Origin of the sequence: Hafnia alvei (assembly GCF_034424155.1) — a bacterium.
In the GTDB taxonomy this organism is placed as follows: domain Bacteria; phylum Pseudomonadota; class Gammaproteobacteria; order Enterobacterales; family Enterobacteriaceae; genus Hafnia; species Hafnia alvei.
Window position 1 is genome coordinate 2,131,247 of the sequence record NZ_CP139992.1, and the last position, 57,375, is coordinate 2,188,621.

Sequence of the window (57,375 nt, forward strand, 5' to 3'; positions counted from 1 at the left end):
CGTGGACAAACGCTGAGCCTGAAGCGCAAAGAGTTTATCGAAGCGGCGCTGGTGGGCGGTGTATCCACACGCAAAATTGTCACTCGGCACATTGTTCCCAACGTGCTGGGCGTGGTGGTGGTGTATGCGTCTTTATTGGTGCCGAGCATGATTTTGTTTGAATCCTTCCTCAGCTTCTTAGGGCTAGGGACTCAAGAACCGTTGAGCAGTTGGGGCGCATTACTGAGCGATGGCGCCAACTCGATGGAAGTTTCTCCGTGGCTGCTGATGTATCCCGCTGCGTTTCTGGTTGTAACGCTATTCTGTTTCAACTTTATCGGCGATGGCCTGCGTGATGCCCTCGACCCGAAAGATCGTTAAGGAGTTTACGATGATGACAACAGATAAAAGCGCAGAGCGACTGCTGGCGGTAAAAGATCTCCGCGTCACCTTCACCACCAACGACGGCGATGTCACGGCGGTCAACGATTTAAACTTCTCGCTGCGTGCGGGTGAAACGCTCGGGATCGTTGGCGAGTCGGGATCCGGTAAATCACAAACGGCTTTTGCGCTGATGGGATTATTAGCACAAAACGGTCGCATCCGTGGCTCCGCGCTGTTCAACGGGCGTGAAATACTCAATCTACCGGAGAAGCAGCTTAATAAACTGCGTGCAGAAGAGATTGCGATGATCTTCCAAGATCCGATGACGTCGCTGAATCCTTACATGCGCGTCGGTGAACAGCTGATGGAAGTGCTGATGCTGCATAAAGGCATGAGCAAAGCACAGGCATTTGAAGAGTCTGTGCGTATGCTTGATGCAGTAAAAATGCCGGAAGCGCGTAAACGCATGCGCATGTTCCCACATGAATTCTCCGGCGGTATGCGCCAACGCGTGATGATAGCCATGGCGCTGCTATGTCGGCCTAAACTTTTGATCGCCGATGAACCCACGACCGCGTTGGACGTTACGGTTCAGGCACAAATAATGACGCTGCTCAATGAGCTTAAAAGCGAGTTTAATACCGCAATTATCATGATCACTCACGATCTGGGCGTGGTTGCGGGCATCTGTGACAAAGTTCTGGTGATGTATGCGGGCCGCACCATGGAGTACGGTCAAGCGCGTGACGTGTTCTATTCGCCTAGCCATCCGTATTCGATTGGCCTGCTAAACGCCGTACCGCGTTTAGACGGCGAAAATGAATCCCTGCTGACCATCCCCGGCAATCCACCTAATCTGTTGCGCTTGCCGAAAGGTTGCCCATTCCAACCGCGTTGTCCTCACTCCACTGAGCAGTGTATGCAAATGCCGCCGTTGGAGTCGTTTGGTGAAGGGCGTTTACGCGCCTGCTTTAGAACCGTGGGGGAGTTGGCATGAGCAGCGAAGACAAAAAAGTATTGCTTGAAGTCGCCGATCTGAAGGTTCACTTCGAGATAAAAGACAACAAGGCGTGGTTCTGGCAGCCAGCCAAAACGTTGAAAGCGGTCGACGGCGTGACGCTGCGTCTGTATGAAGGCGAAACCTTAGGCGTGGTCGGTGAATCGGGCTGCGGTAAATCAACGCTGGCGCGTGCATTAATCGGTTTAGTGAAAGCCACCGATGGCCGTGTGGCGTGGCTCGGTAAGAATCTGCTGGGTATGGATGCCAAACATTGGCACGAAGTTCGCCACGACATCCAGATGATCTTCCAAGATCCGCTGGCGTCGCTGAACCCGCGCATGACCATCGGTGAAATCATTGCGGAGCCGCTGCGGACATATCATCCCAAGATGGCGCGCAGCGAGGTGAAAGATCGCGTCAGAAACATGATGATGAAAGTGGGGTTATTGCCGAACCTAATTAACCGCTATCCTCATGAATTCTCCGGCGGTCAGTGCCAGCGCATCGGAATTGCCCGCGCGCTGATTTTGGAACCCAAGCTGATTATTTGTGACGAGCCGGTCTCCGCGCTCGATGTGTCTATTCAGGCGCAGGTGGTTAACCTACTGCAACAGCTTCAGCGAGAAATGGGGCTGTCACTGATCTTTATCGCGCACGATCTTGCCGTGGTGAAACATATTTCCGACCGCGTTTTGGTGATGTATCTCGGCCATGCCGTTGAGCTGGGCACCTATGATGAGGTGTACCATAATCCTCAGCATCCTTATACCAAAGCGTTGATGTCTGCAGTGCCGGTTCCCGATCCCGATTTAGAGCGCAACAAAAAAATTCAGCTATTGGAAGGGGTACTGCCTTCGCCGATCAATCCACCATCAGGCTGCGTGTTTCGCACTCGTTGCCCGATTGCTGGGCCTGAGTGTGCACAAACACGGCCTTTGATGGAGGGGAGTTTCCGTCATGCGGTTTCGTGTTTGAAGGTCGATCCGCTTTAGAGAGATAGCGTCAGGGGCACAAGGAGGTGCCCCTCTAATATTACTTATAGCGAGAAAGACCGCGCTATTTCGGCTGATTTTCCCTCACTTGATGATTTGTCTCCCTCTCAGGCTTGAAAGCCGAGCTCGCTCTACTCATACTGCAAGCACAAGATTTTTATCTCAATTGATTGCTAAAGGATATTCGTCATGGCAGAAGAAACTATTTTCAGCAAAATTATTCGTCGTGAGATCCCGTCTGATATCGTTTATCAGGACGACTTAGTGACTGCATTCCGTGATATTTCTCCACAGGCACCTAGCCATATTCTGATTATCCCTAACCAGCTGATCCCAACGGTGAATGACGTTAAGCCAGAAGATGAAGCGGCGCTGGGCCGAATGGTCACGGTGGCGGCAAAAATTGCGCAGCAGGAAGGCATTGCCGAAGACGGCTATCGCCTGATTATCAACTGCAACCGTCATGCGGGGCAGGAGGTTTATCATATCCACATGCATCTGCTGGGCGGTCGTTCACTCGGTCCTTTGCTCGCTCGTTAATCTTATTTTGCCTCGTTTTGCTCGGCAGAAAATATTCAGTTGGAGTTCACCGTTATGCGATTCTCATTATCCAGATGTACATTGACGGTGATCTTGCCGCTGGCATTACTTGCAGGCTGTAGTTCGCCGAGCCACATCGCCGTGAGCGATGGGCAGCGGGTGGTGATGGATCCTTCGGTACTCACGGCGGGCGTGACGGCGGATAACCCAACCGTATCATCGGGGGATATCTATCCTGTGGCCCGCGCGGTCGTGAACTATGGTGAAGAGCAACAGCCTGTCACGCTGAACTACCGTTTTTATTGGTATGACGCCAAAGGCCTCGATATCTTCCCCCATGAACCACCGCGGACGATTAAGCTAAACCCAGGTCAAGAAGTGCGTCTGGAATCAACAAGCGCCAATACCCGAGCAAAACAGGTACGCCTCTACCTCTATCTATAAATTAAGCCATAACCTCATGGGAGAGGGATGATGAAGAAGCTTTTAAGTGTGACATTCGCGGCGATGGTGCTGGCGGGCTGTCAAACGATCACGCATCAAGGCAGTGAAACCACGACTGAGCCAGAAAAGCCGACGCAAACACAGCCGCCGGTGACGGTGCCGACCACGCCGCCGGAACAGCCACCGGTGACTACGGTGCCAACGCCGCCAAAAGTGCAAAGCTTCAACTGGAGCGCCAGTTTAACGCCGCTGATTAATCAGATGCTAGGCTCGCCAGACGTCACCGCTGGCAGCGTTTTACTGGTGGATAATGTGCAAAACCAAACCAACGGTAGCTTGCAGGTAGCAAACGCGACGGCTGAATTGAAAAAGGCGCTGCAACAGGGTAATAAATTTACGCTGGTTCCCGCTAATCAGGTCACCAGTGCCAAACAGTCACTGGGCTTATCTGCCGAAGATAGCTTAGGTTCACGCCGCAAAGCGATTGGTTTGGCGCGCATCGTTAACGCTCAATATGTGCTGTATAGCACGGTAGAGGGCGATGTGCAGTCACCTAAAGTGGCGATGCAGCTGATGTTAGTGCAGACCGGTGAGATTATCTGGTCTGGCAATGGGGCCGTGACACGCTGATTCTATGTCGAATGCTTTTCATCCCTCGTTGATGTCTGTGCGGGCCGTTCTGGCCCGCTGTTTTTCATCTGTAGCACCGCATCAGTGGCAGCTTTCACCGGTTGAAGGTTTGACCGGCATCAATTGGAAAGCGCAATTGAGTGACGGTGTCACTTATTTAATCCGTCCTCAAACGATTGAAAAAACGCAGTTAGGTATTGAGCGCAAACGTGAGGCTCATGCATTACAGCTAGCGGCCGCCTATGATCTCGCACCGCAAAGCTTAGGGCTGCACGATGGATGGTTAGTCACTGAATGGCTCTCGGGCGACGTGCTCAACGAAACAACCTATCAGCCACACCTACACGATTTAGCCGAAAAAATCGTTACGCTGCATAACATAAAGCCCTGCGGACAGGCGCGAGATTTTCACCGTCATTGCCAATCCTACCGCCAGCTAAGCTCCCTCCAGCGGATGACACCGCAAGGACTAAAAATTCATCAATACTGGCAGTCTCGTCAGGTTCCTCAGCCGTTGAAAGTCGCTTTGCTGCACATGGATATCCATCCGGGCAACATCGTTTTGACGTGTCACGGGCTGCGGTTGATTGATTGGGAGTATGCCGCAGTGGGTGATATTGCGTTGGATCTGGCCGCTATGTACCGTAGTTTCGGCTGGGAGTATGCACAGCGGCGCGATTTCACTGAACGATACGTACAGGCCGGAGGCTATTGCGATGCGAAAAAATTGCAACAGCATGTTGAGCAATGGCTGCCGCGCGTCGATTATATGGCGTGGTTATGGTATGAAGTGCGTTGGCAACAATCAAAACAGAATTCATTTCGTGAGACCGCCAATCTATTGCTTTCACAGCTAAAAATGGGAAAGTAGCACAGATGCGGTATACGCGATAAAAACACTGACGGCGTGAACTCACGCCATCACGCAAAAATATAGCTAATACATACACCCTGAATAATTGGCGTAGCCAACACGGATGCAGCTTCAAGTATGACGGGTATAAAGGAGAATCCCTGTGGGTCCTGTAATGTTGGATGTGGCAGCCTATGAACTGGATGCCGAAGAGCGTGAAATTTTGCAGCATCCGCTGGTAGGCGGCCTGATTTTATTTACTCGAAACTTCCATGATGCCGAGCAGCTTCGCGAACTGGTGCGCCAGATCCGTGCGGCGTCACGCAATCGTCTGGTGATTGCGGTGGATCAGGAAGGGGGCCGAGTGCAGCGCTTCCGCGAAGGCTTTACGCGCCTGCCTGCCGCGCAGTCTTTTGCCGCAATAAATAGCGATCCAGAAGGGCGCCGATTAGCGCAGGAGGCGGGCTGGCTGATGGCCAACGAAATGATGGCGATGGATATCGATATCAGTTTTGCGCCTGTTCTAGATCTTGGTCACGGCAGCGCCGCCATTGGTGAACGTTCTTTTCATGAAGATCCGCAAATTGCTATTCGGATGGCGGAAAGCTTCATCGATGGCATGCATGAAGCGGGCATGAAAACTACGGGTAAGCATTTCCCTGGGCACGGCGCAGTCACCGCTGACTCACATAAAGAAACGCCAATTGATCCACGCCCGCTGGAAGAAATCATTAATCATGATATGGTTATTTTTAACCAGCTGAATTCACGCGCCAAGCTCGACGCGATTATGCCTGCTCATGTGATTTACCCTGCGGCGGATAGCCTGCCCGCCAGTGGTTCGTCATATTGGTTGAAGCAGGTGTTACGTCAGCAGCTCGGCTTTAACGGCGTGATCTTCTCTGATGACCTGTCAATGGAAGGCGCTGCGGTAATGGGTAGCTACGCCGAACGTGGGCAGGCCTCGCTGGATGCGGGCTGCGATATGATTCTGGTGTGTAATCATCGCGCAGGCGCGGTAAGCGTGTTAGATAATTTGGCGCCGATCACCGCAGAACGCGTTAGCGCCCTGTATCATAATGGTAAATTTACACGTGAAGAGTTAATGGCTTCACCGCGCTGGAAAGCAGCGCATCAAGAGCTGGAGCAACTTCATCTGCGTTGGGAAGAGAGCAAAGCATAAGCTCGACGCTCAAATGACAATAACGCAAAGCGGCTGAGGGTTAGCCGCTTTTTGGGAGCAGTGAGAACATGATTATTTATCTTCACGGTTTTGATTCCACCAGTCCGGGCAATCACGAAAAAGTGATGCAGCTGCAGTTCATCGATCCCGACGTGCGTTTAATTAGCTACAGCACCCGTCATCCTCGCCACGATATGCAGCATCTGCTGAAAGAAGTCGATAAAGTGGTTCAGCAGGCCGGTGATAGCCATGCGCTGATTTGCGGCGTTGGCCTTGGCGGTTTTTGGGCTGAGCGTATTGGCTATCTGTGCGGTATTCGACAGGTGATGTTCAATCCTAATTTGTTCCCGCAGGAAAATATGGTGGGTAAGATTGACCGTCCGGAAGAGTATTTGGATATTGCGACCAAGTGCGTGGAAAACTTCCGTGAGAAGAATCGCGAACGCTGTTTAGCGGTGCTTTCTCGTAGCGATGAAGTGCTAGACAGCCAGCGTAGCGCTGAATATTTGCAGCCGTTCTATGAAATTATCTGGGATGAGCAGCAAACGCATAAATTTAAAAGTTTGTCGCAGCACCTACAAAAAATCCGCGCGTTTAAAACGGTTTCTTGAGGATTTTTGTTGTTGGATAATTCCCGGCATCCACACAGGGAGGCCGGGAAAGATAGAGATTAACGACCTGCTTTCAGCTTCTGGAAGTAATTTTCGTAAATTTCACTGGCGCTGCCCACGTCATTTTGCCATTCGCCACGGGCGATGGTTTCTGCGTCTGGATACAGTGATTTATCGCCAGAAATTGATTTAGGCAACATCTTCTGAGCGGCTAAGTTCGGCGTTGGATAACCGATGGTTTTCGCCACCTGTACCGCGATTTCAGGGCGGAGCAGGAAGTTAATGAGCTTCATCGCACCTTCTGGATTTTTCGCATTTGCCGGAATCGACAGGCTATCCATCCAGAAAATCCCACCTTCTTTTGGCCAAATAACCTCTAGCGGCGTTCCAGCTTCACGAGCGACAAACGCTGAACCGTTCCAAACCATGCCCAGATTTACTTCGCCTTCCATATACGGGTTAGCTGGGTTATCTGAGTTGAAGGCCAGCACGTTAGGCATCAGCTTTTTCAGCTCTTCATAAGCGGCTTCAATCTGTTTGGGATCGGTGGTGTTGCCTGAATATCCAAGCTTCAACAGCGCCATCTGAAACACTTCGCGTGCGTCATCGGTTAACAGCAGGCTGCCTTTATATTCCGGCTTCCAGAGATCGGCCCAGCTGGTCACGCTTTTTGGATCAATGGCATCGGAATTAACGCCGATGGCCGTCGCACCCCAGATATACGGAATGGAATAATCATTTTCCGGATCGAAAGGTTTGTGCAGCAGGTTTGGATCTAAGTTATGGAAATTGGTCAGCTTAGATTTGTCGATCTTTTGCAGCATACCTTCTTTACTCATTTTGGAAACAAAGTAAGTAGAAGGTACAACTAAGTCATATGCGCCGCTTTTATAGGTCTTCAGCTTGGCATACATAGTTTCGTTGGACTCGTAGGTGGAATAAATCACCTTAATGCCGGTTTCCTTGGTGAACTGCTCAAGCAGTCCCGGCGGCACATATTCAGTCCAGTTGTAGAAATAGACAGTGTTATTGTCATTTTCCGTTTTCGGCGCATCGGCAGCGATTGCGGCATTTACTCCCAAAGCCAACAAACCTGCGGCTACCAGAGGTGACCACTTTTTCATTCAGCGTATCCCTATAGTGAAGGTCGAAATAAAGAGAAAATCTCTATGAGTCCTGAATGGAACACTTCAACAAGAACAAAATGTTTTTATGGGAGTCGCGCCATCAGGGCGGTCATTATAGGAGCCGTGGGAGTAGGGGTAAAGCGGATGGGGCAATAGGAGGAGAAAAGACATTTGCGCCACTAATCAAAAATAATAGCGGCGCAGCTAATCGAGCCAAATAAATGCTTAGCCTAAGTTATCATCAGGCGGTGGATTTTTCTTGAGTTGAACCGCATAGGCTTTTTCATGTTCCCCTTGCTTGCGGGCATAGAACATCAAAATGCTTAAGCTAATGATAAAGGTCGCGGTTAGCTTGATATTTTCTGCGCCTGACAAGGCGATAAAGCAGAAGATACAGCCTAACGTTGCGGCCATCACGCTCACAATATTTCTCAGCGAAGCGCCTTCCATACGAATCAACGCCACGCAGGAGTAGAAATACGGCAGCATGGTGAGCAGAACCGCGATCCCAATGAGTTCGCCAAAAATATCGGATGAGTTACTGCCTTTCGAGCTCATAAAGGTCATGAATGCCATCAGTAACGTCATTTTGATGGCTGACAAAATAATCCCTTTACGCGGTACGCCGTGGCTATCGACCTCGCCGTAAATTTTAGGGAAGTTGCCGTCGCGCGCGGCGCGTACGCCAGCCTGACCCACCAACATCATCCAAGAACCTAACGCCGCGAGGCAGGCAAACGCAGTAAAGGCAGATACCACCGGTGCCGCCCAACTGCCGACCATCAATGAGGTACTCGCGGCGAACGGTGCGCCGGTTTTCGCCATCACTTCGGCAGGGAACATGCCGCTCATTACCTGTGTGGCTAAGATATAGACGATACCCGCCAGCGCGGTGCCCAGCATGGTGGCGATAGGCACGGTACGCTGTGGGTTTTTAACTAACCCTGAACTGACTGCGGCCGACTCCACGCCGACAAACGCCCACAGACAAATCAAAATGCTGTGCATAACGGCTTTGCTATCGGTTTGGGTTGAGGTATTCCAGTTCGCCTGATAAAGCGCAGGATCAAACCAATGCCAGCCAGCAACGGCGGTACCAATCACGGGCACCAGAACCAGAATTAATCCCAGCGTGGTTAAGCGACTGACCCAGTTACCGCCCATCATATTCACCAACGCCATGATCCAGATGATCACAATGCTCGCGATACCTGCGGGAATAGGGTGATTGAGCGCAGGGAAAAAGACCGAGAGATACGCTACACCAGCCAAACAGTCGGCAAGGTTACCAATCCAGTTAGCGTGGTAGTAAAGAACGGCAGTTTGAAAACCGAACGCAGGGCCTAACCGACCTGCATAGGCGATTGGCCCACCGACCTGTGGGTCGCGAGTCGTCAAACGCGCAAAGACATACGCCAAAGACATGGCTCCAATTAAAGTAATGAGCCAGCCGAAGAGTGCAATAGAACCAATTTTGGCGAGGTTCGCAGGCAGGAGCGCGATACCACTCCCCATCATGTTTCCCGCGACGATACCGGTACAGGCAATGAGCCCGATTTTTTTAGAAGACGCCATGTTAGCCCCGTTAACATCAAGCATTTGCTGTGTTCCCTCACGGCATGCTGTCGTTTTATCGAAAGAAATCCTGGGTGAATTATATGACAAATTGAGATGTGGATCACATTTGCCCCGCTGTTAACGACAATGCTTTGAGCTAAAACAGTTTTGTATATTAATTGCTGTAGGAATAGACAATTTATATAGATAGCGCTTGTTATAAAGCTAGCAGAAGTGTGCAAAAATGTTGTGTTGATAATAATTATCATTTAGAGTTCGCGCAATGGATCACACAAGTAAATGGCTATGCTGACGACCTCTAACGCCCATCATTCGGCTCTGAACGACCTTTATCAACAGCACCACGCGTGGCTGCGAAACTGGTTAGGCTTTCGCTTGAACTGTCGTTTTGATGCTGAAGACTTAGCGCAGGACACGTTTATGCGTATTTTACGCAGCACCAATCGCGAGCCAATTCAGCGCCCACGTGAGTTTCTGGCCACCATAGCCAAACGTGTGATGGTGGATTTTATCCGCCGCAAAACGCTAGAGCGCGCTTATTTGGACGCGTTAGCACAACTGCCAGAACAGGAAATGCCCGGCGAAGACGAGCGGCTCGCGGTGCTAGAAACGTTGCAGGAAGTTGACGCCATGCTTGATGGCCTAGGTGCCAGAGCCAAACAGGCATTTCTGCTGGCGCAGTTGGAAGGGCTTGAATACCGCGATATCGCACTGCGACTGGGGGTTTCACTGAGCTCAGTTAAAAAGTACATGGCAAAAGCGATGGAGCATTGCCTGTTGTATCGTCTAACCCATGAGACATCGTAGCATGAGTTCACCTCCGATTGACCCACAACAGCGCCATGCGCTAGCGCAAGCCTCTGAATGGTATGTCCGTTTACAAGATAAGTACGATCTAACGGCTAAGGCTGAGTGGCAGTTTTGGCATGACGCCAGTCCAACCCACGGTTGGGCGTGGTCTCAGGTGATCCGAGTATGCGAACAGATGGGGCAATTACCGGTTCATGCGGGTTTTCATGCGCTTAATCAGTCGCAGGATCTCAAGGATCGCACCCGCAGACAGCTGCTCAAAATGACGCTGCTGACCTTAGGCGTAGGGATTGCTGGCTGGCAGGGCGTGCGTAGCCAAACCGGGCAGGCGCTGGTGGCTGAGTATCGCACCTCGGCAGGGCAGCTATCCCGTTTTACCTTAGACGATGGTTCTCAACTAGTGCTGAATACTGACTCTGCGGTTGACGTCGATTTTGATGCCCAGCGTCGTTTAGTCACGCTGTATCGGGGCGAAATATCCATCAGAACGGCTAAAGACGAGGCCATTCCGGCACGTCCATTTTATGTCAAAACGTCAGACGGCAGCCTACGCGCCTTAGGCACATATTTTCAGGTACGCCATACTGAAGGCTACACGCAACTTAGCGTTCAAGAGCATGCGGTTGAGATCGTGACGCAAAAAACCGGTATGCAGGCCATTGTGGACGCTGGCCAGCAGCGCCGCTTCGATGCGAAAACCATTTCAGTTGCCGAAGAACTTCCTCTGGCGGCCGCAAGCTGGGAACAAGCCTTATTAAGCGTTAGCCATTGGCCACTTTCACAGCTGATTGATGAACTGTCTCGCTATCAGTCCGGTTACTTGTCATGCGCTGCAGACGCGGCCAATTTACGTATCAGCGGTACTTTCCCCCTCGATAATATTCCTCATGCACTCACTCTGATCGCGCGTGTTTTACCGATAAAAGTGCGCTATGTCAGCCGCTATTGGGGACGCGTTTCCCTGCGTTAAACCTGAAATAAAATAAATGAGAAATATTTTCATTCTTAATTGTACTTTTACCTTGTCCCATACGACCCCTGAGTAAATACAACAAATGCCGCTAGGCATATTCAATGATGATTCAGGAGTTTGTTATGTTATTTCAGGCAGGAAACGCCTCTTTGTATCTCTCATCAGGCAAAATCTCTCCGTTAGCGCAGGCTATGAAGCGGGCATTGATCTGCATGGCGCTGCTTCAGGCACCTCATGCATTCGCGGCAAATTCGCCCAGCTTGCAGGCTTCCGCTATTTCTTTGGACGAAGGGCTGAATCAGTTCGCGCGCGAAACAGGCATTTCTTTGGTGATGAATGCAGAGATCACGGCAGGAAAAACCGTATCTGCCGTGCCTAAAAAGGTACCCGCTCAGCAGGGGCTCAATGCTCTGTTGCAGGGCAGTGGGCTGGTGGCGCACGCGTTAGGGAATAATAGCTTTGCGATTGAACCATCGCCTCAGCCGCGCGGTGAAGAAACATTAACCGTGGTGGGCGATTGGCTTGGGCAAGCACGTGAAAACGATGTTTTTGAACACGCGGGTGCTCGCGATGTGGTCTACCGCGAACAGTTTGCCACCACCGGTGCAACGCGTATGCGCGATGTGCTAAACCAGATCCCAGGCGTGGTCGCACCGGAAAACAACGGTACCGGCAGCCATGATTTAGCGCTGAATTTTGGCATTCGCGGCCTAAACCCACGTTTGGCCAGCCGTTCAACGGTATTAATGGATGGTATTCCTGTACCGTTTGCCCCCTATGGTCAGCCGCAGCTCTCTTTAGCACCGGTTTCGTTGGGTAATATGGATGCCATTGATGTCGTCCGCGGCGGTGGTGCTGTGCGCTATGGGCCGCAGTCGGTAGGTGGCGTGGTGAATTTTGTCACGCGTGCCATTCCGAAAACCTTTGGTGTGGAAGCAGGGATGCAGGGCAATTTAACGCCAACGTCTACGCAGGATCACCCGAAAGGCACCGGCAATCTGATGATTGGCGGAACTGCGGATAATGGCCTCGGCGCGGCGTTGCTTTACTCCGGCACCCGAGGCAGCGATTGGCGTGAACATAGCTACACCAAGATTGACGACGTGATGCTCAAAACGCAATACGCGCCAAATGAAGAGCATAAATTCACTAGCCTGCTACAGCATTATGAAGGTCGGGCAGAGATGCCCGGTGGTTTAACGCAGGCACAATACGATCGCGATCCCTACCAATCCACACGCCTTTACGATTCTTTTTGGGGACGCCGCGATCTTGCCAGCCTAGGCTATGAATATCAGCCCGATCAGCAGCATAAATTCAACGTACAGACGTTTTATACCTACACGCTGCGCAGTGGTTATTTAGATCAGGGTAAAAAACTGACGCTTTCGCCGCGTGAATATTGGGTTAGAGGCGTTGAACCACGTTATAGCCAAAGCTTTATGCTGGGATCTTCAGCCCATGAAGTGGGGATAGGCTATCGCTACGTGAGCGAATCTACCCATGAGTTACGTTATTACACCGCCACCAAATCTGGCGTATTGCCAAGCACTAATAGTCCTTACGACCGTGATACGCAATCAGGCACGCAGGCGCATGCCGTGTATCTCGACGACCGTGTTGATATCGGTGACTGGACCATCACGCCGGGCATTCGCTACGAGCATGTCAGCTCATATCAAAAGAATCAGATCAAAGGTGATAAGCAGGAAGTTAGCTATAACGCCCCGCTACCGGCGTTAAACGTGATGTATCACCTCACGGATGAATGGAATCTTTACGCGAACACCGAGGGATCTTTTGGCACCGTGCAATATAGCCAGATGGGGAAAGCGATTTCCAGCGGCAACATTGAGCCAGAAAAAGCCCGCACCTGGGAATTAGGCACCCGTTACGATGGAGACGCGCTCAAGGCGGAATTGGGTGTATTCCTGATTAATTTCAACAACCAGTATGACTCAAACCAAGCAACCGACAGCGTAACGGCACGTGGCAAAACGCGTCATACCGGCGCAGAAACCAGCGCGCGTTATGATCTCAGCGAGCTTGCGCCAGCGCTGCAAGATGTCAGCGTTTCTGCTAATTATGCGTATGTTAACGCTGTTATCCGCGAAGACGGTGACAATCAAGGGAATCAGGTCCCGTTCTCGCCAAAGCATAAAGGTATGATCGGGTTAGATTATCGTCCAGGAGATTGGGCGTTTAATGTGAACGGGCAATTCCAGTCGAGTCAGTTTGCCGATAATGCCAATACGCAAAAAGCCAGCGCAGACGGCAGCACCGGACGTATTCCGGGTTATATGATTTGGGGATTACGTGCTGATTACCAATTCGGACCCGATATGGCGAATTTAAATCTCGGTATGGGCGTGCGTAACCTGTTGGATCATCAGTATTTCACCCGAGCCTATGATGACAACAATAAAGGGATTTACGTAGGAGAACCGCGCACGCTGTTCTTGCAGGGATCGGTGAAGTTTTAATTGATGAACGTATGAACATGACAAAGGCGCTTTCCAGCGCCTTTGTCATAGTAGATTTAACTTATCCCGCTACTTACTCGCTGTTCTATCACGCAAAATAAGCTGGCTGCCAAGAACCAACACCAACGAAAGTACCAACAGTATGGTTGCCAAGGCGTTCACTTCCGGCGACACACCCACTTTCACCATCGAGTAGATTTTCAGCGGTAAAATTTCATAGCTTGGGCCAGTGACGAATGATGAAACCACCACGTCATCCATGGATAGGGTAAAGCTCAGCAGCCAACCCGCCGCCACTGCAGGCATCGCCAACGGCAGGAGGATTTTCCGCAGGATCGTCACTTCACCCGCGCCCAAATCTTTTGCCGCTTCAAGCATTCGCACGTCGAAACCTTTTAAACGCGAATACACGGTGACAACCACAAAGGGTAGGCAGAAGGTGATGTGTGAAAACAGCAACGACCAAAAACCCAATGAAACGCCCAGCAGCATAAATAGGACTAACAGTGAAATTGCCATCACGATATCGGGCGACATCATCACCACAAAAAGCATGCCGCTAACGAAAGGTTTGCCGCGGAATCGGTAACGGAAAAGCGCCACTGCCGTTAATGAACCAATCAGCGTGGCAAAGGTGGCAGAAAGGACGGCCATGGTGATGGAATGCCCAGCCGCTTGCAGCAGGCTGTCATTGTTCATCAACGTGCTGTACCAATCAAAGGTGAAGCCTTTCCAATTGATACCAAAACGCGAACTATTAAACGAGTTAGCGATCAGAATAATAATAGGGATATATAAATAGGCGTAGACGATGGACATAAATCCACCGCGCAGCAGGCGTCCGATCATTCCAGTTCCACCTTTTTATTCATCAGTTTCCCAACGCGGTAATAGATATATAGCAAGATGCCCATGACCAGTGTCAAACAGATGCTAGTGGCCGCGCCGAATGGCCAGTCACGGATATTCAGGAACTGGCTTTTAATCACGTTGCCAATCAGCAGGTTCTTCGCGCCGCCCAGCAGGTCGGAAACGTAAAACAGCCCCAGAGATGGCAGCATGACCAGCAACGAGCCCGCCACAATACCGGGCATGGTGAGAGGAACAATAATCCGAATAAACGTTTGGAATTTATTTGCCCCTAAATCACGTGCGGCCTCTAATACCGACTTATCCAGCTTCTCGATGCTGGAATACAGCGGCATCACCATAAACGGCAGCAGAATATAGATAAGCCCAAGGATCACGGCTTCGGGCGTGTACATGATGCGCAGCGGCTTATCGATAATCCCAATCCACAGCAGAACCTCGTTTAAATAACCTCGGGTACTGAGGAATAGTTTCAGGCCATAAATACGGATCAGTGAGTTGGTCCAGAAAGGCACAATCAGTAAAAACAGCAGAAGAGGGCGAACTTTTTCCGGTAGCCGCGCCAGAATAAAGGCAAAAGGATACCCGATCACCAAACAACATAGCGTGGCGATGATAGCCATATTCAGCGAGTGCAGAAGCACTTCGGCATACAATGGATCAAATAAGCGAGTGTAATTATCGAAGGAAAACACCATCTTTATCAGATGGGTGTCATCACGCGTCAGGAAGCTGGTGCCGATAATCATCAGATTCGGCATAAAGACAAACAGCACCAGCCAGGCGACCACGGTTGTGATCACCACGTTTTGAAAATACTTACGCGACTTCTTCATTAGCCAGCACCACCTCCCAGCTTTCGACCCAAGTCACGGCCATTTTCTGATCTAACGAATGATCGACGTCGGGATCGTCTTCGTTAAAGAATTCGCTCACCAGCACCATCTTTCCGTTCTCTAATTCAACGGTAGATTCCAACGTCATGCCTTTATAGTTGCGCTCGCGCACGTATCCTATGATGCCATCAACCTGTCCGGCATCGTGGATCTCTTCGACTCGCACATCTTCGGGGCGCAGCAGCACATTCAGCTTATCGCCCGGCTGCACGTCCATTTCAGCATTGACGTAAATATTACACTCGCGGCCTTCGACGTTGGCACGAACGCGATGTTCGTCCACGCGATACAGAACCTCGGCGTCAAAAATATTGATCTCGCCAATAAAGCTGGCAACAAACAGGTTCTTAGGTTCTTCGTAGATTTCGCGCGGTGTACCGTCTTGCTCAATCTTACCATCACGCATCACCACGATGCGGTCTGACATGGTCAGCGCTTCTTCTTGGTCGTGGGTGACGAAAATAAAGGTAATACCCAGCTTACGCTGCAAGGCCTTGAGCTCATTTTGCATCTGTTTGCGCAGCTTATAATCCAGCGCAGACAGCGATTCATCCAGCAAAAGCACCTTGGGTTTATTCACAACCGCACGTGCAATGGCCACGCGCTGCTGTTGTCCGCCAGACAGCTGATGCGGCCGACGCTGAGCGAACTCCTCTAACTGCACCATACGCAGCGCTTCATGGGCGCGAGGAATAATTTCGGCTTCTGGTCGTTTCTGCATGCGCAAGCCAAAGGCGACGTTGTCCAGCACGGTCATGTGCGGGAACAGCGCGTAGCTTTGGAACACGGTATTAACGCAGCGATTCTCGGCTGGGACGTGAGTGATATCATCGCCGTCCAAAATAACGCGGCCATCATCAACGTCTTCCAAACCGGCAATAAGACGCAAAACGGTGGTTTTCCCGCAGCCAGAGGGGCCGAGAATGGTTAAGAACTCGCCATGATTAATAGTAAGGTCAAGATCGGTGATGATGTCTTTATCATCAAAAGACTTACGGATACCTGTCAAACGAACAACAGGCTGTAATGCTGCGTTGGAACCCAGAGAAGATATCTCAGTCATTTATTTGCTACTCTATCCCGTTACGTGTTGCAGATAGAACCGCCGCTGAAAAAAAAGACTGTAGGAGCAGAAGACTCAAAGTAAATCAATGAGTCAGGTAGCTCAAAACCAGCGGCGCCACTCAAAAAATAAGGCGCGAATGATAGACTGAGTGAACCTTAATTAAAAGCCAGCCAGCCAAGAAAACCCGATTTTCTCGCCTTGGTTTAACTATGATGCACTAATTTACCCCAAATGGGGCAGAAATCCTGTGAAACGGCTATTTTTATCCGGTATTACTTTCCTTACTTTCTTTAACTTTAGCTAAAAATGACCTGACGCAATATTTCCGTTTTGAGCCCTACGCATAATGTAAAACCTATGACGAGGGCATAGGGGATTTTTCATAATATGAGACAGATCACATGATTATGAAGAGATACCCTTGCAAAGCCCCCACTTGACGTTGTCAGGCTAGCCCATTAGTCGATTTTTTAAACCCGACATAAAATTTAGGGTTATTTATCTAATGCGGCACTTGTCCTTCATTCTTAACCATCGATTATGGGGATGATGTGGACTGCGACGAATAACGAATCATTGCGAGACACTTTTATGAATAACTTACTCGATCGCTTTTTTAATTATGTTTCTTTCGACACACAGTCCAAAGCAGGTGTACGTCAGGTTCCTAGCACAGATGGCCAGATGAAGTTGGCGCGGGCGCTACAGGCTGAATTAGTTGAGCTCGGCTTCGAGCAAGTCACGTTAAGCGATCATGGCTGTGTGATGGCAACGCTGCCGTCTAATGTCAGTTGGAAAGCGCCGACAATCGGTTTTATCTCGCATTTGGATACCGCGCCCGACGCCAGCGGTAAAAATGTGAATCCGCAGATCGTGGAAAACTATCGCGGTGGTGATATTGCTTTAGGCATTGGTGATGAGGTTCTCTCGCCGGTGATGTTCCCCGTATTACACCAGCTGTTAGGCCAAACGCTGATTACTACCGATGGCAAAACGCTGCTCGGTGCCGACGATAAAGCCGGTATCGCCGAAATTGTGACCGCTATGCTGCGTCTCAAACATAACAACATTCCACACGGCGATATTCGCATTGCGTTTACACCGGATGAGGAAGTCGGCAAGGGGGCTCAATTCTTTGATGTTGAAGCCTTTGACGCGGAATGGGCCTATACCGTTGATGGTGGTGGCGTCGGCGAGTTGGAGTGTGAAAACTTCAACGCGGCATCGGTGACGATTAAGATCGTGGGTAACAACGTGCATCCGGGCACGGCGAAAGGCGTGATGGTTAACGCGCTGTCACTTGCTGCGCGTATTCACAATGAATTACCGCCAGAGCAAACGCCTGAACACACGGAAGGCTATGAAGGTTTCTATCATCTTGCCTCGATGAAAGGCACGGTTGAGAAAGCAGAAATGCATTATATCGTGCGTGATTTCAGCCGTGAGGGCTTTGAAGCTCGCAAGAAAAACATCATGGATATCGCAAAGAAAGTGGGCAAAGGTTTGCACCGTGACTGCTATATCGAAGTGACGTTAGATGACAGCTACTACAATATGCGTGATGAAGTGGCAAAACACCCACATATCATTGAATTGGCACAGCAGGCGATGCACGACGTCGGCATTGAGCCGATTATGTGCCCAATTCGCGGGGGGACAGACGGCGCGCAGCTTTCATTCCGCGGTCTGCCTTGCCCGAATCTGTTTACCGGAGGCTATAATTTCCACGGCAAACATGAATTCATTACCTTGGAAGGTATGGAAAAAGCGGTATCAGTGATTATGCGGATCGCCGAACTGACCGCGCTGAAAGCTAAAGGCTAAGCGATTAACGACATAAAAAAGCCGCTGAAATATCAGCTGCTAAAGCAATAGACACAGTGGCAATAAAAACGGTTAGCAAACAGAATGATCGGTCAAGATGCGCAGGGTAACGGATTCGACCTGATCCTGCGTTTCTTCATGGTGGCGAACCATGTGTACCGTTTTCAGATGGGCATCCAAATGCGCGTGAGATTCCCAACGTTCAACCATGAAAAGCGTGTCAGCGGCTAAACTCTGACGCTCAATAGCGGGCAAGGTATCCGTGAGCGGCGTGTACTGATAGCAACCTTCCTCCGCCAGCACTTCTGCTTGCAAAGCTTGAAAGCGCTTAACGATAGCGTCTAAATGCCCCGCACGAACTTTAATTTCGGCAATAACAGTAATCATCGCAATCTCTTATTTGTTAGCAAACACGGTCGCCAAATGGTCGCGGTAGCATGCAATGTTATGCTCCACATTTGGATTTTTGATCACGTCGGTGCACAGGAAAGTTGGCAGACGAGTCATACCCAAGAATTCGTTGGCTTTATGGAAATGCATGTACAGACCATCAACGCCCTGACCGTGGAAGAACTGTTCTGGATCGTCGAAAGCTTCCTGTGGCGCATTCCAAGTCAGAGACAACATGTGCTGTTTACCCTGAATCAAGCCGCCAGAACCGTATTTTTTGCTCGCGTCTGAACGGGTACGACCATCGCTCGCGTACAGACGGCCATGACCTTCGGTGAACACTTCGTCGATATATTTTTTAACGATCCACGGCTCACCCATCCACCAACCTGGCATCTGGTAAATAACCACGTCGGCCCACAGATAGTTTTGAATTTCTTGTTCGATTTCGTAACCGTGGTCAATCGTAGTTTCACGCAGTTCGTGGCCCATCGCAGCCAATGTTTCTTTAGCGACGTCATGCAGAGTGGTATTCAGCTGGCCCTTAGAGTGGCCAAACGCTTTCATACCGTTGATCAGGAAAATCTTACTCATAATGAAGCTCCTCATGCGGCGCAGAATAGGGCGTGGCGCCGTGTTGTGATTCGATAATGTAATTAGCGACTGATGCAATTATCACACTATTTATTTTCATAAAATAGGCGATCTGAATCACAACACCTTTGCGTTTGAGTCAATAATTGAGGGCAGAATAAGATTAGTCTGGGCATTTGTGATTCTTGAACACAATACATTTGCAATTAACGCTATTTTAAACAAAAAAACTTCCCCACATACTCACTCTCAGCAACAGGGCAACGCTTTGCCCAACATCACTCTGTTACCACACAAAATCAAAAGGATATAAAATGAGCAACACCAAAATGATGATGCCAAAACTGGGGCTAGGAACGTTTCGTCTGAAAGAGCAGGTCGTGATTGATTCTGTGCGCAATGGGTTGGCGCTGGGGTATCGTCATATCGATACCGCGCAGATCTATGGCAATGAAGCTGAGGTTGGACAAGCTATTGAAGAAAGCGGTGTACCGCGTGATGAGCTGTTTGTTACCACGAAAATTTGGCTGGAAAATCTCGCGCCTGAAAAGCTGATTGAAAGCCTGCAAGAAAGCCTGAAAAAACTGCGACTGGCGCAGGTCGATTTAACCCTGATCCACTGGCCAACGCGTGATGCATCGCCAACCATTGCTGAGAGCATGCAGGCCTTGTATCAGGCTCAGCAGATGGGTTTAACCAAAGCGATAGGGATCTCTAATTTTACTATCGAACAAATGAAGCAGGCCATCGACGCGGTGGGTGCGCAGAATATTGCTAGCCAGCAAATTGAGATCCATCCGTTCCTGCAAAATGAAAAAGTGGCTGAGTTTGCTGCCTCTCAGGGCATTCCGGTAACTGCCTATATGCCTCTAGCCTATGGCAAGGTGTTAACAGACGTCGTCATTACCCAAATTGCGCAGGCGCATGGTGTGAGCGCCGCACAGGTGGCTTTGGCGTGGTCGTTACAAAAGGGTTACACGGTTATCCCTTCGTCCACCAAACGTGAGAATTTAGCCAGCAACTTAGACGCATTGAAGATTGTTTTAAGCGATGCGGAAATGAAGCAGATTGCAGAACTTGAACGCAACGAACGTTTAGTCAGCCCTGAGTTTGCGCCAGATTGGGATTGATTTGAAAACGTCTGTTGATCTCACATTGCGCGCTTAAACGATTGAGGAGCACGGGGCGAGTACCCCATGCCCCTCAATATTTCAGATTAAGCAACCGGCTTGGCAATAATACTGCGTGTTTCTAAGCGCACTTCAACCAGATAAACCTGTAGGGCATCGCCCGTCTGATAAACGGTTTCGCCTTTGATCTGAATGGAGCCCGTCTCTTGGCTACATACCAGCTCATCACGCACGGCGTGAATAAACGAGGATGGAATAAACGCCATCGCACCGTTATCAACCAAACGCACGCGCATACCGCCACGCGAAATATCAACGATTTCAGCGTTAAAATGAACGGCTGGATCCGCTTTATCTTTCAGGAAGCGCGCATATAACCAATCACCAACATCACGCTCGGCCATACGATTCAGGCGGCGGCGATCTGCCATCTGAACGGTAATGGCTTCATCCGGGCGTTCGGCCGGTTTATTCGCAATTAGCGCTTTCAGCAGGCGATGATTCACCATGTCACCGTATTTACGGATCGGCGAAGTCCAGGTTGCGTAGGCCTCTAAGCCTAAACCGTAATGCGGGCCCGGTTCGGTGCTGATTTCAGCAAAGGTCTGGAAACGGCGCACGCGACTATCAAGGAACGTCGTTGGCAACGAATCTAAGTGACGACGCAGTTCGCAGAAGCCCTGCAAGGTTAATAATGCTTCTGCGTTGGCAGATACATCGTTGGCTTGCAGAATGCTCACGGCCTGTTCAACCAGCGCCGGATCGAAACCGGAGTGGATGTTATAAACACCGAAGCCTAAACGGTCACGCAGCACGATGGCAGCACAGACGTTAGCGGTGATCATACACTCTTCCACGATACGGTTTGCCACACGGCGATGCTCGGCAATGATATCAACCACGCTGCCTTTTTCGCCTAAAACAAAGCGATAATCTGGGCGATCTTTAAATACCAAGGCGTGGTGCTGACGCCAATCAGAGCGGGAATCGGCTAAGCGATGCAACAGGCGAACCTGCTGTTCGATTTGGGCATTTTCCGGTTTCCAACTGCCAACGCCTTCCAGATAGTCTGAAACTTCGTCGTAAACCAGCTTGGCTTTGGATTCAATCCAGCCAGCAAAGAAGCGAATATCGTCAGAAATAGCGCCGTCTTTCTGTATGGTGACGCGGCATAGCAACGCTGGACGGCGTTCATTAGGGCGCAGTGAGCACAGATCGTCAGACAAATCGCGCGGCAACATTGGAATGTTGAAACCAGGCAAATAAGTCGTGAAAGCACGCACCCGAGCAATTTTATCCAGCTCGGAGTCTGGCTCAACGTAGGCCGTTGGATCGGCAATGGCGATGGTTAATGCCAGAGAACCGTCTTCGTTCTCCTGCACATACAACGCATCATCCATATCTTCGGTGCTGGCGCTGTCAATGGTGACGAATGGCAGAGCGGTGAGGTCTTCACGCTCCAAGCCTTCTTCATGCATTTCGCTACCAGACCATTCTGGTGCCGTGCGATCCAGTCCGTGACGGGAAAGGGTGACCCACCATGGTGCAAAATCATCATCCGCGTCGGTAATAAACGTGGTGATATTGGCAAAGAAAGTGCGGTCGCCTTTCAGCGGATGCCGATTCATTTCAGCAACGGCCCAGTCGCCTTGCTTAAACTCATGCGTGACGTTGTTGTCCGCTCTGCATGGGATGGCATCTTTCAGCAATGGATGGTCGGGGATGATGGAAAGGCGGTTATCACCGTCTTTTTTCTGTACCCGGCCAACGAATCTTGTTAGGAAAGGCTCAACCAGCTCTTCCGGCTCAACGACTTCACGATCTTTCTCAGTGTGAACAGCAGCCAGAACGCGGTCACCATGCATGACTTTTTTCATGTACGGTGGCGGGATGAAATAGCTTTTCTGGGCGTCAACTTCCAAGAAGCCAAAACCTTTGTCGGTCCCTTTAACCACGCCTTCAACGCGTGGAGTCTGGGAGTGCAGTTGCTGTTTTAGCTGCGCGAGCAGCGGGTTATCCTGAAACATAGTATTGAAACGTAGATTCCGGCAGGTGGATGAAGTGAATGACCTCAAGAGCGGTTCACATTTTTACGCGAATCAGTGCCTGTGAGCAAGCCCATGATGCGACTGGGGATGAAATGATCGGCAAATGGGGTAAATCTGTTCATTCCCCCAGCGAAACGAGTAGCCGTTGGCTCCACGCGCCGGTTGCTAGGGCAATGATAAGCTCAAGAATTTCTGCGGCTGACAGCCCCGACTGAGTTAAAGACGTGATGTGTGCGGGAGAAAATAAGCAGGGGGTTTGCGTGAGGGTCAGACTGGCTTGAATAATAGCCTGTTCACGGCGGCTGCATTGTGCGAGTGCGGTCACGGGATCGGCGAGTACTGCGTCGGCCTGCTGGCGATGTTTACTCAGCAGCAAAAAACGGCGTGCGTGATGTTGGCTACTGCGATGACAGCCGAGAAGCCTAGCGCTAACTAAAAAGGCCAGTTCACGCAGCGGTTGGCGCAGCAGATCGCTACAGTTGTAGCCGTCGCTAAAAATTTCACTGCTGGTATCAGCGCCTTCACCGTCATGCATGTTGATCAACATTAAGACGATGGCGAGCCCCGACGGTGCACCGCATATTGCCACCGGTGCCAGCGTGGCGTCGGCACCGAGCGGCAACCAAGGGCGCCATGCCGCCGATGACGCTTCTGTGAGCGGAGCCAATTCAAGGGTGGGAAATATTCTTGGCTCAGACGGCAACGAACAGCCGGAAAGGGCGGCAGTGCCCGCAATCAGGCGCGACTGTAGCACTACAAGGCCTATTATTTGTGACAGTGTCACTATGTCGGGGTATGACAGTTTTACCGCACGCAGCGCGCGTAAGGTTTGTTTTGTACTGCGTGTGGGGTCCCACGCCAGCAGCCGAGCATGCTCGGTAATTTGGGCTAAACGCTGATTACTTTCGCGGGTGTTGTGTGGGCAATGTAGCGGAGCCAACTGCTTGGCATAAAAGGCGCTAAGCGGTGTTACCTGCGAAACCTGCGCTACGGTAAGCGCAATGCTTAAGCGGTCGTAGCGTGAGAGAGAATGTTCGCGGGAAACTTCAGGCTCGGAGCCTAACAGTTGGGTATAAACATCGCCAACCCGCTGGAAATAGGCGTCACGCTCGGTACGCTCATTGAACAACGGAAAGCGGCCCTGAGCCAGATGCTGGTGATTATCCGCATCAGAGGTTGGTGCGTTATGGCGTGAGCTAAAAACCGTCAGCGGCGAGTTTGGTCGCTCCATCGGATATCCTTCAGACGTCGGGCAAGAAAAGGGGGAACCCTTTATGAAACAGGGTACTATCCTTGCCGAATGCGGCCTAGAGATGAAATATTGTTAAGGAATAGCCTAGGCTGAAAAGGAATAACCGCGCTGAGATAAAAAAATCCCCAGCCGAAGCCAGGGATTTATAAGCGGAATAAACGACGGAAATTAATCCAGTTCCAGCTCGTTCATTGCTGCAATGTTGAAGCCGCCATCGACGTGCAGGATTTCACCCGAAATACCGCCTGCCAGTGGTGAGCATAGGAATGCGGCTGAGTTACCGACGTCTTCGATGGTCACGGTACGGCGAATTGGGGTAACCGCTTCGCAGTGTGCCAACATTTTACGGAAGTTTTTAATGCCAGACGCTGCCAGCGTACGGATTGGACCCGCAGAGATACCGTTAACACGGATACCTTCTGGGCCCATCGCGTTAGCCATGTAGCGAACGTTAGCTTCCAGAGACGCTTTTGCCAGACCCATCACGTTATAGTTAGGGATTGCACGTTCTGCGCCCAAGTAGGACAGAGTCAGCAGGCCTGAACCTGGGTTCAGCATGGTACGGCATGCTTTTGCCATCGCAACGAAGCTGTAAGAGCTGATGTCGTGTGCGATTTTGAAACCGTCACGGGTAACCGCATTCACGTAGTCGCCGTCCAACTGGTCGCCTGGAGCGAAGCCAATGGAGTGAACGAAACCGTCGAATTTCGGCCAAGATTTTGCCAGCTCGGTAAACATCGCATCGATGCTTTCGTCTTCTGCTACGTCACAAGCCAGAACCAGATTAGAACCCAACTGAGCGGCGAATTCTTCTACGCGAGATTTCAGTTTGTCGTTCTGGTAGGTGAAAGCCAGCTCGGCGCCTTCACGGTGCATAGCCTGTGCGATACCGTAGGCAATGGAGAGTTTGCTGGCTACGCCAGTGATCAGAATGCGCTTACCGGTTAGAAAACCCATACAAATAGTCCTTGTAGTCTTAGTTTATGCCGTACTGCGATGCCAATAATATTGGAGGAGCAGGGCATAAACTGATAGAGGCGGAGGAAAACCAATTCACATTTTTATACAGAAACAGGAATTGTTAATTCTTCCAGCACTTGTGTTAATAAAACAAAACCGAGCGATTCTATCACGCTTGATTCACTGTGGAATGCTTTTGATGCTCTGCTCGGATCAGTGATTGAATTTTAGTCCGTAATTGGCGATAAAATCGCTTTTCAGAAAACACCACCGTCACGACGCCATGCATCAGCCGTTAATGCTTCACCAAAATGACTATTGATGAGACGCTTGGTTTGCTCATGCAGTGGGGCTGCCAACACCTCCGAAGTGCTACCGCGCTCCACCACTTCGCCATGATGCATCACCATCACCTGATCGCTAATGTGCTTCATCATGCCCAAATGCTGGGTAACATAGATGTAAGCGATACCGTGTTTTTGCTGCAGTTCCAACATCAAATTTATAATCTGTGAACGCATCGACATATCCAGCGACGCTAACGCTTCATCCGCTACGATCACCTGTGGCTGCAATATTAAGGCGCGCGCCAAGGCGATGCGTTGAATTTGTCCGGACGCTAACATATGCGGATAGTAATAGGCGTGATCCGAACGCAAGCCGACTTGGCGCAGCGTTTCATTGATACGCTGTTCACGCTCGGGCGCATCCAGTTCAGTGTTTAGCCGTAGGGGAACGTCAAGGATCTGGCCGATACGCTGGCGCGGATTGAGTGACGTAGACGGATCTTGAAAAATCATGCGGATCCGCTGGCTGCGGTAGCGAAAATCGCCGTACTCTAGCTGCTTGTCATCAATCACGATATCGCCCGCCGTGGGCTCAATCATGCCTGACAGCATTTTTGCCAGTGTGGATTTCCCTGAGCCGTTTTCACCAATAATCGCCAGTGTTTGTCCTTCGCGCAGCGTAAAACTAACGGGTTTAACCGCTTCAAGATTTTGGCGACGAAACAAGCCGGTGCGGTAGCGGAAGGTCTTTTGTAGATTGTGCACCTCCAACAGCGTACTCATTGCGTCTCCTCCATGTTAAGCGGGAAATGACAGGCAAACTTATGCGTTTTTACGCTGCGCAGCGGCGGTGTCTCAATGCATTTTTTTTGCGCATACGGACAACGTGGGCCTAAGCGGCAGCCGATAGGCAAATGCTCTAACGAAGGAATGGCACCCGGTAGCGTGTTTAAGCGGCTTTTATGGGGCAGTGCGCGGCCAAAATCAGGCATCGCGCGGATCAGCGCCTGCGTGTAAGGATGATGTGGCGCAACTAAAATATCTTCACAGGTCGCGCTTTCAACCGTTTGGCCGCAGTACATCACGTTAATGCGGTCAGCCCATTTGCTCATCATTTGCAGGTCATGGCTGATCAATAAAATCGTCGTGTTGTTGTTTTGATTCATGCGCGACAGCAGACGGAAAATTTGCGCCTGCGTGGTGGGTTCCATGGCATTGGTCGGTTCATCGGCAATCAGCAGACGTGGCTGGTTAGCCAAGGCGATGGCAATCATCACCTTCTGGCATTCACCTTCCGTCAACTCATACGGGAAGCTACGCATGATATCTTTGTGGTCTTTAATCCCGACGCGATGCAGCAGTTCAATGGCGCGGCGTTTACGCCAGCGAAAACGCTGCCACCAGCGGCCTTTATAGGTCCAACCGGGGATCGCCTGAATCACCTGTTTGCCAATGCTTTCAGAAGGGTCCAGACAGGACTGTGGCTCCTGAAAAATCATCGACACATTATGGCCCACCAGCCGACGTCGTTGACGCGGCGTTAAGCGCAGCAGGTCAATGTCATCAAAGCGAAAACGGTCGGCGGTGACTTTCCAGTTATCTTTGGTTACGCCGCAGATCGCTTTGGCAATTAAACTTTTGCCTGAGCCAGATTCACCAACCAGTCCGCGCACTTCGCCTTCGGTGAGCGTAAGGCTGACCCGATCGACGGCTTTGACCGGCCCTTCGGCGGTCATGAATTCAATGGTGAGGTTACGAATATCAAGTAACGGCATTTTGTTTCCTATTCCACACCGGCATTAATCGCGCGGCGCATTCCGTCGCCCAACAAATTCACCAGCAGCACGCTGATCATAATGGCAGCGCCTGGCAACATCACCGTCCACGGCGCGACATAAACCAGCTCCAAGGAATCACCCAGCATGGCTCCCCATTCTGGCGACGGCAGTTGAGCCCCCAGATCGAGAAAGCCTAATGCAGCGATATCTAATATCGCCATGGAGAGGGCGCGGGTAAATTCACCCACCAGTACGCCCGCGATATTGGGCAGCACGGAATCCCACAGGATAAACCACGTTGATGCGCCGTCTAAACGGGCGGCAACCACATATTCTTTCTCAAGTTCTTCGTGAACTGAGGTATAAACTTCTCGCACCATATGTGGCAAAAGGGCTAACCACACGGCCAGCATGGCGTGCTCAAGGCGCGGCCCTAAAAAGGCGACAACGACAATGGCTAACAGCAGAGAAGGAATCGACAGCAGCGTATCCAGAATGTGGTTCAAAATCGCGGAACGCAGACCGTGGGTGACGCCCGCTAGAATGCCGATAATGACGCCAAAAACGCTGGCAGCGATGGTGACGACCAGCGCAGAACCAAACGTTGGTGCGACGCCGCTTAATAAACGGCTGAGAATATCGCGGCCCAGATCGTCGGTGCCAAGGAAGAATGACACGTTACCGTAACGTGACCACGACGGCGGCAGTAATTGATAGCCAAGGAATTGCTGATCCAGCGCATAAGGTGCCAGCATGGTGCCGAAAAAGCACAGGGCGATCAGCAGCAGCACGCCATACAAACCAATCATGGCGAGGGTATCGGCATGGAAATGCAGCCACGTCTGACGCAGCGGGCTCGGTACGCGTTTTTCGCGGTATACGTTATCGAAGTGCATACCATTCCTTATGTTTCAGCGGATTAGTCAGCGCACCCACAATATCAGACAGCACGTTGACGACTAAAACCAACGTCCCTACCAGCATGACACCGGCAGAGATAGCGGCAAAGTCCTGTTGGCGGATGGCGTTAATCAACCAACGCCCGAGCCCCGGCCAACTGAACACCACTTCGGTAATCATCGCCAGCGTTAGCATGGTCGAAAATTGCAGCCCCAACCTTGGGATAATCGGCGGCAGCGCATTGTGTAACACATGACGGCGAATAATAGTGAAACGCGATAAGCCACGCGTGGCGGCGGCTTTAATGTAATTCTGGCTGACGACGTTATCGGTGCTGATACGCATCAGGCGGATCACTTCGGTCATCGGCACCAGCGCCAGCGCCGTCACCGGTAGGATCATATGACGGGCAACGCTCATCAGCATGTCATCACGATAAGGCGAATCTGACAGCCAAGCGTCAATCAGCGCAAAACCGGTCACGTTTTTCATCGGGTAGAGCAGATCGTAGCGGCCTGAAACCGGCAGCCAGCCGAGATGCAGCGAGAAGAACAGCATCAGTAGGATCGCCAGCCAAAATACCGGCATTGAATAGCCAAACAGCGCCAGCGCGCTAATCGCGCCATCCTGCCATTTGCCGCGCAGTAAACCGGCAATAATACCCAGCGGAATACCTACCACCAGCGCAAACACGAAGGCCAGAATGCACAGCTCCATGGTAGCGGGGAAAACTTCCTTCAGCTGTTCGATAATCAACTGCCCGTTAATACTGGAAACGCCGAAGTCGCCTTGCAGCAGACTATGCACATAGAAACGGTAGGCGTCGAACAGCGAAGCGCCACCTAACGGCGCATGTGGCGTGAAATAGAGCAGGCTAAACCCCACCAGCGACAGGAAAAACAGCGTCACCAGCAGCAGCAAAAGACGGCGCAATGTGAAGATAATCATGGTTTATCCTCCACGACGACAGGGGGTTCTGAGGCTGGCGTCGGTGGTCCCGCATCAGGATCGTTGGTGGCAGCCGGTTCTGGCTGTTTTTCACGATAAACACCGGCAAATGAGGCGTTACCAAACGGGCTCAATACCAGTCCTTTGATGTCATAGCGATATGCCTGCAGGCGCAACGAGGACGCCAGAGGCAAGATAGGCAGCTGTTCTTCTAAGATCTTTTGTGCATCTTGATAATCGTCAATACGCTGCGACAGTTGCTGAGACAGCAGGGCTTTATGCAGCAGCGAATCAAAAGAAGGATCGCACCAGTGCGCCAAGTTAGTCTGCGACTGAATTGCCGCGCAGCTCAACAACGGACGGAAGAAACTGTCTGGGTCATTACTGTCGGTTGCCCAGCCGGAGAGCGTCATATCGTGGCTCATGTCGCTCAGGCGCGCTTCTTGGAATCGACCTTCCACCGGAATAATGCTGACTTTAATTCCCACCTGCGCCATATCAGCCTGAATCAGCTCGGCGGTTTTTAGCGGGCTCGGGTTATAAGCTTGAGACGCCGTTGGCACCCATAGCTGTAAGTGCAGATTGGTCACGCCTGCCTGTTTCAGCAGTTCACGCGATTTTTCTGGATTGTATTCGGTAATCTTTGCTTCGCTGTCATACGCCCAAGACGCACGAGGCAGCAGAGAAGCCGCGGTTTCCGCCGTGCCGTAGTAGATAGACTGCATCAGGCGCTGGTTATTGATGGAATAGGCAATGGCGCGGCGAACGTCCAAATTATCCAACGGCGGCTTGCGGGTGTTGAACGCCAAGTAGGCAACGTTCATTCCAGGGCGCAGCGTTAAACGCAGACGCGGATCGTCGCGCAGAATGCTCAACTGGCTGGCCGCAGGGTAGGCCAGCACGTCGCATTCGCCGGTCAGCAGTTTGGACAAACGCCCGGTGCCGCCTGCGCCGAGGTCAATAATAACCTGTGGCATCCGCGGTTTGCCTTTCCAAAACGCATTGTTGCGATCCAAGCGAATATATTGTCCCGCGTGGTACTCATTGAGCATAAACGGACCGGTACCCACCGGCAGACGGTCGATATCTTCTTCTTTGCCCTTTTTCGCTAAGTTATCTGCGTATTCAGACGAGAGTATTGGCGCGTAATGCGTGGCGAGGTGCCATAAGAAAGAGGCATCCGGTTGTTTAAGGCGAATTTCAACCGTTGAGTTATCCAGTTTACGTACGCTTTGCACCGCATCGCTAAACTGCAAACTCTCGAAATAGGGATAATGACCGCCGTTCACTTCATGATACGGATGGTTAGGATCAAACATGCGGTTGAAGCTAAACACCACATCATCGGCGTTCATCTTGCGCGTCGGTTTAAACCAGTCAGTGGTTTGGAACGGCACATCTTTACGCAGATGCAGCACATAGGTTGCGCCACCGTCTAACACCTCCCAGCTCTGGGCTAATTCAGGAATGAGGCGGTAGGTATAGGGGTCAACATCTAACAGACGATCGTAAAGCTGCGCGGCGAGGGTATCGACCGTAAGACCGCTGCTGGCCATCTGTGGATTGAAGGTATTCAGGATCCCGCTGACGCAATAAATGAAGCCGCTCTGGCGGATATCCGGCAGCGGTTTGGTTTTGGTCACAGGGGCAATTTCGGCTGCTGTCGCAACGGCAGACAGGCAACTTAATGCCAGCATCAGGGTTTTTAGACCACGCATAAACGCTTCAAGAGGTTGTTGAGCAAAGTGTTTAGTGTAACGTACATTGGCTGGCAGCCCAATCATTCCAGTGAGATGAAGGGGTTATTTGCCTTTTGCTTAACCAATCTACTGGTAAGCATAAGTCAGAAATCACGCAGCAGTGGGGTTTTGCGCTAAATATTGCGTAATAAAGCGGCGAAGAAGATGTGAGCTGGCGCACGCTGCAAATACAAATAAGAAAAATTCGCAACAAACCACTTTACACATGGTAGTGATAACCATTATCATCCATCTCGTTCTTTAGAGAATGCCTCCTCAGGGCAATTAATTCTCTTAAGAACACGACATTGCTCACATTGCTTCCAGATCTACTTTATAGCCAGCCGGGTGCTGGCTTTTTTTTATCTGTAATTTACCGAAACCTCGTTGCTAATCTTATCCCTGAATCCCCAACTTCTTCATGATTCCACGCAGTTGGTGATAGGTCAGATTCAGCAACTCCGCGGCCTGACGTTGATTATGCCGACTCTCTTGCAGCGCCTGAATAATGATCTGTTTTTCGCGCTCTGCCAGCCAATCTTTAAGATCGATGGGTAAAGACGGCTGCGCTGTTTGTGCATCTATTTGTGACGCCGCAGGCGTGCTGGCAGAAGAGGGCAAGTCGGTTGTGCGATGTTTAAACGGATTAATCACGATCGCGTCTAACTGTTCGGGTGAATCACCATGACGATAGACCGATCGCTCCACCACGTTTTTCAATTCACGGATATTGCCGGGCCAGCCGTAATCCAGTAGCGTTTGCCGCGCGCCATCGCTGAAGCCGGGAAAGAATGCGAGCCCCAGTTCACCGCACATCTGCATGGCAAAATGCTCAGCCAACAGCATGATATCGCTGCGACGCTCTCTTAACGGCGGAAGTTGGATAACGTCAAAAGCTAAGCGATCCAGCAAATCAGCGCGGAAGGTACCCGCTTCAGCCATCGCCGGCAAATCAGCATTGGTCGCGCATACTAAGCGCACATCGACCTGCAAAGGCTGGCTGCCGCCTACGCGCTCTAAATGACCATATTCAATCACGCGCAACAGCTTTTCCTGAATTAACATTGGCGCGGTAGCCAGCTCATCAAGAAAGAGCGTACCGCCGTCGGCACGCTCGAAGCGGCCTAAATGGCGCTTCTGCGCACCGGTAAACGCACCGGCCTCATGACCAAAAAGCTCGGAATCCAGCAAGTTGTCATTGAGCGCGGCACAGTTCAGCGACACGAACGGCCCCTGCCAACGATTAGACAGATAGTGCAGACGATGAGCTATCAGCTCTTTACCTGTTCCACGTTCGCCAATAATTAATACCGGTTTATTCAACTTCGCCAGCTGCGAAGTCTGCTCCAGCACCTCAAGGAAGCTGTTGGCTTGGCCGAGCATATTTTCAATATTATCTGACATCGCAGGATTCCATTTAGTGAATTTCGCTATCTGTTGGCTAAATTCATCACATCATGTTTTGCCTGTTGGTGGCAACAATTTTTATTTTTTCTTTATAAATCAATTTATTAGTTTTAATTTAAAAGTTGGCACGAAAGTTGATTATGTATTTGCGAGACAGTAAACCATTTTAACAACGGATGTGCCGAACCAAACGCACGCCGCAACGCAAGAGTGAGGGTATTAACAATGGGTATTTTTTCTCGTTTCGCCGACATCGTAAACGCCAACATCAATACGCTGCTGGATAAAGCAGAAGATCCACAGAAGCTGGTTCGCCTGATGATTCAGGAAATGGAAGATACTTTGGTCGAAGTGCGTTCCACTTCCGCCCGCGCTTTAGCCGAGAAAAAACAGCTGATGCGCCGTATTGAACAGGGTGAAACTCAGCTCAATGAGTGGCAGGACAAAGCCGAGCTGGCGCTGCGTAAAGATAAAGAAGATCTGGCACGTGCGGCGTTAATTGAAAAACAGCGAGTGAGTGATTTGCTGACCACGCTGCGCCATGAAGTGAGCAACGTAGAAGAAACGTTGGATCGCATGAAGCGCGAAATCACCGAACTAGAAAGCAAACTGACGGAAACGCGTGCTCGCCAACAGGCACTGGCGCTGCGTCAGCAGGCCGCTGCATCATCGCGTGAAGTTCGTCGTCAGCTCGACAGCGGTAAATTAGATGAAGCGATGGCGCGTTTTGAGCAGTTTGAACGCCGTATCGACCACATGGAAGCCGAAGCTGAAACGATGGGATTAGGCAAAAAGAAATCGCTGGATCAAGAGTTTGCCGATCTGAAAGCCGATGATGAAATTGGCCAGCAGTTGGCGGCGCTAAAAGCCAAAATGAATCGTCCTGAATAAGCGCGATGTAGAATCAAATGACCGGCGTTATGGTATGGAATACATCCATAACGCCGGAGAAGGGAATAGACTGTTGCTAATGGCTGTAAACCAATAATAAGGAATTCACGATGGGCTACCTTTTTCTTGCCATCCCTCTGACTATTTTTGTGCTGTTTGTATTACCTGTTTGGCTATGGCTGCATTACAGCAATCGTCAGCAAAACGACAGCGTCTTGCAAACGCAGGAAGTGCAGCGCTTAGCGCAGTTAAATGAAGAAGCACAGCGCATGCGTCAACGCATTAGCGCGCTGGAATCCATTCTGGATGCGGAGCATCCAAACTGGAGGGACGCTTAATGACAACGCCGATGAGCGGTAAAAAACTGTATCGCATTCCTGAGCGAGGCGTGGTGAAAGGCGTTTGCGCAGGGCTAGCCGAATATATGGGCGTTCCTGTTGCCTTGGTGCGCGTGATGGCGGTGCTGTCGATTTTCTGCGGCCTGTTTATCATCACCGCGATATTGTACGTGGTGTTATCCATGACGCTGCCAACCGCCCAAGTGGCGGAGCTGAGCGGCGATCATCAACCGTCACCGCGTCAGCAAATGCAGGTGGTTACCACCGAACTTAACGAATGCGAGCAGCGCCTGCGTCGTTTGGAACGTTATGTGACCTCGGAAACGTTTGGCGTCAATAAGCGTTTCCAGAATTTATAGTTTTATTAATGACACGCTGGGGAGAAAACGATGAGTCAATTTAAACCTGCTGATATGCTGCGTGCAGGTGGCCGTAAGGCTCGGCGTCATCTGCCTGGCCTCATTAAGAACGGTTTGCTTTTGGGGCTGACCTTTGCCCCAGCCGGTATTGCCGCCGGTGTATTACGTTATGTAACGTGGCGACCTTTGCGCTGGCTGTTAATATGGGGGCTAGAACCCTTATTACAGCGCGCAGTTCGTCAGGCAACGTCTCGATATCGTCACGGAGCTGAAAAGCCATAACGGCTTCGTGTAAGGAGAGGAATGAAAAGGCTACAAAATGAATTAGCGTCTCTGGTTAACCGCGGTGTCGATCGCCATTTACGTTTGGCGGTGACAGGGTTAAGCCGGAGCGGAAAAACCGCATTTATCACTTCTCTGGTTAATCAACTTTTACATATTCACAGCGGTGCTCGTTTGCCGCTGTTTTCTGCCGTGCGTGAAGAGCGGTTGCTCGGCGCCAAGCGCGTTCCGCAGCGCGATCTTGGCGTGGCACGCTTTACCTATGATGAAGGACTGTCACAGCTCTACGGCATGCCACCAACGTGGCCGACGCCGACGCGCGGCGTGAGTGAAATCCGTTTGGCACTGAAGTTTCGCAGTAATGATTCGCTGCTGCGCCATTTTAAAGATACCTCGACGCTGTATCTGGAAATTGTCGATTACCCCGGCGAATGGCTTCTCGACTTGCCGATGCTAGAGCAAGACTATCTGAGCTGGTCACGCCAGATGAATGGTTTGCTGCAGGGGCAGCGTAAAGAGTGGGCCGCAGAATGGTTAGCGCTGTGTGAACAATGCGATCCGCTAGCACCGGCAGATGAAAAACAGTTAGCGGCAATTTCACAGGCCTATACCGACTATCTGCTGCGTTGCAAAGAAGAAGGGCAACACTTTATTCAGCCGGGACGTTTTGTGTTACCTGGCGACTTGGCCGGTGCGCCGGCGTTGCAGTTTTTCCCTTGGCCACAGGTTGAAAGCATGGGGGAATCTAAACTGGCTCAGGCCGATAAGCATTCCAACATCGGCATGCTGCGTTCGCGCTACAACTATTATTGCAATGAAGTGGTGAAGGGCTTCTACAAAGAGCACTTTGTTCGTTTCGATCGTCAAATTGTGCTGGTGGATTGTCTACAACCGCTGAATAGCGGGCCGCAGGCGTTTAATGAAATGCGTCTGGCGCTAACTCAGCTGATGCAGAGTTTCCACTATGGCAAACGCACGCTGTATCGCCGGCTCTTTTCGCCGTGCATCGATCGCCTAATGTTTGCGGCCACTAAAGCTGACCACGTCACCGCCGATCAGCATGCCAATCTGGTCTCTTTGCTTCAACAGCTGGTGCAGGATGCATGGCAAAATGCGGCGTTTGAAGGGATTAGCATGGACTGCGCCGGTATCGCTTCGGTGCAGGCTACACAGAGCGGTTTGGTCGAGCATAACGGACAGAAAATCCCTGCGTTGAAGGGATATCGTCTTGCCGATGAGAAGCCACTGACCGTATTTCCCGGTGAAGTGCCCGCGCGTTTGCCCAGCAACGAATTCTGGCAGAAGCAGGGTTTCCATTTTGAAGATTTCCGCCCACAGAGTATGAACGTGGACAGCCCATTACCGCATATCCGCATGGACAGCGTGATGGAGTTTTTATTGGGAGATAAGCTGCGATGAGCGAACCGATAAAACCAAGAATTGATTTTGACCAACCGCTGGCGACCGAGCCGGAAATGGTGCTGAAAGCCAGCCAACAGTTTGCGCCACAGGACGCTGAAAATTTCCTCCCAGCCGAGCCAGAAGTCCTGACGGAAGAGCAGGACGAAGGGCGTGCAGAAGGCATTATCAATGCGGCGCTTAAACCAAAGCGCAGCCTATGGCGGCGCATGGTCGGTGCTGGTTTAGCGTTGTTTGGTGTGAGCGTGATTGCCCAAGGTGTGCAGTGGTTTCATCAGGCGTGGGTTCAGCAGGACTGGATTGCGCTGGGCGGCACCGTTGCCGGTGGTCTGATCGTATTGGCGGGCGTTGGCTCGCTCATCACGGAATGGCGACGTCTTTATCGTTTACGTGAGCGGGCGCAAGAGCGCGATGTTGCGCGCGACTTGTTGCATAGCCACGGTATCGGGCAGGGTAAAGCGTTTTGTGAAAAGCTGATGCAGCAGGCAAATCTAGATCAGAGCCATCCAGCGGTACAGCGCTGGCAGGCGTCGCTGCATGAAACACATAACGATCGAGAAGTGGTCGAGCTGTATTGCAAACTGGTACAACCGGTGCTGGACGTTCAGGCTCGGCGTGAAATCAGCCGCTACGCCGCGGAATCGACCCTTATGATCGCCGTCAGTCCGTTGGCGCTGGTGGATATGGCGTTTATCGCGTGGCGAAATATCCGTCTGATTAATCGAATTGCGGCACTGTACGGCATTGAATTAGGTTATTTCAGCCGTATTCGTTTATTCCGCTTGGTGCTGCTCAATATTGCCTTTGCCGGTGCTTCCGAGCTAGTGCGCGAAGTGGGTATGGATTGGATCTCGCAAGATCTAGCCGCTCGTCTTTCAGCGCGTGCCGCGCAGGGCATCGGTGCTGGTTTACTGACTGCGCGCTTGGGGATTAAAGCGATGGAGCTATGTCGCCCGCTGCCGTGGCTGGAAAATGATAAACCGCGTTTGGGGGATTTCCGTAAGGAGCTGATTACTCAGTTGAAGCGCGTTGCGCCGAAGAAAAATACTGATAAACAGTGATATGTTGCGTTAATTCTTAAGCGTTCATGGGCAGAATACAACGGCGGGTCATGTTGCATTCTGCCCAAGTTGACTAGCACTCAATGGGTAATTCGGGATTGGCTCCCCATTCGCTCCATGAACCATCATAAAGCGCCACGCCGTTAACCTGTAACGTGGTCAGCGCCAGAACCACCACCGCCGCGGTGACGCCTGAGCCACAGCTAACGATAATCGGTTGTTCAAAGCTCACGCCCGCAGCGGTAAAGATCGCTTTCAATTCTTGGTTTGATTTCAATTCCCCGTCTTTAACTAAGTCTCCCCACGGCACGTTGTGGCTGCCGGGAATATGACCTTGGCGTAGTCCCGCACGCGGCTCGGGGACTTCACCTTTAAACCGTGCAGCCGCGCGAGCATCAACGATTTGAGCGCTGTGAGTTTGTGTTGCTAGCAAAACATCGTTGGCGTTTTTAACCACGGTCGGGTCGAATTGAGCGCTAAAGGAGGCCGGTTTAGGCGTTGGCATCCCGCTTTCAAGCTCGTACCCCTGTGCTTTCCATTGATGAAAACCACCGGCTAAAATGGAAACCTTGTTTGCGCCAAAGGTGCGCAGCATCCACCACGCACGCGGGGCTGAGAACAGGTTTCCTTCGTCGTATACCACCAGATGTTTTTCCTGATTGACTCCCAACGCTTGCATATCAGCAGAGAATTTTTCAGCTGATGGCATCATGTGAGGGAGTGGGCTCGAGTGATCGGAGAGGGCATCAATATCAAAAAACAGCGCACCGGGGAGATGTGAAGCGATAAATTCGGCATGGATATCGCGCAGATTTTCTTGTCCAGCCGGAGGCATACGTGCGTCGATGAGCTGAATATCATCGTCGCTCAAATGAGCTGATAGCCAGTCGGCCGTAACGAAAAAGGTGTTTGTCATGGGGGATAACCATCCTTTTATAACCTTCATACTTGAAGCTGCTTTGGCATGGGCTACGCTGGTGCATCCAAATTACTTACGAGGGTAAGCTCATCGGATTTACTCACTTGCCGCCATAAATCAGCGCAAATTATTTGGGGTATAGTTAAATAAAATCTCATTGAAACAATATCTAAGCTGTTATTTATACCTCAAAAGCCACAAGGTGGTAATCTTTTCCATCGAAGCGAAAGCGTGTGACATCGCTCATGCCAAGTCCTTGAATGTGGGCAACGAGCGAGTGCGGATTATCGTCAGCGATAAAGGCCAAACCCGCGTCGTATTTTCCATGCATATGTGCTTTTACCGCAGTGAAAAGCTGGGAAAGCACGCCAGCGCCGCGAAAACGGCGCGAGATGCATACTGGCCCGTACAGAAAAGGGTTGAGTTCAGTCATCGGACGCTGATTAAGCGAATGGGTTTCGGTCTGTTCGAGCAGCGCATCAATCACCGGAGGATGTGGTTTGGCGCAGGTTGCAGTCATACAGACGAATCCGGCGACGGTTTTGCCTTCAACGGCAACTAAAATGCCCAGTTTGCTGTTGATGGCTTCAAGCTGGGCTCGGCTCATTTGTGAAACGATGTATCCCTGTTGGAGGTTTTCAGCATCCAGATTTTCAGGCGTGTTCAGTCGCTGAATTTCCAAAATGCTATCATAGTCTGCAGGGACGGCCTGACGGATGATCATATGCTGCACTTCCCCTATTTATATCTAAAATGTGTGATGAATAGGTGATAAGATTCTGCTGTCTAGATATGATGTTATTTGCATGATGCCTACTTTGGAGACAATTATATAGTCTGTTGTAACAATTGTTGAGGCGTCATTGCTCAAGTTTATAGTTAGCTAAGTTGTAAATCAGATATGACTGGCTGGATAACAATAGAAAGATCTGTCAACTTATACTGACAGTTACTGTTTCAGTTGTCGTACAATCACAATGATAGTCAACGTGATGTAGGGCAATTGGTTTTCTCTCGTGTATCTACACGTATGTTTTACACACCGTAATATGCAGATTAAGGTCAAAACTGATGCGCCTGGAAGTTTTTTGTGAAGACCGAATCGGCTTAACCCGAGAACTGCTGGATCTGCTGGCAGCGCGTAATATTGATTTGCGCGGGATTGAGATCGATACCATCGGTCGTATCTATTTGAATTTTAATGAACTTGACTTTGAAGTCTTCCGTCAGTTAATGGCAGAGATCCGCCGCATCAGCGGTGTCACCGACGTACGCACCGTGCCATACATGCCGTCAGAGCGTGAACACCGTGCTATGTGGGCGTTGCTAGAATCCTTGCCGGAGCCCGTTTTCTCTATTGATATGAAAGGGAAGGTTGAGCTGGCAAACCAAGCGGCGCTAACGCTGTTTGGTACCACAGAAGACAAGATCTGTAATCAAACCGCAGGTGGACTGATTGGCGGCTACAACTTTTTGCGTTGGTTGGAGAACGAAACCGTTGCTCCCCATGCCGAAAAAGTGGTTATTCGCGGTCAAGATTATCTGATGGATATCACGCCAATCTATCTGGGTGAAGAGCAGGGCGAAATGTCTGCCCCCGTGGGCGCGGTTGTGGTGTTGAAATCGGCGGTTCGCATTGGGCGTCAGCTGCAAAACCTCACGGTGAATGACGATAGCGAATTCGAACACATTATTGGTGTTAGCCCGAAAATGCGTCAGGTGCTCGAGCAGGCGCGTAAGCTCGCCATGTTAGACGCACCTTTGCTGATTGTGGGCGATACCGGTACCGGTAAAGATGTCCTGGCTCGCGCCTGTCATCTGCGTAGCCCACGCGGCAAACAGCCTTTCTTGGCATTGAACTGTGCCGCCTTGCCAGACGACGTGGCCGAGAGCGAACTGTTTGGCCACGCAGCGGGTGCTTATCCGAATGCGCTGGAAGGCAAAAAAGGCTTCTTTGAACAGGCCAACGGTGGCTCGGTATTGCTGGATGAAATCGGTGAGATGTCACCGCGTATGCAAACCAAACTGCTACGTTTCCTCAACGACGGCACATTCCGCCGCGTGGGTGAAGAGCACGAGGTGAGCGTAGACGTTCGCGTTATCTGTGCGACGCAGAAAAACCTGATCGATCTGGTGCAGCGCGGATTGTTCCGTGAGGATCTTTATTATCGCCTTAACGTCTTGACGTTGAATCTGCCGCCACTGCGCGAACGTACGCAGGATATCATGCCGTTGACCGAGCTGTTTGTCTCGCGCTTTGCCGATGAGCAAGGGATGCCAAGACCGCGTTTAGCACCTGAGTTGAACGCGTTCCTTAGCCAGTACGGCTGGCCGGGCAACGTTCGTCAGTTGAAGAATGCGATCTATCGTGCGTTAACCCAGCTCGAGGGCTATGAGCTGCGTCCACAAGACGTTGTTCTGCCAGAGTTTGAAGCTGAAATGGCGTTGGGTGACGAAGTGCTGGACGGTTCGCTGGATGATATTTGCAAGCGCTTCGAGCGTTCGGTGCTAACTCGTTTGTACCGCAACTATCCAAGCACGCGTAAGCTAGCAAAACGTTTAGGCGTATCGCATACCGCGATTGCCAATAAACTCCGCGAGTATGGCCTTAGCAGTCGGCGTCATGTGGAAACTCACCCAGACGCAGAAGAGAACTAAAAAAACGCGGTGCTGAATTCAGCACCGCGTTTTTGTTTCTATCGTGACTACAATAAATATCGCAACAGAATTACTTCAGAGAAGCTAATGCCGCATCGTAGTTTGGCTCTTCGGTGATTTCGTTCACCAGTTGGCTGTAGACCACGTTGTCGTTGCCGTCTAAAACGACCACGGCACGCGCGGTTAAACCGGCCAATGGGCCATCGGTAATGGCGACGCCGTAATCATGCTTGAAGTCGCCACCACGCAGGGTCGACAGTGTGATGACGTTGTTCAGACCTTCAGCGCCGCAGAAGCGAGACTGAGCGAAAGGAAGGTCGGCCGAAATGCACAGCACAACGGCGTTATCAGTCTGGCTTGCCAGCTGGTTGAATTTTCGCACTGATGCTGCGCAAACGCCGGTATCAATGCTTGGGAAGATATTCAGGATTTTACGTTTACCAGCCAGACTTGCCAGATCAACATCGGAAAGGTCTTTGGCTACCAGTTTGAAAGGTTTGGCTTTATCGCCAGCCTGAGGGATTTTACCGGCTACGTGTACTGGGTTGCCTTGAAAATGAACTGTCTGCGTCATTATGGTATTTCCTATTACAGTTGGTTAACACGAACTAGAGTTTACGCTAACACGATGGCCTTGAATATACGAACAATTTTAAATATCTACGTATACCCTTCATATTTCATGCTGCATTTTTGTTAGCTGCATTCGCACACCCGAGTCACTTACATCAGTAAGCTCATCGGGATGCGCTCACTTGCTGCCTCAATGCAACATGAACTATTTTGGGTATAACATTATGATGTTTTTGGCTAATACTTCACCTATCCGCATTCTGCCTTTTATTAGCGCTAAGGAATAAGCATGAAAACAATGCGTTTTTATTCAGAAGTTTGGCCTTTGCATACTCCCTTTGTGATTGCTCGGGGCAGCCGAACAGAAGCTTACGTTGTCGTCGTTGAAATTGAGCAAGACGGCGTGGTTGGCGTCGGGGAATGTACGCCCTATGCGCGCTATGACGAAAGCGTTGACTCTGTGCTGGCGCAGCTTGCGTCGGTGAAGTCCGCCATTGAGAACGGCCTTGATCGCCGAGAGTTATTAGCGCGGTTACCCGCAGGCGCGGCGCGGAATGCGGTTGACTGTGCGCTATGGGATCTAGTGTGTAAGCAAACTAACACTACGTTGTGGGAACAGTGCAACGTGCCACAGCCAGAACGTATTGTGATGGCGCAGACCGTCTCGATTGGATCGCCGGAACAGATGGCCTCCACCGCGCTTTCTTTATTTCAGAAGGGTGCGACGTTGCTGAAAATCAAGCTCGACGATCATCTTATTACTGAACGATTGATGGCGATCCGAGCCGCTGTACCCGAGATGACGTTAATCGTTGATGCCAATGAATCTTGGCAGGCCGAAGGACTAGCGGCGCGCTGTCAGCTGTTGGCCGATGTTGGCGTGGTGATGCTGGAGCAGCCTTTACCCGCGAATCAAGACGAGGCGCTGGCTCATTTCATTCATCCCTTACCGATTTGCGCAGATGAAAGCTGTCATACCCGCGATGACTTTGCCGCGCTGAAAGGTCGCTATGACATGATAAACATCAAACTGGATAAAACCGGTGGTCTGACGGAGGCACTAGCGCTGCGTTCATTAGCGCAGAAAGAGGGCATGGCGATTATGCTGGGTTGCATGATTTGCACCTCTCGCGCCATTCGTGCGGCTTTGCCGCTAGCTCCAGCAGCAAAATTCGTGGATTTTGATGGCCCCACATGGCTGGCGCACGATGCAAGCCCTGCGCTGAACTTCAGCTGTGGTGGCATTCAGCTTAAAGTGCCTGCGTAAAACGCGGGTTATAGATCGTAATCGATCAGCGCCAGCAGTGCTGGAAGGTATTTTTCGCTGGCGAGGTCGGCTGAAATCGCCGGTAGCTCAAGCGTAATGCAGGGCAGGCTGAGGTCGGCACACCAGCTGCCAAATGAGCCCGGTGTTTCATATCCGACGTTGCTCACTAAAGGCAGTTCAAAATCGGCGGAAAGTTGCTGCCCGAGCAGCGTTTGGTGCGGATCCTCCACACAGGCGAGAGGCTCATGCAATGAAACGACCCACGCCGGTTTCAAACGGTGAATCAGCTGGCAGAGCGCCTGCGTTTCGGGTTCTGAGCCTGCGGCGTCGCCGCTGGATAGCCTAACATCTCTTTCGCTGCTGGCGCTGTTCCAGCGATACACGCTATGGCCGGGTAGCCAGTTAGCCGCAGGAAAATTGCGATTGAGATCCACGCCAGCAGAGTTTGCTCGCAATCCTAGCTGACAGCCATCGGGGTTGACCGCCAAAATGACATGGTGACGTTGCTGCATCGGCTGGAGACTGCGCAACGCACAGGATAAGGCGATGACTGCGGTAGTTTCGTCACCGTGGGTGCCAGCAATAATCAGCCCCGTATCACGATCGGGCTGCACGGCGGGGAAATAAAGCAGCGGTGCGCCCAGCAACGAATGTCCATAGGTGACCGCCGTCGCGCTAATTTGGCCACGTTCGGAGCGAGGGCGGATCTGTTTTACACCATTTCCCATGCAACAGTTTTCCCGTAATAGTAGAATAATGCCGTCATACTTGAAGCTGCATCCGTGCTCGCTTTCTGCTTGGATGTAACTCCAATTATTTGGGTCTAAGTCTGAATAATTTCCGTCTGTTAACCTTCTTATTAAGGCACACTTTTTGACCTCAGAAAACGTTCGCAACGACAAAAATAAACGAGCGTGGGGAATAACGGTGTCTGGGATTAGGGAATGCTGCCGGCCGTGCCAATGATTTTGGATATATAGGGTTCTATTTATGCATCTTTTTCGTATTACTGCATTATCCGCATTGATTGCTTCGGGGTTCGTTTCTGCGCAGGCCGCGCAGGTTCCTGCGGGAACCGTTTTGGCTGAAAAACAAGAGATTGTTCGTCATATTAAAGATGAACCGGCTTCGCTAGATCCGGCAAAGGTGGTGGGATTACCCGAGGCGCAGGTGGCGCGAGATCTGTTTGAAGGATTGGTTAATCAGGGCGCGGACGGCAAGCCAACGCCCGGCGTGGCTCAGAGTTGGCAAACGACCGATAATAAACGCTATGTGTTTAAGCTACGTGAGAACGCTAAGTGGTCGAACGGCGATCCGGTAACGGCCTATGACTTCGTCTATAGCTGGCAGCGTTTAGTGAATCCTAAAACGCTGTCGCCGTTTGCTTGGTTTGCGCAAATGGCGGGTATTGCCAATGCCGAAGGCATTATTAGCGGCCAAGTGCCGGTACAAAAATTAGGTGTCGCTGCGCCGGATTCGCATACGCTGGTGGTTCAGCTGAATAAGCCCGTCCCGTTCTTCGTAAACTTATTGGCTAATTTTAGTTTGTTCCCCGTACCGCAAAAAACCATCGAAAGATACGGTAACGATTGGACTAAGCCAGAGAATTTGGTGGGTAACGGCGCATACGCCATGCAGGAGCGGGTGGTTAACGAAAAAATTGTGTTAAAACCTAATCCGTATTATTGGGATCATAAAAATACCGTCATCACTAAAGTGACGTTTATCCCGATTAATCAAGAGTCTGCGGCAACCAAGCGCTATCTGGCAGGGGATATTGATATCACAGAATCCTTCCCTAAAAACATGTATCACAAATTAATGAAGGATATTCCCGAGCAGGTCTATACGCCGGACCAGTTAGGCACCTATTACTACGCCTTTAACACGCAAAAAGCGCCGCTCAATGATGCTCGCGTGCGTAGAGCACTCTCGTACGCCATCGACAGACAGATTATTGCCGAGAAAGTATTAGGTACCGGTGAGAAGCCTGCCTATCATTTAACGCCAGATGTAACCGCAGGATTCGAGCCTGTACCGCTGGCTATTCAGAAAATGACGCAGGCTGAACGCAACAAACAAGCGAAAGCATGGCTGAAAGAAGCAGGCTATGGGCCGAATAAGCCGTTAAAGCTCACCTTGCTGTACAACACCTCAGAGAACCACCAGAAAATTGCGATCGCGGTGGCTTCCATGTGGAAAAAGTCGTTGGGTGCACAGGTCAAACTGACTAATCAGGAGTGGAAAACCTATATCGATAGCCGCAACACCGGCAAATTTGATGTGGTTCGTGCGTCTTGGGTGGGAGACTACAATGAAGCATCGACATTCTTGACGCTGTTGACGTCGACCCATAACGGCAATATCGCTAAATTTAACAGCCCGGGATACGACAAACTATTAAAACAGGCCAGCGAGGAAACCGACGCCGGTAAACGTAACGCAGATTACGCGCAGGCCGAGCAAATTTTGGCCGACCAAGCACCGATTGCGCCGATCTATCAATACACCAATGGCCGCTTAATTAAGCCTTGGGTGAAGGGCTATCCGATTACTAACCCTGAAGATGTCGCCTATAGCCAGACGATGTACATCATTAAGCACTAGGTTGGCTGGGAGCAGGCGGAACGGCCTGCTCTTTCTTCTGTTGTTGCTGCTTGATGAGGGTATAAGCAACGTAATATTTGAAAATATTACTCACGTACTGCACCGTTTCATTGCCTATTTTCAATTGCGCCACGCGCTCCACGTTATTAAACCAGCGGTTAGGATCAAGCCCCATCAGCTTGGCCTGTTTTCTCAGTTTTTCTATCTTCGCAGGCCCGGCATTGTAGGCCGCAAAAGTGAAGAGCATCTTATTGAGTTCATCCATTGGCTGATCGGCAAAATAACGGTCTTGCATAAAACGGATATATTTAATTCCCGCATTGACATTAGGCTCTGCCAATGAAATATCGCCGACTTTAAGATCTTTTCCCGTGCTGGGAAGGATCTGCATGATGCCAATCGCGCCGCTATGGCTACGTTTGCTTTGGTCGAGCTGTGACTCTTGATAACCCTGTGACACCATCAGCAGCCAGTCTACGCTGTATTCCTGTCCATACTTTTGGAATATGGTCGTGAGCTGGTTGAATTTAGCGATCTCTTTTTCTGATGTGGCACTTTTTACCCACTTAACGCTGCGCAAATATTTATAAACCTGCTGGTTGCCAAACGATGTGCCTAATTTATGCGCTTTACAAAACGGATTAAGAACGGCGAGCAGCTGCGGTGAATTTTTGCGAACGGCTAAGGCAATATTACCATCGGTTCGTAATGAGAATTGATCGTAGGTTACTAGATTGGGATAGATCTTCTGCCAGAGCAAAGCGAGATAGCGGTCAACGACGGTGTAACCCGCCAGATTCGCATTCACCATTTCTAAAATATCTTCAGGCTCTAGATTGCCCGGTGCATTAATGACTTCAACCGGCGCCAGCTTGTTGCTGATTAAATGTTGATTAAGCTGCGCAATACTTTGCACATAGCTGGTGGACGGGATTGATAAAGACGCTTTTTCCCGCTAAATCATCTCGCGTTGTGAGTGTCGGTTGAAGTTTATTGGCCACAATCACTTCATGCACGCCGCTGGCTAGCGGTAGGGCGAAATCAACCTGCTGTTGGCGCTCTGGTGTAATGGTGAGGTTTGCGGCAATCAGATCGCCTTTGCCCGCCAATAAATCAGGGATCAGCCTATCGCGTGAGGTGGGGATGACGACGATATGGATCTTTTTGTCGGGTTTGATGCCGTTATTTAGCGTTTTATCAAACTGTTGCATCAGCTCAACCATCAGCCCACGCGGGGTGCCTTGGTTATCCAAAAAATAGAAAGTTTTGCTGTAGGGGATCAAAACGCGAATGATCCTGCGCTGTTGCATGGCATCGAAATCACCATAGACAGAATTGATGGTGGTAGGAAGCGAAAGGGTTTTGCTCGGCGCTGCGTGGCTCGCAGTGCCAATGAAGAAGAGAGCAATGAGTAAAAATAGGCAGCGCACCATATTTCCACCTGAATATTTCCACCCGGTTCGGGGACGTGAAAGAAGGATGGGCGAGAAGTCGCGCAATTTGATTAATTATAGTTGCTGGGAAATGGGGTGCGGTTTTTTTGTGCAGGATACATCACGAGTGTGCAGCGAAGAGCAGATCAATCTTATTCACGAAGGTTAATTTTTTGTGCATATTAGCAGCGAAACCGTTAACAAACTGAAATATATAGTAAAAATATTTTAGTAACGCATTGATTTACTGGCATTTAAATTGCCTTTTCCTCTCTGGCTGTTAGTATAACTGGTGTTTATAAAACGGGCAGTTCTACAGCCTTGTACAATTAATTAATTATCCTTCGGCCTGAAGGATAACTGATAAGACTGGGAATCAAGCATGAAGCGTGCACTACCTCTTGTAACTATGTTGCTTTCGGTATGGATGGCAGGGACGTCTGTCGCCAATGCAACCGAATACCCTTTGCCGCCGCCAGACAGCCGTTTGATTGGCGAAAACACCACCTTTACCGTACAGAATAATGGTAAACCGCTAGAGGATGTTGCCGCGCGCTTCCAAATCGGGTTGCTAGGGATGTTGGAAGCTAACCCTGGCGTAGATCCTTACTTGCCGAAACCGGGTACGGTGCTGACGATTCCGACTCAGATGCTGTTACCGGATGCCCCACGTGAGGGTATCGTCATTAATTTGGCTGAAATGCGTTTGTTCTACTACCCGAAAGGCCAGAGCAAGGTGGTGGTTTATCCGATTGGTATTGGTCAGCTAGGGCGAAATACGCCAGAAATGGTGACCAGCGTTTCTCAGCCGATTGCTAACCCAACGTGGACGCCAACGGCCAATATCCGCAAGCATTACAAAGCCGAGGGTATCACGCTGCCTGCTGTGGTCCCTGCTGGCCCTGAAAACCCGATGGGGTTGTTCGCGCTACGCCTATCCGCACAGGGTGGGGTTTATCTGATTCACGGTACTAATGCTAATTTCGGTATTGGCATGCGCGTTAGCTCTGGTTGTATCCGCCTGCGTCCTGACGACATCGAAGCATTATTTAAAACCGTTCCGAAAGGAACGCGCGTGCAGATCGTGAATGCACCCGTGAAGGTGTCGGTGGAGCCCGATGGCAAGCGCTATGTAGAAGTGCACCAGCCGCTATCGCGCACTGAGAAAGACGATCCACAAACGATGCATATTGCGCTAAAACCAGCAGCGAAGAAGTTTGCTGACAGCCAGCTAACCGATCGTTTGGTGTTTGACGAGGCTGTGAAGCGCCGTTCAGGTATGCCGGTGATTGTGAACCATGGTCAGGAAGTGAAATCAGAGCCTGAAACGAACGCAGTGAAGATTACGCAAGCTAAGGCAACTTCGACTAGCGCCACAGAGTAAAAACTCACAGCGAGCGTTGAGCGCAGTCTCACATTATTTAAAAGGGATGCCGCAAGGTGTCCTTTTTTTATTGCTGCGATGTAAGAAGGTTCTGGGCTGATCTTAAAAAAACGGGCTAAAGGCAAGTCGGCGAAGAGAAGGGCGGGAAAGGGCGGAATTGAGAGATAAAAAAAGGCGCACCGAAGTGCGCCTTTATTACATGACTCAAGAAATATTATTTCTTGTATTTAGTAGCCATGTTGTCCAGACGCTGGTTAGCGCGTGCTGCGTCGTCTTTAGCAGTCTGAACGTCAGCGCGCATTGCGTTAACGTCGTTGCTCAGCTGATCAACTTTGGTGTTCAGAGTCTGAACATCAGTAGACAGTTGGTCGATTTTAGCATTGCTTGAACAACCAGCCAGCATAGTAGAAGCCAGGATTACTGCGCCCAGTACCAGTTTAGTACGATTCATTATAAAACCCTCTAGATTGAGTTAATCTCCATGTAGCGTTACAAGTATTACACAAACTATTTTCTAAAGAGAATAAATTTTTCGTACTAAATCGCTTTATTTTGATCGTTCGCTCAAAGAAACGCCTTCTTTTGCCAAAAGGTTAAAAAAAGGAGAGAAAACAGGTCATTTCTATTGGATTCATCTTATTTGATTTGAAAATTAATTATATTAATAATACGAATTCAAGAGGAAAAAATGCTGTACAAATGTAAAAAAAAAGCGCCGGAAACCGGCGCTTGATATATTGAGAATAAATGCTATTACAGAACGTGCACGGAAGCGGTGTTGGTGGTGCCGCTGGAAACCAGTGCGCCAGAAACCATAACCACGATGTCGCCTTTCTGAGCCAGTCCACTTTCAACCGCAACTTCTTTACCGATACGGTAGAAATCGTCAGTAGAAGCGATCTCTTTAACCAGCATAGGAACCACGCCTTTGCTCAGGATCAGCTGGCGAGCGGTAACTGGGTTAGTGGTCAGAGCCAAGATCATCGCATCTGGGAAGTATTTACGAACGGCTTTCGCAGATTTACCACCGGCAGTCGCAACTACGATCAGTGGAGCGTCCAGTTTTTCAGCAGTTTCTACTGCGCCACGGCAAACGGCTTCGGTGATGCGCAGTTTACGGCTGTCGTGCAGAGTATCAATACGGCTCTGCATCACGCGGTCAGTACGCTCACAGATGGTTGCCATGATGCTAACGGCTTCAAGCGGGTATTTACCCTTAGCACTTTCACCAGACAGCATCACTGCGTCAGTACCGTCTAGAATGGCGTTAGCCACGTCGCCTGCTTCTGCGCGGGTTGGACGTGGGTTTTTGATCATGGAATCGAGCATCTGAGTTGCAGTGATAACAACTTTACGTGCACGGTTACATTTTTCGATCATCATTTTCTGAGCGAAAATAACTTCTTCAACTGGGATTTCAACGCCCAGGTCACCACGAGCAACCATGATGCCGTCAGAAGCTTCCAGAATTTCGTCGAAGTTGTTCAGACCTTCTTGGTTTTCGATCTTAGAGATGATCTGAATGTTTTCGCCGCCGTGGGCTTTCAGGTGCTCACGGATTTCCATCACGTCAGAACGTTTACGGATGAATGAAGCCGCAACGAAATCAACGCCTTGCTCGCAACCGAATACTAGGTCACGTTTGTCTTTTTCAGCCAGCGCTGGCAGTTGGATAGAAACGCCTGGCAGGTTAACGCCTTTGTTTTCGCCCAGATCGCCTGCGTTCAGAACTTTACATACCACTTCAGTTTCTGAAACTTCGATGACTTCCATACCGATCAAGCCATCGTCAACCAGAACGGTGTTGCCGATTTTCAGGTCAGCAGCGAAGCCAGGGTAGGTAACAGCAACACGGCTGGTGTTGCCGATAACGCTCTGATCAGTGGTGAAAGTGAAAGTCTGACCAGCGGTCAGCGCAGCGTCTTTGCCGCCTTCCAGTTTCATAGTACGGATTTCTGGACCTTTAGTGTCCAGCAGGATTGCAGCTTTCTTGCCGGTTTTTTCCATAACAGCGCGGATGTTTTTGATGCGCTGTCCGTGTTCTTCATAATCACCGTGGGAGAAGTTAAGACGCATAACGTTCATGCCTGCGGTCAGCATGTTGTTCAGCATTTCTTCGGATTCGGTCTTAGGACCGATGGTGCATACAATTTTGGTCTTTTTCATGAAGTTTAATTTCTGCAAGTTGTGATGGATTGAAAAAACAGAGTGCTCAAGGCATTGCCGTGAGCAAGAGATGAAGCCGATAAAACGATGTTGCTTAAAAGGTTAACGTTGCCTAAAAATTTGAACGTCGGTAATCGGGATGTAGAAACACTACTAAGAATAGATGACAGCTGGGGGATGGATGCGGAAAAGTGTTCTCCGCGTTTAAGAATTGATAAGCGCGAAAGCATATATGAGTTGTAGTTTGCGTAGCGACAGATCAAGGGCTGAAACCATTCAATTGAAATGACGTTTCGTATTATACGGTCTTAGTATCGGAAATGACAACGAATTTGCCCAAATCAACACGTGATTAGTTAAAAAAACGCCGATTGCTGCGCAAATGTAACAAATCCATTGCGTTTGTTGCGCAACAAATGAAAAGAGCCTGCGAGCGATATTTAGACTAGCAATGCGTTGATAAAATCAGTAATAAAGAATGATTAGAGCGTTTAGCGAGGTAGGACAGGGATAGGTTTTAGATAGAAGATGATACAGAGATTGAATGGTGCGTCCGAGTGAACTCGAATCACCGACCCCCACCATGTCAAGGTGGTGCTCTAACCAACTGAGCTACGGACGCATCGAAGAATCTCTTAAGAATGGTGCGTCCGAGTGAACTCGAATCACCGACCCCCACCATGTCAAGGTGGTGCTCTAACCAACTGAGCTACGGACGCAACGAAGAATTTCTTAAGAATGGTGCGTCCGAGTGAACTCGAATCACCGACCCCCACCATGTCAAGGTGGTGCTCTAACCAACTGAGCTACGGACGCATCCTGAACTGCTTTGTTAGCACGTAAGCCGTGCCAGACAACGGGGACGAATATTAACGGCACATGACACGGCTGGCAAGGGGGATTGCCAAAAATTCCTCTTAAATTCACACGATTGCTGATGATATGCGCATCTGGGTGAAAAAAACGGCATCTAGGATGCCGTTGAATAAGAGTGATTAACGCGCTGCGCGCTGCAAGATCCACGCGGCTGGCTGATTTTGTAGCCAGCGAATACGCAGCGCCATCATGATGGCGGCCGAGGTTAGGCCGATAATAAAGCCTGTCCAGAAGCCGCTTGGCCCCATTGCAGGAACGATATAGTCGGTCAGCGCCAGCACATAGCCGGTTGGCAGCCCCAAAATCCAGTATGCCGTGAAAGTAATAAAGAAAATCGAACGCGTATCTTTATAACCACGCAGCACACCGCTACCGATAACCTGAACCGAATCGGAAATCTGATAAATTGCCGCCAGCAGCATGAGGTGCGATGCCATGGTGATAACTTCAGGGTTGTCGTTGTAGAGCAGGGCAATAGGCTCGCGGAAGATAACGGTGAAAATAGCGGTACATGCCGCCATCGTCATGCCCACGGCAATACTGGTTCGCGCCGCGACCTTCGCATTTTCTGCCGAGCCTTCGCCTAACCGGTAACCCACGCGAATAGTGGCCGCTACGCCGAGTGACATCGGCAATACAAACATCAGCGAGCTGAAGTTCAGTGCAATTTGATGGCCCGCGACGGAAACGATACCCAGCGGTGAAACCAGCAAAGCGACAACGGCAAACAGCGTTACTTCGAAAAACAGCGCTAAAGCAACCGGCATACCGATATTAATCAGACGATGGATCGTTGCCCACTGCGGGGCTTCCATGCCTTTTTGGCGTAAATCGCGCAGGCTGGATGAATGACGAACATACCAGCGCATAATGAAATACATCACCCAATACACGCTACCCGTGGCCACGCCGCAGCCGACGCCGCCCAGCGCTGGAGCGCCTAATTTCCCGTAGATGAAAATGTAGTTAATCGGGATGTTGACCAACAGACCGATGAAACCAATGACCATGCCCGGTTTGGTTTTCGACAGGCCTTCGCACTGATTACGTAGTACCTGGAAGAACAAATACCCCGGCGCGCCCCACATAATCGCGTGCAGGTAGCCTATGGCTTTGCTCGACAAATCATGATCGATGTTATGCATCATATCGATGATATGTTTGGAATTATAAAGCACTACGATGATTAAAACCGACACGCCAAACGCCAGCCAGAAGCCTTGTCGCACCTGATGCTCAATTTTATCGCGGCGACCCGCGCCGTTTAGCTGAGCAATGACCGGAGTTAAAGCCAGCAGCAAACCGTGGCCAAACAAAATAGCCGGTAGCCAAATGGAGGTCCCAACGGCAACGGCCGCCATATCTGTGGCGCTAACGCCGCCTGCCATGATGGTGTCAACAAAACCCATGGCCGTTTGTGAAACCTGCGCAATGATAACGGGAATAGCCAGAGCTAATAAGCTACGCGCTTCTATCCAATACTTCTGCACGTATACACCTTTTTATTTTAAATGAGAGAGAAAACAGACAAGTAAACGCCTCTTCGCGGAAAGTCCTAAAGAGGGTAACGCGATACTCAGCAATCCGATCGCCGATGTGGCGTCAAACGTGAAGAGTATAAACAGAGAGTGAACGATTCTACCTGCAGATACAGCACAAGAGAATGAAAAGTGTAGTTGATGAGTCGGGTATATGCTGTTTTTTAGCGGCTGGATTTGGTTTTATCTAGGGTTTGCGGCAAACTGCTAGATAATTGTTTTCGAAAAGACATTATTGCAGAGGCATCATTTATGTTTACCGGTATTGTTCAGGGCACCGCTCCCGTCGTGTCCATTGATGAAAAATCAAATTTTCGTACTCATGTAGTTAAATTTCCGCAGGAGTTATTGCCCGATCTTGAGCTCGGTGCGTCCGTTGCTCACAACGGCTGTTGTTTGACCGTGACGAAAGTGGAAGGCGACCTGGTTAGCTTTGATTTGATGAAAGAAACGCTGCGCATCACCAATCTGGGCGATGTGACGGTAGGTAGCGTGGTGAATCTGGAGCGAGCAGCGAAGTTTAGTGATGAAATCGGCGGGCATTTAATGTCTGGCCATATCATCTGTACTGCTGAAATCGTTAAAATCCTGACCTCAGAGAACAATCGTCAGATTTGGTTCAAAATGCCTAATCCTGAGCTGATGAAGTACGTATTGCACAAAGGTTTTATCGGTATCGACGGTATTAGTTTGACTATCGGCGAGGTAACGAAGAGCCGTTTTTGCGTGCATTTGATCCCAGAAACTCTGCAACGCACCACGCTTGGCGTGAAACGTCTGGGCGACAAAGTGAATATTGAGATCGATCCGCAAACTCAAGCCGTAGTTGATACGGTGGAACGCGTATTGGCCAGCCGAGACGCAGCATTGCAAGTGGCTATGAAAGCTGATTCTGTGGCTTGATCATGTAAAATACGTAGCCGGATGCTGTTTTCACCTCATCCGGCTTTTAACCTTACTTCAAATAGCCTTTAAACTGACGATTCTCCATCAGCGCCACTTTTCCCTTGGTATAAAAAATTACCTGATAGTTTCCCTGTGAATACACCGACGCATCGGCATTTTTTTCATCTAATGCTGCAGGTTTACCATCGACGGTGACAATACCATCAGCGCCACGCTTGACCGTTACGCCATAGCCGGTTTTAACCACCGACTTATGCGTTGCTTGAGCATACTGCTTCTGCGCGTTTTCTAGCGCCTGCTTTTCTGCCGCCGAGTTGATCGCGTTTTCTCTGCTTTGCTCTGCGATATAGCAGGCGTCTTTGCTGATGCCCTGAGACTCACATTTCGCCATGCGGTCTGCTGGGGATGAGCAGCTCGCTAGCAGTCCAACTGCAATGCCAACCAGCAATAATTTTTGTGCTTTCATCATTTCTCTCCACTCATCGGGGATGGGACATCCCCAATACTGTTAATCATAGCCTGTAGATAGTTACCAGCCGACGGATACACCCGCGCCGTAGCCAACGTTATCTTGTGAATCATCAGAGACTGTCAGTTTAACCACGCTATTTGAGGTGGCATGAAATGAGGCACCCACGGCAATGGCGTTCTCATTGTCATAACCACCAACGCCAGCGCCAACGGCAAACTGCTGGTTCTCTGTTACCTGAGGGATATTAGCTTGGGCAAAGGCAGCACTCACTCCTGCCGAGGCTTGTTTCTTATTCTCATCAATACGTGAATCTTGTGATGACTGATGCTGCTCAACCGAATCTAAACGCTGAGCGTTTGCCCTTATTGCAGCGCTGTTTTCAGCGTTACGACGATGGTTTTCAGCAATATTTCTGTTGTCGACATTGAATTGCTGAGCGTCGTATCGCGCTGTGTCTGCCATGCTATTAAGGATAAATATCTGTCTTTTGTTAAGTTGCTTATCCAGTGAATTATCTGTTTCAGTGCTGGTTGTTGTTTTATATGGGGCTGCGGTTGTATTTCTGCCAACAACTTCGGTGGCTGAAGTATTTGGCCGATGCGTTTCACCGTAATAAACCGGTTTGGTAGCGTCAGTTTTGACAACGTATTGCGGAGTGCCGGTGTGCTTATCTGCATAGTTGGCAACGGGCGACGTATTCGGCCGATGTGTTTCACCGTAATACACCGGTTTGGTAGCGTCGGTTTTAATCACGTATTGCGGTGTACCGGTGTGCTTATCTGCATAGTTGGCAACGGGCGACGTATTTGGCCGATGCGTTTCACCGTAATAAACCGGTTTGGTAGTGTCAGTTTTGACAACGTATTGCGGAGTGCCGGTATGTTTGTCTGCATAATTCGGATCAGGCTGTGCGACAGTTTGCTTCGCTATTTCTGCCTCATCAGACTCAAACTGCGGGATCCAGAACGTCTGCAAATCATAGTTGTGGCTATCGAGCAGATTATGAGCGGTCTGATTGCTGCTGCCTATGTTGGTCGTCGGTGAGTCAACAAAGGTGGCTTTAGATGCTGAGGAATAGTCGAATAAGGGGTCATTAATTTTATGATTGTCGAGTACCCATTGTCTGAAGGCGATGGCCTCCGCTGATGAACCGCCTAGTGCGTCAGTTAAGGTTAAACTAGCATTTGCTGCGCCAGCGATAGAAAAAGTAATAGCCGCAGCGATAAAAGTTATTTTGCGATTCATAGATAGATTGACCTAAAAATAAATATGTTCGTTATGGTGTTTAAGTAAGCGTTATATTGTTCCTGTTAGAGTGGAATTTATGTGCATATAAAAATCCTATCAATACTTATTTTTCATTCAACAAAAAGATAACAATGTTTTTTGTTCTTGTTGAGTTGGTTTATATGTTCTCATTAAGAGAATTCGGTGTTCTTGATACTGGCAAGTTATTGTATCGATGAGATTCGTTAAGATGAAAAACTTTCAGGATCATCAAGGGTTTGATAAAATAGTAAAACCAGATTTTTAACCTATTAGGAACAAATTTAGTGAACGAATTCACTCGAATTTTTAACGATTTAGACATAGATAAGACCGAACTGACGATGTTGCTTAATACCCCTCGGAACACTATTTTCAATTATCTAAAGGGGTCGGTAACTAATATGCCTGCCAGCGCGGTTACCTTGATAACGCTTTTGGCATTTATTAAACAGCATCATCCAAGGGCATTTGAGGAGTGGGGAGAGGTCACGCGCTACAACAAGAATCAGGAAAAAAGGGACGGAAATACGCTGTCACTGTTCGATATCATCAATGACGAAGTGCTTTTGCAGGGTATCGTTCGCCACGGTGAACTGAGAGGATTCATCAAGTAAGAAGAGTCACAACCGAGCTGATAAGCATCAAAGCACCCCATTGCGTTGTTTGGCGATGATTCTTATCATTTTGGTAGGGAACCCATCAGGGTTCCCTTTTTTATGCGTATTTTACTGAGAGACTGGTTTCGGTTGGCGAATGCGTAAGCTGCTGACAATCGCGGCACAAAGGGCAAATAGGGCACCCAGCAGTAATGACGAGTGCGTACCCAGATCGCCAAACAGATTGAACATCAGCGCCACCAGCGCGGCTCCGCTGGTTTGCCCCAGCAGGCGAGCAGTTCCTAGCATCCCACTGGCACCACCGCTACGATGACGCGGCGCAGAAGAGATCATGGTGTGGTTGTTCGGTGATTGGAAAATGCCAAAACCCGCACCACAGAGTGCCATTCGCCAGATGATATCGATGTTCGTTGGATCTGAAGGCAGCAATGCCAGCGACAGCAACCCAATGGCGAACAGCATTAAGCCAATACTCCCCAACAGTCCAGCGTTAAAGCGCTCAAGCAAACGCCCAGCAATCGGAGCCATTATCATGGTGGCGATAGGCCAAGGCGTAAGCAGTAGACCGGTCATCACTTCTGTTTTGCCAAGTACCGTTTGCAGGAAAAACGGTAACGAAACGAATGCCAGCATTCAAGAACGAGGCTGTGTTGGGTGTACTCAGATCGCGGTCTAATAAGAAGCCTCCTGTTGCTAGTTATTACCCGCAGGTGATACCACTTGAGCTATGGAACTAGGTGACGAAGCGTTAGTTTGCTGCAGCAACAAATATCTTCCGTGGGTATATTGACTGTTAGTGCTGCAACCGTCGAATGACAATCAACGGAGTAAGACCAGATTTCACAGGATCTATCGCATGTCGCAGTGCTCGAATTGGACTATGTACCGCGCTCACTTACTCGATGATGACGTGTGAATATGCTGTCATTGGTTGCATGTTTGTTCATTTGGTAAAGGTGGGACTGAATACTGGTGTGAGTGACAGTATCTCTAAGTTGACAATCGAACGTGACGCGCTTCTTCTGGAACTGGCCAACTATACCGCATCCATTGTAACAGCATCAGTAAGTGTCATAGCGCTTCTGGTTGGAAATCTGGATAAAGCAACTCAACGCCTCGGTAAAGTCACTGAGAGATCCAGCAGCTACAGCAGCAGGTGAAGAAGATCAGCAAGTTCAGTCTTGAAGGATTGGATCTTACAGTGAAGATCGACCGTTAAAAAGCTCGTGACATCATCCCCGGCCACATCGCGAAGATTTTCTTGAACACAAAGACGAAGACGGGTGATGTCCGGCTTCGTAATGGTAATGCTGTTATCGGTTTCGACCTTGAGAATCCATCACCAAACCTCGTTACTCTTAACGTGTGGTTGATGGTTCTGACTTTCGTACTCAGGAGATTGAAGAAGTCACTGGGCAGAAATTGCCATTGGTGTTTGTCGCAGGTTCAAGCAAGGAAGCCAAACAGCAGAACTTTGAAGGTTGGCCTGAAGTAGAAATCCGGTTATCCAAATTCTGACGAGGATAAGCAACCATGAGCAGCGATTTTGACGAGTACGCACAGATGATGGATATGAATACACGTAATCTACAGAAATGGATTGATATGCTTTGTAAAAAAGAAGAGAAAATACCGTATCAACTCACTGAAAGAACTGTGTGCACAGATGAACGTGGTGATCGTTTCGTTATGGATGACCGCTAAAGAATTTACTTCGAGGATGAAGACGAGTGATGTTTAACAGGATCTCATAAAAAGATCTGTTTAAGAGAAGAGGAAGGGAACTGTTAAGTGAAAACCCACTTATTATAGATTCACATGTTGTCAAGTATCCGTGCAATTATGATCTGTTATAACATAGAAAATCATTATTCTATTTTGTAATGATGATTTAAACGCTCTCAGAAGATCTCTGTGAGGCGACGTATCGGACATGGTAGGGAAGAGATCTCTTCTCACAATGGGATATAGCATGCTTCTCGCTCAGTCGTAAAGCCAGACCCCCGCTTTTGCAGACTCAATGATCATCTCTATGGTAAGCGGTTTGATATCAGGTTCTGGTGATGGTCGTTTTTGCCAGAATGGGTATTCGTATTCGAAGTAGTTTCTTCCATCAAATCCAGAATGCTCTATGTTGAAATGTTCGAACACGTCAGTCAGGAAGTCATGTGCATCTTCTGGTAGAAACTGGAAATCGGCAGAGAGAGTCCATTCCTTCGTGGCCTGCTTCAGTTCAGGTCTATACCATCGTTTGCGAATCGGGTAACGTTCCATAATGTACCCGATAACCTCTGTTTCATAATCCCTATCCATCAGAAGGAAGTCCACTGTATACGATCGGATGGTCTTGCTATGAGATTGTATTTGTCACGGGTACGTTTGGCGACAAGCTGAACGGTGATGATTAATTCAGCGTACCCTACAAACGGAAGCCAGCGGCCTAAGAAGGTTGCAATCTTATTTGTGGGAACCATCTTGAGTTTCGACAGTTTACCCATAGGTGCACTTGGTCTCAGTCCGAACGGGAAACGAGCATCTTTGAGAATCTTTCTTGAAACTATAGATGCAACGCTTGTCCCTGGCGTATTCGTTGCTGCTGAGAGTTTCCCTGAAACAGGGATTAAAGGTTGTCCTATCAGAACCATGCTGACACCTTCCGTTGTC

The 57,375-nt window shown here is 49.9% G+C and carries 56 protein-coding genes, 3 tRNA genes and 1 pseudogene (2 of these 60 only partly in view); 27 read left to right on the forward strand and 33 right to left on the reverse strand.

Features of this window, described 5'->3' with window-relative positions; all coding sequences use genetic code 11:
• The 9 genes from oppC to ycfP all read left to right on the forward strand — a co-directional run.
• Window positions 1–360: the 3' portion of an oligopeptide ABC transporter permease OppC gene (oppC, locus tag U0008_RS09965; protein WP_025801187.1), read on the forward strand. Its footprint begins 549 nt before the window's first position; the window shows 360 of its 909 coding nt (coding positions 550–909); the start codon falls outside the window, past its left edge; it ends in the stop codon at window positions 358–360.
• 10 nt (window positions 361–370) lie between these two features.
• On the forward strand, window positions 371–1,360 hold the full coding sequence (oppD, locus tag U0008_RS09970; RefSeq protein WP_043493063.1) for an ABC transporter ATP-binding protein: 990 nt from the start codon (window positions 371–373) through the stop codon (window positions 1,358–1,360).
• Entirely contained in the window at window positions 1,357–2,355 is a 999-nt protein-coding gene (gene oppF / locus U0008_RS09975; RefSeq protein WP_043493065.1) for a murein tripeptide/oligopeptide ABC transporter ATP binding protein OppF, read from the forward strand. The genes oppD and oppF overlap by 4 nt, the downstream gene beginning before the upstream one ends.
• A gap of 189 nt (window positions 2,356–2,544) precedes the next feature.
• Window positions 2,545–2,895: a purine nucleoside phosphoramidase gene (gene hinT, locus U0008_RS09980; RefSeq protein WP_025801190.1), complete on the forward strand. Its 351-nt coding sequence runs from the start codon at window positions 2,545–2,547 to the stop codon at window positions 2,893–2,895.
• A 54-nt stretch (window positions 2,896–2,949) separates the two neighbouring features.
• Window positions 2,950–3,339 carry a YcfL family putative periplasmic lipoprotein gene (locus tag U0008_RS09985; RefSeq protein WP_025801191.1) on the forward strand — a complete coding sequence of 130 codons (390 nt, stop codon included), beginning with the start codon at window positions 2,950–2,952 and terminating at the stop codon, window positions 3,337–3,339.
• A gap of 30 nt (window positions 3,340–3,369) precedes the next feature.
• Window positions 3,370–3,969 (forward strand): penicillin-binding protein activator LpoB, encoded by a 600-nt coding sequence (lpoB, locus tag U0008_RS09990; RefSeq protein ID WP_043493067.1) that lies wholly within the window; start codon window positions 3,370–3,372, stop codon window positions 3,967–3,969.
• Window positions 3,970–3,973: 4 nt separating this feature from the next.
• On the forward strand, window positions 3,974–4,840 hold the full coding sequence (locus tag U0008_RS09995) for a phosphotransferase (RefSeq protein ID WP_043493068.1): 867 nt from the start codon (window positions 3,974–3,976) through the stop codon (window positions 4,838–4,840).
• A gap of 145 nt (window positions 4,841–4,985) precedes the next feature.
• Complete coding sequence (gene nagZ, locus U0008_RS10000) at window positions 4,986–6,005, forward strand: beta-N-acetylhexosaminidase (RefSeq protein ID WP_121626051.1); 1,020 nt, start codon at window positions 4,986–4,988, stop codon at window positions 6,003–6,005.
• A gap of 68 nt (window positions 6,006–6,073) precedes the next feature.
• Window positions 6,074–6,616 (forward strand): alpha/beta hydrolase YcfP, encoded by a 543-nt coding sequence (gene ycfP, locus U0008_RS10005; RefSeq protein WP_025801195.1) that lies wholly within the window; start codon window positions 6,074–6,076, stop codon window positions 6,614–6,616.
• A 59-nt stretch (window positions 6,617–6,675) separates the two neighbouring features.
• On the opposite strand, the gene potD is transcribed toward ycfP, so the two are convergent.
• On the reverse strand, window positions 6,676–7,740 hold the full coding sequence (gene potD / locus U0008_RS10010; protein WP_043493071.1) for a spermidine/putrescine ABC transporter substrate-binding protein PotD: 1,065 nt from the start codon (window positions 7,738–7,740) through the stop codon (window positions 6,676–6,678).
• Between the two features lie 228 nt (window positions 7,741–7,968).
• Window positions 7,969–9,318 carry a cadaverine/lysine antiporter gene (gene cadB / locus U0008_RS10015; RefSeq protein WP_043493343.1) on the reverse strand — a complete coding sequence of 450 codons (1,350 nt, stop codon included), beginning with the start codon at window positions 9,316–9,318 and terminating at the stop codon, window positions 7,969–7,971.
• A 288-nt stretch (window positions 9,319–9,606) separates the two neighbouring features.
• Between cadB and U0008_RS10020 the strand changes: the two genes are divergently transcribed.
• The 3 genes from U0008_RS10020 (at window position 9,607) to fecA (ending at window position 13,587) form a co-directional block, all read left to right on the forward strand.
• Entirely contained in the window at window positions 9,607–10,128 is a 522-nt protein-coding gene (locus U0008_RS10020) for a sigma-70 family RNA polymerase sigma factor (protein WP_395038434.1), read from the forward strand.
• Window position 10,129: 1 nt separating this feature from the next.
• Window positions 10,130–11,101 carry a FecR domain-containing protein gene (locus tag U0008_RS10025; protein WP_043493073.1) on the forward strand — a complete coding sequence of 324 codons (972 nt, stop codon included), beginning with the start codon at window positions 10,130–10,132 and terminating at the stop codon, window positions 11,099–11,101.
• 125 nt (window positions 11,102–11,226) lie between these two features.
• Complete coding sequence (gene fecA, locus U0008_RS10030) at window positions 11,227–13,587, forward strand: TonB-dependent Fe(3+) dicitrate receptor FecA (RefSeq protein ID WP_051874133.1); 2,361 nt, start codon at window positions 11,227–11,229, stop codon at window positions 13,585–13,587.
• A gap of 69 nt (window positions 13,588–13,656) precedes the next feature.
• Here the strand turns inward: fecA and potC are convergent, their stop codons facing one another.
• From potC to potA, 3 genes are read right to left on the reverse strand one after another with little or no spacing between them, the layout of a single operon-like run.
• A complete protein-coding gene (gene potC / locus U0008_RS10035; protein ID WP_025801202.1) occupies window positions 13,657–14,436 on the reverse strand; it encodes a spermidine/putrescine ABC transporter permease PotC in 780 nt (259 codons plus the stop codon).
• Complete coding sequence (gene potB, locus U0008_RS10040) at window positions 14,433–15,293, reverse strand: spermidine/putrescine ABC transporter permease PotB (protein WP_043493075.1); 861 nt, start codon at window positions 15,291–15,293, stop codon at window positions 14,433–14,435. Before potB ends, potC begins: the two co-directional genes overlap by 4 nt.
• Complete coding sequence (potA, locus tag U0008_RS10045) at window positions 15,277–16,416, reverse strand: spermidine/putrescine ABC transporter ATP-binding protein PotA (protein WP_043493077.1); 1,140 nt, start codon at window positions 16,414–16,416, stop codon at window positions 15,277–15,279. Before potA ends, potB begins: the two co-directional genes overlap by 17 nt.
• Window positions 16,417–17,010: 594 nt before the next feature.
• Here potA and pepT point away from each other — a divergent pair.
• On the forward strand, window positions 17,011–18,243 hold the full coding sequence (pepT, locus tag U0008_RS10050) for a peptidase T (protein ID WP_025801205.1): 1,233 nt from the start codon (window positions 17,011–17,013) through the stop codon (window positions 18,241–18,243).
• A 72-nt stretch (window positions 18,244–18,315) separates the two neighbouring features.
• Here the strand turns inward: pepT and U0008_RS10055 are convergent, their stop codons facing one another.
• Window positions 18,316–18,630, reverse strand: a complete 315-nt coding sequence (locus tag U0008_RS10055) for a putative quinol monooxygenase (RefSeq protein WP_025801206.1) — start codon at window positions 18,628–18,630, stop codon at window positions 18,316–18,318.
• A 9-nt stretch (window positions 18,631–18,639) separates the two neighbouring features.
• Entirely contained in the window at window positions 18,640–19,227 is a 588-nt protein-coding gene (locus tag U0008_RS10060) for an NAD(P)H-dependent oxidoreductase (protein ID WP_025801207.1), read from the reverse strand.
• Between the two features lie 329 nt (window positions 19,228–19,556).
• Between U0008_RS10060 and dkgB the strand changes: the two genes are divergently transcribed.
• A complete protein-coding gene (gene dkgB, locus U0008_RS10065; protein ID WP_043493349.1) occupies window positions 19,557–20,357 on the forward strand; it encodes a 2,5-didehydrogluconate reductase DkgB in 801 nt (266 codons plus the stop codon).
• Between the two features lie 86 nt (window positions 20,358–20,443).
• Here the strand turns inward: dkgB and U0008_RS10070 are convergent, their stop codons facing one another.
• From U0008_RS10070 to pspF, 9 genes are all read right to left on the reverse strand, one after another.
• Window positions 20,444–22,384 carry an exoribonuclease II gene (locus U0008_RS10070; RefSeq protein WP_043493079.1) on the reverse strand — a complete coding sequence of 647 codons (1,941 nt, stop codon included), beginning with the start codon at window positions 22,382–22,384 and terminating at the stop codon, window positions 20,444–20,446.
• Window positions 22,385–22,523: 139 nt separating this feature from the next.
• Window positions 22,524–23,636 carry a peroxidase gene (locus U0008_RS10075; protein WP_043493080.1) on the reverse strand — a complete coding sequence of 371 codons (1,113 nt, stop codon included), beginning with the start codon at window positions 23,634–23,636 and terminating at the stop codon, window positions 22,524–22,526.
• Window positions 23,637–23,825: 189 nt separating this feature from the next.
• The gene (fabI, locus tag U0008_RS10080; RefSeq protein WP_025801211.1) at window positions 23,826–24,614 is read right to left on the reverse strand and encodes an enoyl-ACP reductase FabI; all 789 of its coding nucleotides are present in this window, start codon (window positions 24,612–24,614) and stop codon (window positions 23,826–23,828) included.
• A gap of 260 nt (window positions 24,615–24,874) precedes the next feature.
• Window positions 24,875–25,687 carry a putrescine export ABC transporter ATP-binding protein SapF gene (gene sapF / locus U0008_RS10085; RefSeq protein WP_043493082.1) on the reverse strand — a complete coding sequence of 271 codons (813 nt, stop codon included), beginning with the start codon at window positions 25,685–25,687 and terminating at the stop codon, window positions 24,875–24,877.
• Window positions 25,684–26,679, reverse strand: coding sequence for a putrescine export ABC transporter ATP-binding protein SapD (sapD, locus tag U0008_RS10090; RefSeq protein WP_025801213.1), 996 nt, complete (start codon window positions 26,677–26,679; stop codon window positions 25,684–25,686). The genes sapF and sapD overlap by 4 nt, the downstream gene beginning before the upstream one ends.
• An 8-nt stretch (window positions 26,680–26,687) precedes the next feature.
• Window positions 26,688–27,578: a putrescine export ABC transporter permease SapC gene (sapC, locus tag U0008_RS10095; protein WP_025801214.1), complete on the reverse strand. Its 891-nt coding sequence runs from the start codon at window positions 27,576–27,578 to the stop codon at window positions 26,688–26,690.
• Window positions 27,565–28,530: a putrescine export ABC transporter permease SapB gene (gene sapB / locus U0008_RS10100; RefSeq protein ID WP_025801215.1), complete on the reverse strand. Its 966-nt coding sequence runs from the start codon at window positions 28,528–28,530 to the stop codon at window positions 27,565–27,567. Before sapB ends, sapC begins: the two co-directional genes overlap by 14 nt.
• Window positions 28,527–30,248 (reverse strand): ABC transporter substrate-binding protein SapA, encoded by a 1,722-nt coding sequence (sapA, locus tag U0008_RS10105; protein ID WP_226930219.1) that lies wholly within the window; start codon window positions 30,246–30,248, stop codon window positions 28,527–28,529. The genes sapB and sapA overlap by 4 nt, the downstream gene beginning before the upstream one ends.
• A gap of 417 nt (window positions 30,249–30,665) precedes the next feature.
• Window positions 30,666–31,673, reverse strand: coding sequence for a phage shock protein operon transcriptional activator (gene pspF / locus U0008_RS10110; protein WP_043493085.1), 1,008 nt, complete (start codon window positions 31,671–31,673; stop codon window positions 30,666–30,668).
• A 228-nt stretch (window positions 31,674–31,901) separates the two neighbouring features.
• Between pspF and pspA the strand changes: the two genes are divergently transcribed.
• The 6 genes from pspA to U0008_RS10140 all read left to right on the forward strand — a co-directional run bounded on the left by pspA (window position 31,902) and on the right by U0008_RS10140 (window position 36,026).
• Window positions 31,902–32,567: a phage shock protein PspA gene (pspA, locus tag U0008_RS10115; protein WP_025801218.1), complete on the forward strand. Its 666-nt coding sequence runs from the start codon at window positions 31,902–31,904 to the stop codon at window positions 32,565–32,567.
• A 110-nt stretch (window positions 32,568–32,677) separates the two neighbouring features.
• The gene (gene pspB / locus U0008_RS10120; RefSeq protein ID WP_025801219.1) at window positions 32,678–32,905 is read left to right on the forward strand and encodes an envelope stress response membrane protein PspB; all 228 of its coding nucleotides are present in this window, start codon (window positions 32,678–32,680) and stop codon (window positions 32,903–32,905) included.
• A complete protein-coding gene (gene pspC, locus U0008_RS10125; RefSeq protein WP_025801220.1) occupies window positions 32,905–33,264 on the forward strand; it encodes an envelope stress response membrane protein PspC in 360 nt (119 codons plus the stop codon). The genes pspB and pspC overlap by 1 nt, the downstream gene beginning before the upstream one ends.
• A gap of 30 nt (window positions 33,265–33,294) precedes the next feature.
• A complete protein-coding gene (locus U0008_RS10130; protein ID WP_040045045.1) occupies window positions 33,295–33,546 on the forward strand; it encodes a phage shock protein PspD in 252 nt (83 codons plus the stop codon).
• Window positions 33,547–33,567: 21 nt separating this feature from the next.
• Window positions 33,568–34,965: a YcjX family GTP-binding protein gene (locus U0008_RS10135; RefSeq protein WP_043493089.1), complete on the forward strand. Its 1,398-nt coding sequence runs from the start codon at window positions 33,568–33,570 to the stop codon at window positions 34,963–34,965.
• Window positions 34,962–36,026: a YcjF family protein gene (locus tag U0008_RS10140; protein WP_043493090.1), complete on the forward strand. Its 1,065-nt coding sequence runs from the start codon at window positions 34,962–34,964 to the stop codon at window positions 36,024–36,026. The genes U0008_RS10135 and U0008_RS10140 overlap by 4 nt, the downstream gene beginning before the upstream one ends.
• Before the next feature lie 73 nt (window positions 36,027–36,099).
• On the opposite strand, the gene sseA is transcribed toward U0008_RS10140, so the two are convergent.
• The gene (gene sseA, locus U0008_RS10145; protein ID WP_043493092.1) at window positions 36,100–36,942 is read right to left on the reverse strand and encodes a 3-mercaptopyruvate sulfurtransferase; all 843 of its coding nucleotides are present in this window, start codon (window positions 36,940–36,942) and stop codon (window positions 36,100–36,102) included.
• A 184-nt stretch (window positions 36,943–37,126) separates the two neighbouring features.
• A complete protein-coding gene (locus tag U0008_RS10150; RefSeq protein WP_025801225.1) occupies window positions 37,127–37,669 on the reverse strand; it encodes a GNAT family N-acetyltransferase in 543 nt (180 codons plus the stop codon).
• A gap of 347 nt (window positions 37,670–38,016) precedes the next feature.
• Here U0008_RS10150 and tyrR point away from each other — a divergent pair, with 347 nt between their 5' ends.
• Complete coding sequence (gene tyrR, locus U0008_RS10155) at window positions 38,017–39,603, forward strand: transcriptional regulator TyrR (RefSeq protein ID WP_025801226.1); 1,587 nt, start codon at window positions 38,017–38,019, stop codon at window positions 39,601–39,603.
• A gap of 70 nt (window positions 39,604–39,673) precedes the next feature.
• On the opposite strand, the gene tpx is transcribed toward tyrR, so the two are convergent.
• Window positions 39,674–40,177: a thiol peroxidase gene (tpx, locus tag U0008_RS10160; protein WP_025801227.1), complete on the reverse strand. Its 504-nt coding sequence runs from the start codon at window positions 40,175–40,177 to the stop codon at window positions 39,674–39,676.
• A 288-nt stretch (window positions 40,178–40,465) separates the two neighbouring features.
• On the opposite strand from tpx, the gene ycjG reads away from it, so the two are divergent.
• Complete coding sequence (gene ycjG / locus U0008_RS10165) at window positions 40,466–41,443, forward strand: L-Ala-D/L-Glu epimerase (protein WP_043493093.1); 978 nt, start codon at window positions 40,466–40,468, stop codon at window positions 41,441–41,443.
• Between the two features lie 8 nt (window positions 41,444–41,451).
• Here the strand turns inward: ycjG and mpaA are convergent, their stop codons facing one another.
• A complete protein-coding gene (gene mpaA, locus U0008_RS10170; protein ID WP_043493094.1) occupies window positions 41,452–42,171 on the reverse strand; it encodes a murein tripeptide amidase MpaA in 720 nt (239 codons plus the stop codon).
• A 262-nt stretch (window positions 42,172–42,433) separates the two neighbouring features.
• Between mpaA and U0008_RS10175 the strand changes: the two genes are divergently transcribed.
• Window positions 42,434–44,050 carry a peptide ABC transporter substrate-binding protein gene (locus U0008_RS10175; RefSeq protein WP_043493096.1) on the forward strand — a complete coding sequence of 539 codons (1,617 nt, stop codon included), beginning with the start codon at window positions 42,434–42,436 and terminating at the stop codon, window positions 44,048–44,050.
• Here U0008_RS10175 and U0008_RS10180 read toward each other — a convergent pair.
• Window positions 44,040–44,966 (reverse strand): MltF family protein, encoded by a 927-nt coding sequence (locus U0008_RS10180; protein ID WP_227660089.1) that lies wholly within the window; start codon window positions 44,964–44,966, stop codon window positions 44,040–44,042. The two genes, U0008_RS10175 and U0008_RS10180, sit on opposite strands and share 11 nt — an antisense overlap.
• Complete coding sequence (locus tag U0008_RS10185; protein WP_226930220.1) at window positions 44,944–45,483, reverse strand: transporter substrate-binding domain-containing protein; 540 nt, start codon at window positions 45,481–45,483, stop codon at window positions 44,944–44,946. Before U0008_RS10185 ends, U0008_RS10180 begins: the two co-directional genes overlap by 23 nt.
• Before the next feature lie 382 nt (window positions 45,484–45,865).
• Between U0008_RS10185 and U0008_RS10190 the strand changes: the two genes are divergently transcribed.
• Window positions 45,866–46,867, forward strand: a complete 1,002-nt coding sequence (locus tag U0008_RS10190; RefSeq protein ID WP_043493097.1) for a L,D-transpeptidase family protein — start codon at window positions 45,866–45,868, stop codon at window positions 46,865–46,867.
• 214 nt (window positions 46,868–47,081) lie between these two features.
• On the opposite strand, the gene U0008_RS10195 is transcribed toward U0008_RS10190, so the two are convergent.
• From U0008_RS10195 to U0008_RS10220, 6 genes are all read right to left on the reverse strand, one after another.
• Complete coding sequence (locus U0008_RS10195; protein ID WP_025801233.1) at window positions 47,082–47,318, reverse strand: major outer membrane lipoprotein; 237 nt, start codon at window positions 47,316–47,318, stop codon at window positions 47,082–47,084.
• A gap of 302 nt (window positions 47,319–47,620) precedes the next feature.
• Window positions 47,621–49,033 (reverse strand): pyruvate kinase PykF, encoded by a 1,413-nt coding sequence (gene pykF, locus U0008_RS10200; protein ID WP_025801234.1) that lies wholly within the window; start codon window positions 49,031–49,033, stop codon window positions 47,621–47,623.
• A gap of 545 nt (window positions 49,034–49,578) precedes the next feature.
• Window positions 49,579–49,655, reverse strand: a tRNA-Val gene (locus tag U0008_RS10205).
• 20 nt (window positions 49,656–49,675) lie between these two features.
• A tRNA-Val gene (locus tag U0008_RS10210) sits at window positions 49,676–49,752 on the reverse strand.
• A gap of 20 nt (window positions 49,753–49,772) precedes the next feature.
• Window positions 49,773–49,849 (reverse strand) — tRNA-Val (locus U0008_RS10215).
• Window positions 49,850–50,028: 179 nt separating this feature from the next.
• The gene (locus U0008_RS10220; protein WP_025801235.1) at window positions 50,029–51,399 is read right to left on the reverse strand and encodes an MATE family efflux transporter; all 1,371 of its coding nucleotides are present in this window, start codon (window positions 51,397–51,399) and stop codon (window positions 50,029–50,031) included.
• Window positions 51,400–51,699: 300 nt separating this feature from the next.
• On the opposite strand from U0008_RS10220, the gene U0008_RS10225 reads away from it, so the two are divergent.
• Complete coding sequence (locus tag U0008_RS10225; protein WP_025801236.1) at window positions 51,700–52,350, forward strand: riboflavin synthase; 651 nt, start codon at window positions 51,700–51,702, stop codon at window positions 52,348–52,350.
• A gap of 52 nt (window positions 52,351–52,402) precedes the next feature.
• On the opposite strand, the gene U0008_RS10230 is transcribed toward U0008_RS10225, so the two are convergent.
• Together U0008_RS10230 and U0008_RS10235 are read right to left on the reverse strand one after the other, a co-directional pair.
• Window positions 52,403–52,819 (reverse strand): hypothetical protein, encoded by a 417-nt coding sequence (locus U0008_RS10230; RefSeq protein ID WP_038502184.1) that lies wholly within the window; start codon window positions 52,817–52,819, stop codon window positions 52,403–52,405.
• 63 nt (window positions 52,820–52,882) lie between these two features.
• Window positions 52,883–54,070 carry a YadA C-terminal domain-containing protein gene (locus U0008_RS10235; RefSeq protein WP_051874134.1) on the reverse strand — a complete coding sequence of 396 codons (1,188 nt, stop codon included), beginning with the start codon at window positions 54,068–54,070 and terminating at the stop codon, window positions 52,883–52,885.
• 425 nt (window positions 54,071–54,495) lie between these two features.
• Between U0008_RS10235 and U0008_RS10240 the strand changes: the two genes are divergently transcribed.
• On the forward strand, window positions 54,496–54,708 hold the full coding sequence (locus U0008_RS10240) for a hypothetical protein (RefSeq protein ID WP_131000442.1): 213 nt from the start codon (window positions 54,496–54,498) through the stop codon (window positions 54,706–54,708).
• Between the two features lie 111 nt (window positions 54,709–54,819).
• Here U0008_RS10240 and U0008_RS10245 read toward each other — a convergent pair.
• A pseudogene (locus tag U0008_RS10245) lies at window positions 54,820–55,344 on the reverse strand (MFS transporter); the annotation flags it as partial.
• Between the two features lie 900 nt (window positions 55,345–56,244).
• Here U0008_RS10245 and U0008_RS10250 point away from each other — a divergent pair.
• Complete coding sequence (locus tag U0008_RS10250; RefSeq protein ID WP_155273774.1) at window positions 56,245–56,415, forward strand: hypothetical protein; 171 nt, start codon at window positions 56,245–56,247, stop codon at window positions 56,413–56,415.
• A gap of 279 nt (window positions 56,416–56,694) precedes the next feature.
• Here the strand turns inward: U0008_RS10250 and U0008_RS10255 are convergent, their stop codons facing one another.
• A complete protein-coding gene (locus U0008_RS10255; protein ID WP_248298857.1) occupies window positions 56,695–56,985 on the reverse strand; it encodes a DUF1493 family protein in 291 nt (96 codons plus the stop codon).
• 38 nt (window positions 56,986–57,023) lie between these two features.
• A protein-coding gene (locus U0008_RS10260) for an STM2901 family protein (protein WP_043493103.1) crosses the window boundary here: on the reverse strand, window positions 57,024–57,375 show its 3' portion. 116 nt of this gene lie beyond the right edge of the window; 352 of the gene's 468 nt are visible here — the last part of the coding sequence; the start codon falls outside the window, past its right edge — the gene reads right to left on this strand; the stop codon is at window positions 57,024–57,026.

Coding starts and splice junctions, on each gene's coding strand:
- sapA (WP_226930219.1), bottom strand. CDS start 30,248: ATGCGTGGTCTAAAAACCCTGATGCTGGCATTAAGTTGCCTGTCTGCC.
- potC (WP_025801202.1), bottom strand. CDS start 14,436: ATGATCGGACGCCTGCTGCGCGGTGGATTTATGTCCATCGTCTACGCC.
- tpx (WP_025801227.1), bottom strand. CDS start 40,177: ATGACGCAGACAGTTCATTTTCAAGGCAACCCAGTACACGTAGCCGGT.
- U0008_RS10230 (WP_038502184.1), bottom strand. CDS start 52,819: ATGAAAGCACAAAAATTATTGCTGGTTGGCATTGCAGTTGGACTGCTA.
- sapD (WP_025801213.1), bottom strand. CDS start 26,679: ATGCCGTTACTTGATATTCGTAACCTCACCATTGAATTCATGACCGCC.
- fecA (WP_051874133.1), top strand. CDS start 11,227: ATGTTATTTCAGGCAGGAAACGCCTCTTTGTATCTCTCATCAGGCAAA.
- oppF (WP_043493065.1), top strand. CDS start 1,357: ATGAGCAGCGAAGACAAAAAAGTATTGCTTGAAGTCGCCGATCTGAAG.
- U0008_RS10060 (WP_025801207.1), bottom strand. CDS start 19,227: ATGAGTAAGATTTTCCTGATCAACGGTATGAAAGCGTTTGGCCACTCT.
- U0008_RS10140 (WP_043493090.1), top strand. CDS start 34,962: ATGAGCGAACCGATAAAACCAAGAATTGATTTTGACCAACCGCTGGCG.
- U0008_RS10150 (WP_025801225.1), bottom strand. CDS start 37,669: ATGATCATCCGTCAGGCCGTCCCTGCAGACTATGATAGCATTTTGGAA.
- cadB (WP_043493343.1), bottom strand. CDS start 9,318: ATGGCGTCTTCTAAAAAAATCGGGCTCATTGCCTGTACCGGTATCGTC.
- sapB (WP_025801215.1), bottom strand. CDS start 28,530: ATGATTATCTTCACATTGCGCCGTCTTTTGCTGCTGCTGGTGACGCTG.
- U0008_RS10250 (WP_155273774.1), top strand. CDS start 56,245: ATGAGCAGCGATTTTGACGAGTACGCACAGATGATGGATATGAATACA.
- U0008_RS10240 (WP_131000442.1), top strand. CDS start 54,496: ATGCCTGCCAGCGCGGTTACCTTGATAACGCTTTTGGCATTTATTAAA.
- sapC (WP_025801214.1), bottom strand. CDS start 27,578: ATGCACTTCGATAACGTATACCGCGAAAAACGCGTACCGAGCCCGCTG.
- potB (WP_043493075.1), bottom strand. CDS start 15,293: ATGAAGAAGTCGCGTAAGTATTTTCAAAACGTGGTGATCACAACCGTG.
- U0008_RS10070 (WP_043493079.1), bottom strand. CDS start 22,384: ATGTTTCAGGATAACCCGCTGCTCGCGCAGCTAAAACAGCAACTGCAC.
- U0008_RS10175 (WP_043493096.1), top strand. CDS start 42,434: ATGCATCTTTTTCGTATTACTGCATTATCCGCATTGATTGCTTCGGGG.
- U0008_RS10025 (WP_043493073.1), top strand. CDS start 10,130: ATGAGTTCACCTCCGATTGACCCACAACAGCGCCATGCGCTAGCGCAA.
- lpoB (WP_043493067.1), top strand. CDS start 3,370: ATGAAGAAGCTTTTAAGTGTGACATTCGCGGCGATGGTGCTGGCGGGC.
- U0008_RS10190 (WP_043493097.1), top strand. CDS start 45,866: ATGAAGCGTGCACTACCTCTTGTAACTATGTTGCTTTCGGTATGGATG.
- U0008_RS10185 (WP_226930220.1), bottom strand. CDS start 45,483: ATGGTGCGCTGCCTATTTTTACTCATTGCTCTCTTCTTCATTGGCACT.
- hinT (WP_025801190.1), top strand. CDS start 2,545: ATGGCAGAAGAAACTATTTTCAGCAAAATTATTCGTCGTGAGATCCCG.
- U0008_RS10235 (WP_051874134.1), bottom strand. CDS start 54,070: ATGAATCGCAAAATAACTTTTATCGCTGCGGCTATTACTTTTTCTATC.
- fabI (WP_025801211.1), bottom strand. CDS start 24,614: ATGGGTTTTCTAACCGGTAAGCGCATTCTGATCACTGGCGTAGCCAGC.
- U0008_RS10225 (WP_025801236.1), top strand. CDS start 51,700: ATGTTTACCGGTATTGTTCAGGGCACCGCTCCCGTCGTGTCCATTGAT.
- pykF (WP_025801234.1), bottom strand. CDS start 49,033: ATGAAAAAGACCAAAATTGTATGCACCATCGGTCCTAAGACCGAATCC.
- potA (WP_043493077.1), bottom strand. CDS start 16,416: ATGACTGAGATATCTTCTCTGGGTTCCAACGCAGCATTACAGCCTGTT.
- pspF (WP_043493085.1), bottom strand. CDS start 31,673: ATGTCAGATAATATTGAAAATATGCTCGGCCAAGCCAACAGCTTCCTT.
- U0008_RS09995 (WP_043493068.1), top strand. CDS start 3,974: ATGTCGAATGCTTTTCATCCCTCGTTGATGTCTGTGCGGGCCGTTCTG.
- U0008_RS10255 (WP_248298857.1), bottom strand. CDS start 56,985: ATGGAACGTTACCCGATTCGCAAACGATGGTATAGACCTGAACTGAAG.
- mpaA (WP_043493094.1), bottom strand. CDS start 42,171: ATGGGAAATGGTGTAAAACAGATCCGCCCTCGCTCCGAACGTGGCCAA.
- U0008_RS10055 (WP_025801206.1), bottom strand. CDS start 18,630: ATGATTACTGTTATTGCCGAAATTAAAGTTCGTGCGGGGCATTTAGAC.
- sapF (WP_043493082.1), bottom strand. CDS start 25,687: ATGAGTACGCTGTTGGAGGTGCACAATCTACAAAAGACCTTCCGCTAC.
- U0008_RS09985 (WP_025801191.1), top strand. CDS start 2,950: ATGCGATTCTCATTATCCAGATGTACATTGACGGTGATCTTGCCGCTG.
- pspA (WP_025801218.1), top strand. CDS start 31,902: ATGGGTATTTTTTCTCGTTTCGCCGACATCGTAAACGCCAACATCAAT.
- U0008_RS10075 (WP_043493080.1), bottom strand. CDS start 23,636: ATGGAGCGACCAAACTCGCCGCTGACGGTTTTTAGCTCACGCCATAAC.
- U0008_RS10135 (WP_043493089.1), top strand. CDS start 33,568: ATGAAAAGGCTACAAAATGAATTAGCGTCTCTGGTTAACCGCGGTGTC.
- oppD (WP_043493063.1), top strand. CDS start 371: ATGATGACAACAGATAAAAGCGCAGAGCGACTGCTGGCGGTAAAAGAT.
- ycfP (WP_025801195.1), top strand. CDS start 6,074: ATGATTATTTATCTTCACGGTTTTGATTCCACCAGTCCGGGCAATCAC.
- pspC (WP_025801220.1), top strand. CDS start 32,905: ATGACAACGCCGATGAGCGGTAAAAAACTGTATCGCATTCCTGAGCGA.
- pepT (WP_025801205.1), top strand. CDS start 17,011: ATGAATAACTTACTCGATCGCTTTTTTAATTATGTTTCTTTCGACACA.
- ycjG (WP_043493093.1), top strand. CDS start 40,466: ATGAAAACAATGCGTTTTTATTCAGAAGTTTGGCCTTTGCATACTCCC.
- tyrR (WP_025801226.1), top strand. CDS start 38,017: ATGCGCCTGGAAGTTTTTTGTGAAGACCGAATCGGCTTAACCCGAGAA.
- dkgB (WP_043493349.1), top strand. CDS start 19,557: ATGATGATGCCAAAACTGGGGCTAGGAACGTTTCGTCTGAAAGAGCAG.
- U0008_RS10020 (WP_395038434.1), top strand. CDS start 9,607: ATGCTGACGACCTCTAACGCCCATCATTCGGCTCTGAACGACCTTTAT.
- potD (WP_043493071.1), bottom strand. CDS start 7,740: ATGAAAAAGTGGTCACCTCTGGTAGCCGCAGGTTTGTTGGCTTTGGGA.
- U0008_RS10130 (WP_040045045.1), top strand. CDS start 33,295: ATGAGTCAATTTAAACCTGCTGATATGCTGCGTGCAGGTGGCCGTAAG.
- pspB (WP_025801219.1), top strand. CDS start 32,678: ATGGGCTACCTTTTTCTTGCCATCCCTCTGACTATTTTTGTGCTGTTT.
- sseA (WP_043493092.1), bottom strand. CDS start 36,942: ATGACAAACACCTTTTTCGTTACGGCCGACTGGCTATCAGCTCATTTG.
- U0008_RS10195 (WP_025801233.1), bottom strand. CDS start 47,318: ATGAATCGTACTAAACTGGTACTGGGCGCAGTAATCCTGGCTTCTACT.